This is a genomic window from Micromonospora sp. CA-248089 (assembly GCF_050948515.1).
Classification (GTDB): domain Bacteria; phylum Actinomycetota; class Actinomycetes; order Mycobacteriales; family Micromonosporaceae; genus Micromonospora.
This window is the reverse complement of sequence record NZ_CP192016.1, coordinates 2389984-2447654: the sequence shown is the minus strand read 5'-3', so window position 1 is coordinate 2447654 and position 57671 is coordinate 2389984. Positions and strand designations below refer to the sequence as shown.

Annotated in this window: 51 protein-coding genes and 2 pseudogenes (2 of these 53 only partly in view); 16 read left to right on the top strand and 37 right to left on the bottom strand. The window is 73.0% G+C overall.

Annotated elements, in window-relative coordinates:
* Positions 1 to 350: the beginning of an MBL fold metallo-hydrolase gene (locus tag ACQP26_RS11675; protein ID WP_433495707.1), read on the bottom strand. Its footprint begins 370 nt before the window's first position; the window shows 350 of its 720 coding nt (coding positions 1-350); its start codon is at positions 348 to 350; its stop codon lies beyond the left edge, outside the window.
* 236 nt (positions 351 to 586) lie between these two features.
* On the opposite strand from ACQP26_RS11675, the gene ACQP26_RS11670 reads away from it, so the two are divergent.
* Together ACQP26_RS11670 and ACQP26_RS11665 are read left to right on the top strand one after the other, a co-directional pair.
* A complete protein-coding gene (locus ACQP26_RS11670) occupies positions 587 to 1456 on the top strand; it encodes a peptidylprolyl isomerase (protein ID WP_433495706.1) in 870 nt (289 codons plus the stop codon).
* 91 nt (positions 1457 to 1547) lie between these two features.
* A complete protein-coding gene (locus ACQP26_RS11665) occupies positions 1548 to 2390 on the top strand; it encodes a peptidylprolyl isomerase (RefSeq protein WP_281578328.1) in 843 nt (280 codons plus the stop codon).
* Positions 2391 to 2462: 72 nt separating this feature from the next.
* On the opposite strand, the gene ACQP26_RS11660 is transcribed toward ACQP26_RS11665, so the two are convergent.
* The 10 genes and pseudogenes from ACQP26_RS11660 to ruvC form a co-directional block, all read right to left on the bottom strand.
* Positions 2463 to 4910, bottom strand: a complete 2448-nt coding sequence (locus ACQP26_RS11660; protein ID WP_281580014.1) for a RelA/SpoT family protein — start codon at positions 4908 to 4910, stop codon at positions 2463 to 2465.
* Between the two features lie 252 nt (positions 4911 to 5162).
* A complete protein-coding gene (locus ACQP26_RS11655) occupies positions 5163 to 5729 on the bottom strand; it encodes an adenine phosphoribosyltransferase (RefSeq protein ID WP_120573853.1) in 567 nt (188 codons plus the stop codon).
* 97 nt (positions 5730 to 5826) lie between these two features.
* Positions 5827 to 7014, bottom strand: coding sequence for a protein translocase subunit SecF (secF, locus tag ACQP26_RS11650; RefSeq protein ID WP_281578329.1), 1188 nt, complete (start codon positions 7012 to 7014; stop codon positions 5827 to 5829).
* 1 nt (position 7015) lies between these two features.
* Positions 7016 to 8911, bottom strand: a complete 1896-nt coding sequence (secD, locus tag ACQP26_RS11645; protein WP_269700517.1) for a protein translocase subunit SecD — start codon at positions 8909 to 8911, stop codon at positions 7016 to 7018.
* Positions 8912 to 9134: 223 nt separating this feature from the next.
* Positions 9135 to 9479 (bottom strand): preprotein translocase subunit YajC, encoded by a 345-nt coding sequence (yajC, locus tag ACQP26_RS11640; RefSeq protein ID WP_036345294.1) that lies wholly within the window; start codon positions 9477 to 9479, stop codon positions 9135 to 9137.
* Positions 9480 to 9619: 140 nt separating this feature from the next.
* Entirely contained in the window at positions 9620 to 10624 is a 1005-nt protein-coding gene (gene ruvB / locus ACQP26_RS11635) for a Holliday junction branch migration DNA helicase RuvB (RefSeq protein WP_433496128.1), read from the bottom strand.
* Between the two features lie 99 nt (positions 10625 to 10723).
* Positions 10724 to 11317, bottom strand: a pseudogene (locus ACQP26_RS11630) (LAGLIDADG family homing endonuclease); the annotation flags it as partial.
* Positions 11318 to 11481: 164 nt separating this feature from the next.
* Positions 11482 to 11692: pseudogene (locus ACQP26_RS11625) on the bottom strand (Holliday junction branch migration DNA helicase RuvB); the annotation flags it as partial.
* Positions 11689 to 12291: a Holliday junction branch migration protein RuvA gene (ruvA, locus tag ACQP26_RS11620; RefSeq protein ID WP_269700519.1), complete on the bottom strand. Its 603-nt coding sequence runs from the start codon at positions 12289 to 12291 to the stop codon at positions 11689 to 11691. The pseudogene ACQP26_RS11625 and the gene ruvA, both read right to left, overlap by 4 nt.
* Entirely contained in the window at positions 12288 to 12815 is a 528-nt protein-coding gene (gene ruvC, locus ACQP26_RS11615; RefSeq protein ID WP_281578332.1) for a crossover junction endodeoxyribonuclease RuvC, read from the bottom strand. Before ruvC ends, ruvA begins: the two co-directional genes overlap by 4 nt.
* Positions 12816 to 12999: 184 nt before the next feature.
* Here ruvC and ACQP26_RS11610 point away from each other — a divergent pair, with 184 nt between their 5' ends.
* Together ACQP26_RS11610 and ACQP26_RS11605 are read left to right on the top strand one after the other, a co-directional pair.
* A complete protein-coding gene (locus ACQP26_RS11610) occupies positions 13000 to 13782 on the top strand; it encodes a 3-hydroxybutyrate dehydrogenase (RefSeq protein WP_433495705.1) in 783 nt (260 codons plus the stop codon).
* Between the two features lie 14 nt (positions 13783 to 13796).
* Positions 13797 to 15716 carry a helix-turn-helix domain-containing protein gene (locus tag ACQP26_RS11605; protein ID WP_269706868.1) on the top strand — a complete coding sequence of 640 codons (1920 nt, stop codon included), beginning with the start codon at positions 13797 to 13799 and terminating at the stop codon, positions 15714 to 15716.
* 32 nt (positions 15717 to 15748) lie between these two features.
* Here the strand turns inward: ACQP26_RS11605 and ACQP26_RS11600 are convergent, their stop codons facing one another.
* From ACQP26_RS11600 to ACQP26_RS11590, 3 genes are all read right to left on the bottom strand, one after another.
* On the bottom strand, positions 15749 to 16357 hold the full coding sequence (locus tag ACQP26_RS11600) for a TetR/AcrR family transcriptional regulator (RefSeq protein ID WP_269700522.1): 609 nt from the start codon (positions 16355 to 16357) through the stop codon (positions 15749 to 15751).
* Positions 16358 to 16368: 11 nt separating this feature from the next.
* Complete coding sequence (locus tag ACQP26_RS11595) at positions 16369 to 17934, bottom strand: MFS transporter (protein ID WP_433495704.1); 1566 nt, start codon at positions 17932 to 17934, stop codon at positions 16369 to 16371.
* A 119-nt stretch (positions 17935 to 18053) separates the two neighbouring features.
* The gene (locus tag ACQP26_RS11590) at positions 18054 to 19115 is read right to left on the bottom strand and encodes an FAD-dependent monooxygenase (protein WP_433495703.1); all 1062 of its coding nucleotides are present in this window, start codon (positions 19113 to 19115) and stop codon (positions 18054 to 18056) included.
* 54 nt (positions 19116 to 19169) lie between these two features.
* On the opposite strand from ACQP26_RS11590, the gene ACQP26_RS11585 reads away from it, so the two are divergent.
* Complete coding sequence (locus tag ACQP26_RS11585) at positions 19170 to 19736, top strand: TetR/AcrR family transcriptional regulator (protein ID WP_433495702.1); 567 nt, start codon at positions 19170 to 19172, stop codon at positions 19734 to 19736.
* On the opposite strand, the gene ACQP26_RS11580 is transcribed toward ACQP26_RS11585, so the two are convergent.
* The 5 genes from ACQP26_RS11580 to ACQP26_RS11560 all read right to left on the bottom strand — a co-directional run bounded on the left by ACQP26_RS11580 (position 19737) and on the right by ACQP26_RS11560 (position 25115).
* The gene (locus ACQP26_RS11580; protein ID WP_433495701.1) at positions 19737 to 20372 is read right to left on the bottom strand and encodes a transcriptional regulator; all 636 of its coding nucleotides are present in this window, start codon (positions 20370 to 20372) and stop codon (positions 19737 to 19739) included.
* 122 nt (positions 20373 to 20494) lie between these two features.
* Positions 20495 to 21817, bottom strand: coding sequence for a glycosyltransferase 87 family protein (locus ACQP26_RS11575; RefSeq protein WP_433495700.1), 1323 nt, complete (start codon positions 21815 to 21817; stop codon positions 20495 to 20497).
* 84 nt (positions 21818 to 21901) lie between these two features.
* Positions 21902 to 22978, bottom strand: coding sequence for an alcohol dehydrogenase catalytic domain-containing protein (locus ACQP26_RS11570; protein WP_433495699.1), 1077 nt, complete (start codon positions 22976 to 22978; stop codon positions 21902 to 21904).
* On the bottom strand, positions 22975 to 24417 hold the full coding sequence (locus ACQP26_RS11565) for an aldehyde dehydrogenase family protein (RefSeq protein ID WP_281578336.1): 1443 nt from the start codon (positions 24415 to 24417) through the stop codon (positions 22975 to 22977). Before ACQP26_RS11565 ends, ACQP26_RS11570 begins: the two co-directional genes overlap by 4 nt.
* A 44-nt stretch (positions 24418 to 24461) precedes the next feature.
* Positions 24462 to 25115 (bottom strand): TetR/AcrR family transcriptional regulator, encoded by a 654-nt coding sequence (locus tag ACQP26_RS11560; protein ID WP_281578337.1) that lies wholly within the window; start codon positions 25113 to 25115, stop codon positions 24462 to 24464.
* 87 nt (positions 25116 to 25202) lie between these two features.
* Here ACQP26_RS11560 and ACQP26_RS11555 point away from each other — a divergent pair, with 87 nt between their 5' ends.
* Complete coding sequence (locus ACQP26_RS11555) at positions 25203 to 26375, top strand: acyl-CoA dehydrogenase family protein (protein WP_433495698.1); 1173 nt, start codon at positions 25203 to 25205, stop codon at positions 26373 to 26375.
* Positions 26376 to 26423: 48 nt separating this feature from the next.
* Here the strand turns inward: ACQP26_RS11555 and ACQP26_RS11550 are convergent, their stop codons facing one another.
* Entirely contained in the window at positions 26424 to 27461 is a 1038-nt protein-coding gene (locus tag ACQP26_RS11550; RefSeq protein ID WP_433495697.1) for an aminotransferase class V-fold PLP-dependent enzyme, read from the bottom strand.
* 235 nt (positions 27462 to 27696) lie between these two features.
* On the bottom strand, positions 27697 to 28587 hold the full coding sequence (locus ACQP26_RS11545) for a hypothetical protein (protein ID WP_433495696.1): 891 nt from the start codon (positions 28585 to 28587) through the stop codon (positions 27697 to 27699).
* A gap of 208 nt (positions 28588 to 28795) precedes the next feature.
* Here ACQP26_RS11545 and ACQP26_RS11540 point away from each other — a divergent pair, with 208 nt between their 5' ends.
* Entirely contained in the window at positions 28796 to 30343 is a 1548-nt protein-coding gene (locus ACQP26_RS11540; RefSeq protein ID WP_433495695.1) for an N-acetylmuramoyl-L-alanine amidase, read from the top strand.
* Positions 30344 to 30367: 24 nt separating this feature from the next.
* On the opposite strand, the gene dnaE is transcribed toward ACQP26_RS11540, so the two are convergent.
* Positions 30368 to 33901: a DNA polymerase III subunit alpha gene (dnaE, locus tag ACQP26_RS11535; protein WP_433495694.1), complete on the bottom strand. Its 3534-nt coding sequence runs from the start codon at positions 33899 to 33901 to the stop codon at positions 30368 to 30370.
* Between the two features lie 184 nt (positions 33902 to 34085).
* Between dnaE and ACQP26_RS11530 the strand changes: the two genes are divergently transcribed.
* Both ACQP26_RS11530 and ACQP26_RS11525 read left to right on the top strand, forming a co-directional pair.
* Positions 34086 to 34427 (top strand): PadR family transcriptional regulator, encoded by a 342-nt coding sequence (locus ACQP26_RS11530; protein WP_387376817.1) that lies wholly within the window; start codon positions 34086 to 34088, stop codon positions 34425 to 34427.
* On the top strand, positions 34424 to 35365 hold the full coding sequence (locus tag ACQP26_RS11525; protein ID WP_433495693.1) for a permease prefix domain 1-containing protein: 942 nt from the start codon (positions 34424 to 34426) through the stop codon (positions 35363 to 35365). Before ACQP26_RS11530 ends, ACQP26_RS11525 begins: the two co-directional genes overlap by 4 nt.
* A gap of 61 nt (positions 35366 to 35426) precedes the next feature.
* Here the strand turns inward: ACQP26_RS11525 and ACQP26_RS11520 are convergent, their stop codons facing one another.
* A complete protein-coding gene (locus ACQP26_RS11520; RefSeq protein WP_433495692.1) occupies positions 35427 to 35987 on the bottom strand; it encodes a GNAT family N-acetyltransferase in 561 nt (186 codons plus the stop codon).
* A gap of 87 nt (positions 35988 to 36074) precedes the next feature.
* Between ACQP26_RS11520 and ACQP26_RS11515 the strand changes: the two genes are divergently transcribed.
* From ACQP26_RS11515 to ACQP26_RS11500, 4 genes are all read left to right on the top strand, one after another.
* Complete coding sequence (locus ACQP26_RS11515; protein ID WP_433495691.1) at positions 36075 to 37364, top strand: sensor histidine kinase; 1290 nt, start codon at positions 36075 to 36077, stop codon at positions 37362 to 37364.
* On the top strand, positions 37361 to 38038 hold the full coding sequence (locus ACQP26_RS11510; RefSeq protein ID WP_433495690.1) for a response regulator: 678 nt from the start codon (positions 37361 to 37363) through the stop codon (positions 38036 to 38038). Before ACQP26_RS11515 ends, ACQP26_RS11510 begins: the two co-directional genes overlap by 4 nt.
* 77 nt (positions 38039 to 38115) lie before the next feature.
* Positions 38116 to 39009: an ABC transporter ATP-binding protein gene (locus tag ACQP26_RS11505; protein ID WP_269700543.1), complete on the top strand. Its 894-nt coding sequence runs from the start codon at positions 38116 to 38118 to the stop codon at positions 39007 to 39009.
* The gene (locus ACQP26_RS11500) at positions 39006 to 40067 is read left to right on the top strand and encodes an ABC transporter permease (RefSeq protein WP_269700544.1); all 1062 of its coding nucleotides are present in this window, start codon (positions 39006 to 39008) and stop codon (positions 40065 to 40067) included. The genes ACQP26_RS11505 and ACQP26_RS11500 overlap by 4 nt, the downstream gene beginning before the upstream one ends.
* Before the next feature lie 68 nt (positions 40068 to 40135).
* On the opposite strand, the gene ACQP26_RS11495 is transcribed toward ACQP26_RS11500, so the two are convergent.
* The 7 genes from ACQP26_RS11495 to pgsA all read right to left on the bottom strand — a co-directional run bounded on the left by ACQP26_RS11495 (position 40136) and on the right by pgsA (position 46078).
* On the bottom strand, positions 40136 to 40885 hold the full coding sequence (locus ACQP26_RS11495; protein ID WP_043324998.1) for a YebC/PmpR family DNA-binding transcriptional regulator: 750 nt from the start codon (positions 40883 to 40885) through the stop codon (positions 40136 to 40138).
* Between the two features lie 230 nt (positions 40886 to 41115).
* The gene (gene pdxT, locus ACQP26_RS11490; protein ID WP_433495689.1) at positions 41116 to 41721 is read right to left on the bottom strand and encodes a pyridoxal 5'-phosphate synthase glutaminase subunit PdxT; all 606 of its coding nucleotides are present in this window, start codon (positions 41719 to 41721) and stop codon (positions 41116 to 41118) included.
* 7 nt (positions 41722 to 41728) lie between these two features.
* Positions 41729 to 42577 (bottom strand): pyridoxal 5'-phosphate synthase lyase subunit PdxS, encoded by an 849-nt coding sequence (pdxS, locus tag ACQP26_RS11485; RefSeq protein WP_233586169.1) that lies wholly within the window; start codon positions 42575 to 42577, stop codon positions 41729 to 41731.
* Between the two features lie 191 nt (positions 42578 to 42768).
* Positions 42769 to 43272: a hypothetical protein gene (locus ACQP26_RS11480; protein ID WP_281578343.1), complete on the bottom strand. Its 504-nt coding sequence runs from the start codon at positions 43270 to 43272 to the stop codon at positions 42769 to 42771.
* Between the two features lie 83 nt (positions 43273 to 43355).
* Entirely contained in the window at positions 43356 to 44516 is a 1161-nt protein-coding gene (locus ACQP26_RS11475; protein ID WP_281578344.1) for a glycosyltransferase family 4 protein, read from the bottom strand.
* 12 nt (positions 44517 to 44528) lie between these two features.
* Positions 44529 to 45461 (bottom strand): phosphatidylinositol mannoside acyltransferase, encoded by a 933-nt coding sequence (locus tag ACQP26_RS11470; RefSeq protein WP_269700548.1) that lies wholly within the window; start codon positions 45459 to 45461, stop codon positions 44529 to 44531.
* Entirely contained in the window at positions 45458 to 46078 is a 621-nt protein-coding gene (pgsA, locus tag ACQP26_RS11465) for a phosphatidylinositol phosphate synthase (RefSeq protein ID WP_278090534.1), read from the bottom strand. Before pgsA ends, ACQP26_RS11470 begins: the two co-directional genes overlap by 4 nt.
* Before the next feature lie 252 nt (positions 46079 to 46330).
* Between pgsA and ACQP26_RS11460 the strand changes: the two genes are divergently transcribed.
* Positions 46331 to 48487, top strand: coding sequence for an elongation factor G-like protein EF-G2 (locus ACQP26_RS11460; RefSeq protein WP_433495688.1), 2157 nt, complete (start codon positions 46331 to 46333; stop codon positions 48485 to 48487).
* 218 nt (positions 48488 to 48705) lie between these two features.
* Here ACQP26_RS11460 and ACQP26_RS11455 read toward each other — a convergent pair whose 3' ends face one another.
* From ACQP26_RS11455 to thrS, 6 genes are all read right to left on the bottom strand, one after another.
* Positions 48706 to 49113 carry an integrase core domain-containing protein gene (locus ACQP26_RS11455; RefSeq protein ID WP_433495687.1) on the bottom strand — a complete coding sequence of 136 codons (408 nt, stop codon included), beginning with the start codon at positions 49111 to 49113 and terminating at the stop codon, positions 48706 to 48708.
* Complete coding sequence (locus ACQP26_RS11450; protein ID WP_433495686.1) at positions 49107 to 49889, bottom strand: DDE-type integrase/transposase/recombinase; 783 nt, start codon at positions 49887 to 49889, stop codon at positions 49107 to 49109. Before ACQP26_RS11450 ends, ACQP26_RS11455 begins: the two co-directional genes overlap by 7 nt.
* Positions 49890 to 50224: 335 nt before the next feature.
* Complete coding sequence (locus tag ACQP26_RS11445; protein ID WP_433495685.1) at positions 50225 to 51283, bottom strand: aldo/keto reductase; 1059 nt, start codon at positions 51281 to 51283, stop codon at positions 50225 to 50227.
* A gap of 206 nt (positions 51284 to 51489) precedes the next feature.
* Positions 51490 to 52113, bottom strand: coding sequence for a CG0192-related protein (locus ACQP26_RS11440; protein ID WP_433495684.1), 624 nt, complete (start codon positions 52111 to 52113; stop codon positions 51490 to 51492).
* A 32-nt stretch (positions 52114 to 52145) separates the two neighbouring features.
* Positions 52146 to 52706 (bottom strand): HIT family protein, encoded by a 561-nt coding sequence (locus ACQP26_RS11435; protein WP_433495683.1) that lies wholly within the window; start codon positions 52704 to 52706, stop codon positions 52146 to 52148.
* Positions 52707 to 52716: 10 nt separating this feature from the next.
* Positions 52717 to 54738, bottom strand: a complete 2022-nt coding sequence (gene thrS, locus ACQP26_RS11430) for a threonine--tRNA ligase (protein WP_433495682.1) — start codon at positions 54736 to 54738, stop codon at positions 52717 to 52719.
* Between the two features lie 204 nt (positions 54739 to 54942).
* On the opposite strand from thrS, the gene ACQP26_RS11425 reads away from it, so the two are divergent.
* Positions 54943 to 55917 (top strand): DUF1775 domain-containing protein, encoded by a 975-nt coding sequence (locus ACQP26_RS11425; protein ID WP_433495681.1) that lies wholly within the window; start codon positions 54943 to 54945, stop codon positions 55915 to 55917.
* A gap of 165 nt (positions 55918 to 56082) precedes the next feature.
* Here ACQP26_RS11425 and ACQP26_RS11420 read toward each other — a convergent pair whose 3' ends face one another.
* A complete protein-coding gene (locus ACQP26_RS11420) occupies positions 56083 to 57012 on the bottom strand; it encodes an ADP-ribosylglycohydrolase family protein (protein ID WP_269700555.1) in 930 nt (309 codons plus the stop codon).
* A 73-nt stretch (positions 57013 to 57085) separates the two neighbouring features.
* On the opposite strand from ACQP26_RS11420, the gene ACQP26_RS11415 reads away from it, so the two are divergent.
* Positions 57086 to 57671, top strand: partial view of a response regulator transcription factor gene (locus ACQP26_RS11415; RefSeq protein WP_013285422.1) — the 5' portion only. Its footprint extends 104 nt past the window's final position; only the first 586 of its 690 coding nucleotides appear in the window; its start codon is at positions 57086 to 57088; its stop codon lies beyond the right edge, outside the window.

Sequence of the window (57671 nt, the reverse complement as noted above, 5' to 3'; positions counted from 1 at the left end):
AGCTCGGCCACGTCGTCCGGCTCGGTGTACGGCAGCCGCCCGCCGAACAGCTGGGTCAGGTCCATCGAGAGCGCCTTGCTCGGGTCGGCCAGCAGCTCCCGGTCGTCCGGGTGGACGTAGGCGGGGATGCCGCGCGCGCCGCAGACCGGGGCGACGGAGAACGTGTGGTCGAGGTGGCCGTGGGTGAGCAGCACGGCGGCCGGGTGCAGGCGGTGCTCGGCGAGCACGGCGTCGAGCCGGTCGAGCACCCCGATGCCGGGGTCGACCACCACGCACTGCTCCCCCGGCCCGGTCGCCACCACGTAGCAGTTGGTGCCGAAGGCGTCCGCGGGAAAGCCGGCCACGAGCACGTCGCTCCCCTTTCCGTCCGGTCGTCGTCTGCCTGCAGCCTAGTCGTAGCGGCCAGCGAGTTCCGTCCGCCACCGCCCTCGTCCGCACCGGCCGGGCTGAGACGGCGGGACCTCGTACACCACATTCCCAGTCGCTACCCGTACACTCTGGCGGGCGTGTGGCGTGGCGCACCCCGATCGGAACGGCGGACGGCGCCCGACGCCGGCGGCGATCAGGCAGAGGAAGGGGAGCGCACGTGGCTTCCAGCAGGGACCGGCAGCGCAAACTGGCGCGCGCCAAGCTCGACCGGCAGCTCGCCCGGCGGGCGGCGGCCGCGAAGCGCCGCCGCCAGATCCGGGCCGGTGTGGGCGCCGCGGTGGTGCTCGTGCTGATCGTGGCCGGCTCCGCCTGGGCGCTCGGCGCGTTCGACTCCGAGCCGGAGAAGAAGGCCGCCGAGGACGTCTGCCTCTGGACCGCGGAGGACGGCGCCGTCAACACCAACCTCAAGGACGTCGGCGAGCCGCCCACCACGGGCCTACCCACCTCGGGCACCCGTCCGATGACGATCACCACCAACCAGGGTGGGCCGATCACCGTGGAGCTGGACCAGACCGACGCGCCCTGCGGCGCGGCGAGCCTGAGCTACCTGGCCGGCCGGTCGTTCTTCGACAACACCACGTGCCACGAGATCACCACCGAGGGCGCGCTGCGCTGCGGCGATCCGACCGGCACCGGGCTCGGCGGCCCGACCTACTCGTTCTACGAGGAGAACGTCCCGGCCGCGCCGGAGCCCAGCCCGTCGGCCTCGCCGGCGCCCGGGCAGCCGGCGACGTACCCGAAGGGCACGGTCGCCATGATCGGCAACCCGCCCGGCAGCAACAGCAGCCAGTTCCTGATCTTCTTCAAGGACGCCAGCCCGGCCAAGCCGGCCTACTCGGTGGTCGGCAAGGTCACCGGTGGGCTCGACGTGGTGGAGAAGATCGGTGCCCTGCCGACGGTGGACAATGGCAACGGCGCCAAGGTCAAGCCGAAGACGCAGGTGCTGGTTCAGAGCGTGACCGTCGGCGAGCCCGGCGCGGCGCCGGCCGGCAGTCCCGCGCCCTCGCCGAGCGCCAGCGCGGGCTGAGCACACACGCCACCGGTGGCGTGCCGCCGGTGCGATCCAGACGTGACCCGGCGCGCGCGCCGACCCCATACGCAGCAGGTGAGGAGTGACCGTGACGTCCACCAGAGACCGCCAGCGCGCGGCGGCGCGAGCCAAGCTCGAGCGGGAGATGGCGGAACGGGCCGGTCGGGCCCGCAAGCGCCGGCAAACCCAGGCGATCGTCGGGGCCGCGGCGGTGCTGGTGCTCGTCGTGGCCGGCACGGTGTGGCTCGTCGCCGCGCTCGGCGACGACGACGAGAAGCAGGGCGGCACCGCCGCCGGGGCCGACGCTGTGCAGTGCGCGTACACGGAGGTGCCCAAGGAGGGCCGTCCGGCGCAGATCAAGGACGTCGGCCTCCCGCCGGCCCAGCAGTCGGGCAAGGGCACCCAGACGATGACCATCGACACCAACCTGGGCCCGATCACCGCCAAGATCGACCGCACCAAGGTGCCGTGCACCGCCGGCAGCTTCACGCACCTTGCGAGCAAGGGCTTCTTCGACAACACCAAGTGCCACCGGCTGGTCACCGAGGGCATCAAGGTGCTCCAGTGCGGCGACCCGAGCGCCACCGGCAAGGGCTGGCGGGACACCGACGGCACCGGCGGTCCGTCGTACAACCTGGCCGAGGAGAACCTGCCCACCGACAAGCGCCCGCCGTACCCGGAGGGTGTCATCGCGATGGCCAACTCCGGCCAGCCGGGCAGCACCGGCAGCCAGTTCTTCATCGTGTACGGCGACTCGCCGCTCGACCCGAACTACACCGTGCTGGGCACCATCACCGGTGGCATGGACGTGGTGAAGCAGGTCGCCGCGGCCGGTGACGACGGCGCGTTCGCCAAGCAGGCCGGCGGTGGTCACCCGAAGAAGGAGATCACCATGACCAAGGTGACGATGAGCCCGGTCGAGGGCGGCTGACCGCACCCGCACGACGACGAAGCGCCCGCCGGCTGATCGCAGCCGGCGGGCGCTTTCGCGTGCGTGGGCGGCTCAGGCGCCCGAGGTGACCCGGTACGCGTCGAACACGCCGTCGACCTTGCGGACGGCGGCCAGCAGGTGCCCGAGGTGCTTCGGGTCGGCCATCTCGAAGCTGAACCGGCTGACCGCCACCCGGTCGCGGGTGGTGGTCACCGTCGCGGAGAGGATGTTCACCCGCTCCTCGGACAGCACCCTTGTCACGTCGGCGAGCAGCTTGTGCCGGTCCAGCGCCTCGACCTGGATGGCGACCAGGAACGTGGAGGCGGACGTGAGCTTCCAGCTCACCTCGACCACCCGCTCGGGCTGGGCGCGCAGGTCCTCGGCGTTGGCGCAGTCGTCGCGGTGCACGCTGACCCCGCCGGAGCGGGTGACGAACCCGAACACCGAGTCCGGCGGTACGGGCGTGCAGCAGCGGGCCAGTTTGATCCAGACGTCGCTGACGCCGCGGACCACGACGCCCGGGTCGGCGCTGCTCTGCCGGCTGCGCGGCGGCCGGGTGGCGACGGCGGTCTCGGCGATGTCCTCCGCCGCGCCCTCCTCGCCACCGTAGGACGCCATCAGCTTCTGCACCACCGACTGCGCGGAGACCTGGCTGTCGCCGACCGCCGCGTAGAGCGAGGCCACGTCGGCCAGGTGCAGGTCCCGGGCGATCGCCATCAGCGCGTCCGAGGTGAGCATCCGCTGCAACGGCATGCCCTGCTTGCGCATCGCCTTGACGATCGCATCCTTGCCGGCCTCGATCGCCTCCTCGCGCCGCTCCTTGTTGAAGTACTGGCGGATCTTGGTGCGGGCGCGCGGGCTCTTGACGAAGCCCAGCCAGTCCTGCGTGGGGCCGGCCGTGTCGGACTTCGACGTGAAGATCTCGATCACGTCGCCGTTTGAGAGCGTCGACTCGAGGGGCACCAGCTTGCCGTTGACCCGCGCGCCGATGCACTTGTGCCCGACCTCGGTGTGCACCGCGTACGCGAAGTCGACAGGCGTCGACCCGGTCGGCAGCGGGATGACGTCGCCCTTGGGGGTGAAGACGTACACCTCCTGGCTGGACAGGTCGAACCGCAGCGCGTCCAGGAACTCGCTCGGGTCCGCCGCCTCCCGCTGCCAGTCCAGCAGCTGCCGCAGCCAGGTCATCTCGTCGATGTGCGCCGGCGGGCCCACCACCGGGGTGCCCTTGTGCTCCTTGTACTTCCAGTGCGCGGCGATGCCGAACTCGGCGGTGCGGTGCATCGCGTACGTGCGGATCTGCATCTCCACCGGCTTGCCGGTGGGCCCGATGACAGTCGTGTGCAACGACTGGTACATGTTGAACTTGGGCATCGCGATGTAGTCCTTGAACCGGCCCGGCACCGGCTGCCAGTTGGCGTGGATGACCCCCAGCGCCGCGTAGCAGTCACGAACCGTGTCGACCAGGATCCGCACACCCACCAGGTCGTAGATGTCGTTGAAGTCGCGCCCCCGCACGATCATCTTCTGGTAGATCGAGTAGAGGTGCTTCGGCCGCCCGGTCGTCTCCGCCTTGATCTTGGCGGCCTTCAGGTCGGTGGACACCTTCTGGGTCACCTGGCGCAGCAGCGCCTCGCGCTGCGGCTGGTGCTCCCCGATCAGCCGGTTGATCTCCTCGAACCGCTTGGGGAACAGCGTGCCGAAGGCCAGATCCTCCAGCTCCCACTTGATCGTGTTCATACCGAGGCGGTGTGCCAGCGGCGCCAGGATCTCCAGCGTCTCCTTGGCCTTCTGCTCCTGCTTCGGACGCGGCAGGAAGGTCAGGGTCCGCATGTTGTGCAGCCGGTCGGCCAGCTTGATCACCAGGACCCGGGGGTCCTTCGCCATCGCCACGACCATCTTGCGGATGGTCTCGGCCTTGGCCGCGTCGCCGAGCTTGACCTTGTCGAGCTTGGTGACGCCGTCGACGAGCAGCGCGACCTCACCGCCGAAGTCGGCGCGCATCGCATCGAGCGTGTATTCGGTGTCCTCGATGGTGTCGTGCAGCAGCGCCGCGACCAGCGTGGTGGTGTCCATGCCCAGGTTCGCCAGGATGGTCGCCACCGCGAGGGGGTGCGTGATGTAGGGGTCGCCGGACTTGCGGTACTGCCCCGAGTGCCACCGCGCCGCAGTGTCGAAGGCGCGCTGCAGCAGCCGCGCGTCGGCCTTGGGGTGGTTCTCCCGGTGGGTCGCGATCAGCGGCTCCAGCACCTCGCTGACCTGCGAGGTCTGCCAGGGCGCGTTGAACCGGGCCAGCCGGGCGCGGACCCGCCGGCCGGTGGGCGCGTTGGACAGGGCGAAACCGCTGCCGGTCGTGGACTCGGTGGAACCCTCGGTCGGGAACGGCACCACGACCGCCCCGCCGTCGGCCGTCGCGTCGGGCGCGCCGCCGGTGGCGCCGGTCGCCCGGGCCGGCGGGTTGCCGCTGCGCTCGGTCACCGAGCCGTCCGCGTCGCCTGTCGGGTGCACCGTGCCCTCCACCGGAGGGACGACATCGTGGGACACCGGCCTCCTCACCGCTCGCCGGGATGCGCCGGCCGTCCGGCCGACGTCTGGTTCAACCGGCCCGGGGGCCGGTCTTGTTCCACGCGGTCGCCGGGGCCGGGCCCCGGCGCCTTCGCCGCCCCGGACACACCTCGGCCGGGTCGGGCAAAGGGCAATGCTACCCGTACGCAGGGTACGCCACCGCTCCCCCGGACGGTCGGCGCCGACCGGCCCGACGGGCCGGCCCGGTCAAACGGTCAACAGGGCATGGACCGGTCGCTGGGCCAGCCGCTTACGGCCCTCGAGGAAGCCCAGCTCCAGCAGCACGGTGAACCCGGCCACCGTCCCACCGGCGCGTTCCACCAGGTCGAGCGTGGCCTCGGCGGTGCCGCCGGTGGCGAGCACGTCGTCGAGCACCAGCACCCGGTGGCCGGCGGTGAAGGCGTCCTGGTGCACCTCCAGCGTCGCCTCGCCGTACTCCAGCGCGTAGGACGCCGAGTGCGTGGCCCGGGGCAGCTTGCCGGCCTTGCGCACCGGCACCACGCCGACGCCGGTGGCGTACGCGACCGCCGCCGCCAGCACGAACCCGCGCGCCTCGATGCCGGCGACGGTGTCGAACGAGTCCCGCCCGTGGTACGCGATGATGCCGTCGATCACCGCCCGGAACGCCTCACCGTCGGCGAACAGGGGCATCAGGTCCTTGAACACGACGCCCGGCTTGGGGAAGTCCGGCACGTCCAGCAGCCGGCTGGCGACGAGCTGGGCGACCTCCGGGCCGCTGTCTCCGCGTACCCCTGCGGTGTGGGTCTCCGTCACGGTGCGTCCCATGTCCTCTCGAAACGACGACGGCGTCCGTCATGCCGTGAGTCCAGCATGACGGACGCCGTCGGACCGATTCCGTCCGGCCCTACGGTCAGCGGCGCTTGCCGCCGGGCCGGTTGCCGCCGCCCCCCGCGGGACGCCCGCCGCGGGCGCCGCTGGGACGCTTGCCGGCCGGCCGGGCGCCCACCTTGGGTGCGGCGCCGGCCAGCGCGGCCGCCTCCGGGTCGATCGGCGCGTCGGCGGCCGGTGCGGCGGTACGCGGGCCCTTCGGCGTGATCTCGCCCTTGGCGATCGCGGCCCGGCGGGCGGCGACCCGCTTGTTGTGCGCGCTGATCCGCGGGTCCATGTTCTTCAGCAGCACCAGCAGCGGCGTGGCCAGCAGGATCGAGGTCAGGAACGCCACCGCCATACCGACGAACAGCACCAGGCCGAGGTCCTTCAGCGTGCCCGCCCCGAGCAGGCCGGCGCCGATGAAGAGCAGGCCGCCGACCGGCAGCAGCGCCACGACCGAGGTGTTCAGCGACCGCATGAGGCTCTGGTTGAGCGCCAGGTTGGACGCCTCGCCGTAGGTGACGTTGTTGTTCGCGGTGATGCCGCGTGTGTTCTCCTGCACCTTGTCGAAGACCACCACCACGTCGTAGAGCGCGAAGCCCAGGATCGTGAGGAAGCCGATGATCGTCGACGGGGTGACCTCGAAACCGACGAGCGAGTAGATGCCGGCGGTGAGGATCAGGTTGGTCAGCAGCGAGATGATGGCGGCGACCGCCATTCGCCACTCGAAGCGCAGCACCAGGTAGATCGACACCACCGCGATGAAGATCACCAGACCGAGGAAGGCGCGCGAGGTGACCTGGCTGCCCCACGCCTCGGAGACCTGGCTGCCGCTGATCTGGTCGGCCTGGATGCCGAACTCCTGCGCCATCGCGGCCTTGGCCGCGTTGGCCTGCTCGGCGCTGAGCTGCCCGGTGCGCATCTCGTAGAACTCGCCGCTGGTGCTGCCGACCTTCTGCGCGCTGACCACCTCGACGCCGGGCGCCTCGTCGGCCAGCACCTCGTCGACGGTCTGCTCGGCCCGGTCCAGCGTGCCGACGCTGGCCGGCACCTGGAACGTGTTGCCGCCGGCGAACTCGATGCCGAGCTTGAAGCCGCTGATCGCGAAGCTGAGCACCGCGATCAGGACCAGGACACCCGCCACACCGAACCACAGGTTCCGGCGGCCGACGATGTTGAGATCCGCCTCGCCCCGGTAGAGCCGCGCGGCCAGACCGTTCTTAGCCATCTCAGGCCTCCTTGACACGCGGGTTGCGGGCGGTGCCCGGCTCGGTCGACCGGGCCGGCAGCGCCCGGCCCAGACCGCTGACCCGCGGCGACAGGAACGCCCGGGTACGGGCGAACATCGTCATGATCGGGTGGCGGAAGAGGAAAACGACGACCAGGTCGAGCACTGTGGCCAGGCCGAGCGCGAAGGCGAAGCCCTTCACCGCGCCGACCGACACGATGTAGAGCACCACCGCCGACATCAGCGTGATCGCGTTCGCCGAGATGATCGTCCGGCGAGCCCGGATCCAGGCGCGCGGCACCGCGCTCCGTGGACTCCGGCCCTCCCGGATCTCGTCCTTCAATCGTTCGAAGTAGATGACGAACGAGTCCGCCGCGACGCCCAGCGAGACGATCATGCCGGCGATGCCGGCGAGCGTGAGCGTGAAGCCGATCGACCGGCCGAGCACCACCAGCGCGCCGAACACCAGCAGCGCGGAGAGCACCAGGCTCAGGAAGATGACCGAGCCGAGCAGACGGTAGTAGAAGAACGAGTAGATGATGACCAGCAGCATGCCGATGCCGGCCGCCAGCAGACCCGCCTTGAGGTGGCTGTCGCCGAGCGTCGCGGTGACGTTCTGCTGCTCCTGCGGCTCGAAGGTCACCGGCAGCGCGCCGTAGCGCAGCTGGCTGGCGAGCGCGTTCGCGGCCTTGTTGTCGAAGCTGCCGGTGATCTGCGAGTCACCGGTCAGCACGCCCTGGATCTCCGGGGACGAGACGATCTCGTTGTCCAGCACCACGGCGACCCGGCACTTGCCGTCCTGGCCGAGCGCGGTCTGGTCGCAGGCCTGGCCCTCGTTGTTGAACGCCTCGCGGGTCAGCGCGGTCCACTTCTCCTGGCCCTTGCCGGTGAAGTTCAGGCTGACCACCCAGGAGCTGGTCTGGTCGAGCTGGGCGGAGGCGTTCTTGACGTCGGTGCCGAGCACCTTCGCGACGTCGAGCAGGTACTTCGCGCCGGACTCGCAGGCGACCGCCTTCTGCTTCTCGTCCTTGATCGAGGCGGCGGGCCGCGTGTCGAGCTGGGTGCAGGTGATGGTCGGGACGTTGAACTGCATCTCGACCGGCAGGACGGCGACCTCCTGCGGGGTGAGCGTCCCGAACGGCTTGAGCTTGTCGGCCAGCGACGGGTCGGTGGTCAGGTCCGCCGGGGCCTGGAGACCGGAGGCGGCGGCCCAGGCGGCCGCGCCGACCTTCTGCTCGACGGCCTTGCGCTGCTGCTCGATGCTCTGCGGCACCGGCTCGGCGCTGGCGCTCGGGCTCGGCGCGGCGGCGCTCGGCGAGGCCGAGGCGCTGGCGCTCGGCGTCGGGGCCATGCCGCCCTGCCCGCCGGCGCTCGGCGAGCCGCTCACCTTGGGGCTCGTGGTCGCCTGCGGCGACGCGCTGCCCGACGGGGTCGGGGTGGCGGCGCCGGACGGCGAGGCGCTCGGGGTCGGCGCGGGCGCGGCCGCGGCACCACTGCCGTCGGTGGCCTTGAGCACCTTGCGGAAGCGCAGCTCGGCGGCCTCACCGACGTCGGTGAGGTCGCGGTTCTGGCCGGGCAGGGAGATGACGATGTTGCGGTTGCCCTCGGTGACCACCTCGGCCTCGGCCACGCCGTAGGCGTTGACCCGGCTCTCGATGATCTGGCGGGCCTCCTCGAGGTTGTCGGCGGTCGGGGGCTTGCCGTCCACCGTGTTGGTGGCCTCGAGCGTCAGCCGGGTGCCGCCGACGAGGTCCAGGCCGAGCCGCGGCTCCAACCGGTCCTTCCAGCCACCGCTGGCGCCGCCCGAGAAGAACACCAAAAGATAGAGGACGACGAAGATGAGCCCGAGCACGGCGAGCTGCCGTCCGGGCCGCATCTGTCCCTGAGGTGGTGCCACGGCTGTCCTGTCTCCCTGTACGGTCGCGCCGCTTCCGCGGCGGCGACAACTGTCGGGCCGGGGGTGTCCGCCCGACTGCTCCGGCGGGTCGGCACCGGAGGACGGCACGCCGGCTGGTGCGCGGCGCGGGGGCGCCGCACGGCCCGGCCGGGTGCCGGCGCCGGGCGCCGACCCCAACTATCCACTTGTACCGATGATTCCGCTGCCCCGTCCGGGGCGGCAGTCACTCCTTGACCGGCTCGGCTTCCTCGGTGATCGTCTCGGCCGCCGGCGCCTCGGCGCGCTTGATCACGCGGGCCACGGCGGGGCGGGCGTACCGGGTCTGCACGCCCGGCGCGACCTCGAGCAGGACCGTCTCGTCCTCGACCGCGGTGACCGTGCCGTGCAGGCCGCCGATGGTGACCACCTCGTCGCCGGGGGCGAGGGCGGACTGCATCTGCTCGGCCTCGCGGCGGCGCTTCTGCTGCGGACGGATCATCATGAAGTACATGACGACGAAGAGCAGAGCGATCATGAGGATCGGCGTCAGACTGCCGGCTCCCCCGCCACTCGCTGCTGCGTAAAGCACGGTGTAGACCTTCCGGTTGGCCTCCGTCCCGGCGCCGGAGGGCGCCGCAGCGGAAGCGGATTCTCACGTCCTGTACAAACCGCGGCGAAGTCTAGTCCCTGCTCCTGAGAAGACCGAATGCGGCACAGATCACGAACGGATCACGGCTGGTCGGTCTGCACCGAGAACAGATCGGGCCCCGGAGGGGCATCCATCCCAAATGTACCATTCGGGGGCGTACGCCCCAGATGGCGCCAAGCGGCCTCGGTCGCCACCCGCCCGCGCGGCGTACGGGCCAGCAGCCCGGCCCGGACCAGGAACGGCTCGCAGACCTCCTCGACCGTGTCCGGCTGCTCCCCCACCGCCACGGCGAGGGTGGACAGGCCCACCGGACCGCCCCGGAACGAGTCGACCAGCGCGGTCAGCACCGCCCGGTCGAGCCGGTCCAGACCCAGCGCGTCCACGTCGTAGACGGTCAGCGCCGCCCGTGCGGTCTCCAGCGTGACCACGCCCTCGGCGCGCACCTCGGCGTAGTCGCGCACCCGGCGCAGCAGCCGGTTGGCGATGCGCGGGGTGCCCCGGGACCGGCCGGCGATCTCCGCCGCCCCCTCGGGGGTGATCGGCACGCCGAGGATCCGGGCCGACCGGTGCAGCAGCACCTCCAGGTCGGCCGGGGCGTAGAAGTCGAGGTGCGCGACGAAGCCGAACCGGTCGCGCATCGGGCCGGTCAGCAGGCCGGACCGGGTGGTCGCGCCGACGAGCGTGAACGGCTCCACGTCGAGCGGGATGGCCGTGGCGCCCGGCCCCTTGCCCACCACCACGTCGACGCGGAAGTCCTCCATGGCGCTGTAGAGCAGTTCCTCGGCCGGCTTGGCGATCCGGTGGATCTCGTCGATGAACAGCACGTCGCCCTCGGCGAGGCTGGTCAGGATCGCGGCCAGGTCGCCGGAGCGCTCGATGGCCGGGCCGCTGGTCACCCGGATCCCGGTGCCCAGCTCGGCGGCGACGATGTTGGCCAGGGTCGTGTTGTGCACCACGAAGTCGTTCACTGTGAAGGTGTGGTCGCCGTCGACGGTCAGGCACCGGCACTCCTGCAGGCCCACCGCCTCGACGGAGGCCACCCGGTCGGCGGCGAGCCGTTCGTCGAATCGATCTCGGCGCGGCATCCACTCGGCGAGCCGCCGACCTCGCTCACCGATCACCGTCACACGCTGCGCGAACCGCGCCACATCGTCCTGGCTGGTGACGCTCAACCGCCAGGACTCGTGCGGCCGACCCTGGTAACGGCCGCGCTTGAGCTTGAGCCGTGACTGAACACCGAGCCGCAACAGCAGGTGTTGTACGTCCTCCAGCAGCCCCCGTGAAACGCTGTAGAACTCGACGACCACGTCGTACCGATCACGTCCCCGGCGGCTCACCGTGCCGTCGCAGGCGAAGTAGGCGCCGAGAAACGCCGACACCTGCCAGGCGTCACCCTCGAAGACGAAGTCGGGCACTCGCTTCTGCCACGCGTTCTTTCCGAGCAGGCCATGTTCGGCCAGCCAGGGCTGAAGACCCGAGATGCGGATCAGCGAACTACGGGCACTGTTGGGCCTGGTCACGTGGCTGTGCCCGATCCGGTCACAAACAGACCGGAAGTCGGCCAGCACGTCCTCGTCACCCCCCGTGAAGGTGACCTGATTCGTCGTGCATCCGTCGCCGACGAGATAGCCGGCGAGCTTGTACTCGGCGACGTCCTGAACGGCGTCCGCGACCAGTTCCGGGCACAGGACGTTGGCGACGAAGTCGCGGTCGGTGAGATCTCCCGCCTTCGTCCAGCCCTCGGTGGTCCAGAAGGGGTGGTCGGGTGCCGCGACCACTTCCCGTCCGCTCGTGGTCCGGATCCGGACCGACTCCAGTTCACCCTGCTCGTGCACCGCCAGCACAGTGGCGCCCGCCCCGGTTCGGGTGATGACCCGGTCACCTACCTCGATGTCACCGAGCCGACGCCGTGATCCGTTCTCCAACAGGACCAGAGCCTCCACGGACACCGGCTTCCCGAGACCCGGCGGGCCCGACAGGAGGATGTGGTCGGGCGGGGAGCCGCGCCGCATCGCGCCCTGCAACAGCAGGTCGAGTTGGTCCCGGACGCGGTGCTGGGCGATGAACTCGTCGAGCCGCTTAGGGCGGACGCTCGCCTCGGCGTCCCGCTCGGCGTCGTCGACGTACGCCGAAACCAGGTTCTCCCCGCTCATCGGGTCCGGCCCAGGAGGCGGATCGCCTGCTTGAGCAGGACCGGCACCGGCGGCGTCTCGCCGTCCACGGTCTCCGCGACCGCGGCCACCGCCTGCTCGGCCTGGGCGGCCGTCCAGCCCAGCCCGACGAGGGCCTGGCGGACCTGCTCCGGCCAGGCGCCGGCGGTCACCCCGGCCGCGCCGTCGGCGCCCACCGGCACCGGGCCGATCCGGTCGCGCAGCTCCAGCACCAGCCGCTCGGCACCCTTCTTGCCGATGCCCGGCACCCGGGTCAGCGCCGCGGTGTCTGCGTTGGCGATGGCCTTGCGGACCGCGTCCGGCGTGTGCACGGCGAGCACCGCCTGGGCCAGCCGGGGACCCACCCCGCTGGCGGTCTGGAGCAGCTCGAACAGCTGCTTGGCGTCGTCGTCGGCGAAGCCGTAGAGGGTGAGCGAGTCCTCCCGGACCACCAGGCTGGTGGCCAGCCGGGCCGGCTGGCCCACGCGCAGCTCGGCGAGCGTGCCGGGGGCGCACTGCACGGCCAGGCCGATGCCGCCCACCTCCACCACCGCGTGATCCGGGCCGGTGGCGGTCACCGTGCCGCGTACGCTCGCGATCATCGCGTCCCTCCTCGTCGGGCCCGTTGCGCGGCCGCGGCCAGCTTGGACCGGGTGCCGCCGCGCCACACGTGACAGATGGCCAGCGCCAGGGCGTCGGCGGCGTCGGCCGGCTTCGGCGGCTCGGGCAGCCGCAGCAGCCGGGTGACCATCGCTGTCATCTGCGCCTTGTCGGCCTGGCCGGAGCCGGTCACCGCCGCCTTCACCTCGCTCGGCGTGTACGTCGTCACCGGCAGCCCGGCCCGGGCCCCGGCGAGCACCGCGACGCCGCTGGCCTGCGCGGTGCCCATCACGGTGCGGACGTTGTGCTGGCTGAACACCCGCTCCACCGCGACCGCGTCCGGCCGGTGCTCGACGACCAGGTCGGTGAGCGAGCGGTCCAGGTGCAGCAGGCGCAGCGCGAGGTCGTCGGCCGGGTCGGTGTAGACCACGTAGTAGGCCACGAGCGTGCAGGGACGGCCCGGCACGCCCTCGACCACGCCGACCCCGCACCGGGTCAGCCCCGGGTCGACGCCCAGCACGCGCACGCCGCCTCCTCCCCGAGCCGCCAGCAGTACGTGTGTTCGACACACCCTACTGGTGCCCGCCGACGCCGGGGCGGCCGGACACGCCGGGCCCCGGCGGTGACGCGGCGCACCACACAGGCGGGCGGTGGAGTATGTGTCGCCACCCCATGTGCCAGGGGGCACCCGGCTCGTACGTTCATGCGCCATGACGGCAGAACCCGTGGCGGTCCCCCACGTCGTACACGTCGACCTGACCGGTCGCACCGCGCTGGTGACAGGTGGTGGCGGCGGCATCGGACGGGCCTGCGCGCTGCGCCTGGCGGCGGCCGGCGCGACGGTGGTGGTGCTGGACCGCGACGTGGCGGCGGCCGAGGCGGTGGCCGGCGAGGTCGGCGGCCGGGCGGTGGGGATCGACCTGGCCGACCCGGCGGCGGTGGACCGGCTCGACGTCGACGCCGACATCGTGGTCAACAACGCCGGGCTGCAACACGTCGCGCCGGTGCAGGACTTCCCGGTCGAGCGCTTCGAGTACATCCAGCGGGTGATGGTGGAGGCGCCGTTCCTGCTGATCCGCCGGGCGCTGCCCCGGATGTACGCGTCCGGCTGGGGCCGGATCGTGAACATCTCCTCGGTGCACGGGCTGCGCGCCTCGCCGTTCAAGTCGGCGTACGTCTCGGCGAAGCACGCGCTGGAGGGCCTGTCCAAGGTGGTCGCGCTGGAGGGCGCCGCGCACGGCGTCACCGCCAACTGCATCAACCCGGCGTACGTGCGCACCGCGCTGGTGGAGAGCCAGATCGCCGACCAGGCGGCCACCCACGGCATCGGCGAGGACGAGGTGGTCGAGAAGATCATGCTGGCCCGGGCGGCGATCAAGCGGCTGATCGAGCCGGAGGAGGTGGCCGAACTGGTGGCGTACCTGTGCTCCCCGCCGGCCGCGTTCCTCACCGGCACCTCGATCGCCCTCGACGGGGGCTGGACGGCGAACTAGTGGCCCCGCGCACAATGTCGGTCATGTCGTCGCCGGTCGAGTTCCTGGAGCTGCTGGCGCGCGAGGCCGCCGCGGTCGAGTTCGAGGGCCCGCTGGTCGCCGCGCGCGCCGCCGGCCTGCCCGCCGAACGGCTCGCCGAGCTGGAACAGGCCAAGGTGGTGGCGCTGCGGGTCCGGGCGCTGCTGGCGCGGCGGCGTCGCCGGGAGACCGAGCTGTCCGGCCTGTACGACACCGCGAGCGACCTGGCCGGGCTGCGCGACCTGGACGACGTGCTGCGCGCGATCGTGCACCGGGCGCGGATCCTGCTCGGCACCGACGTGGCGTACATGACGCTCAACGACGACGAGCGCGGCGACACGTACATGCGGGTCACCGACGGCTCGATCTCGGCCCGGTTCCAGCGGCTGCGGCTGGAACTGGGCGACGGCCTGGGCGGCCTGGTGGCGCAGACCGGCACCCCGTACGTCACCTCGAACTACCAGGAGGACGAGCGGTTCCGGCACACCGGGGAGATCGACGGCGGGGTGGGCGAGGAGGGCCTGGTGGCCATCCTCGGCGTGCCGCTGCGGCTCGGCTCCAGCGTGATCGGCGTGCTGTACGCGGCGAACCGCTCGGCCCGGCCGTTCGCCCGCGAGGAGGTGTCGCTGCTGGTGTCCCTGGCGGCGCACGCGGCGGTGGCGATCGACACCGCGCGGCTGCTCGCCGAGACCCGGGCGGCGCTGGCGGAGCTGTCGGCGGCGAACAGCACCATCCGGGCGCACAGCAGTTCGGTGGAGCGCGCCGCCGCCGCGCACGACCGGATGACCGCGCTGGTGGTGCGCGGCGGCGGGATGGAGGACGTGGCGGCGGCGGTCACCGAGGTGCTCGGCGGGGCGCTGCTGGCGCTGGACGCCGAGGGCCGGCGGCTGGCCCGGGTCGGCGAGATCGAGGAGCCGGACCGGGCCGACATCGTGGAGGCGGTGGCCGCCTCCCGTACCGAGGGGCGCAGCGTGCGCCGGGGCCCGCTCTGGTACGCCGCGGTGGTGGCCGGCGCGGAGAACCTGGGCGCGCTGGTGCTGCGCCCGGACGACGAGCTGGTCGACGCCGACCAGCGCATCCTGGAGCGCGCCGCGCTGGTGACCGCGTTGCTGCTGCTGTTCCGCCGGACCGTGGCCGAGGCGGAGGGGCGGGTCCGCGGCGAGCTGCTGGACGACCTGATCGCCCGGCCGCTGCGCGACGCCGACGCGCTGCGCGCGCGGGCCCGCCGGATCGCTGTGGACCTGGACGCCCCGCACGTGCTGGTGGCGGTCGGCGACGACGCGTTCGCCGAGACCGGCTCGGCCCGGCAGCGGGTGCTGTCCTGGGCCACCACGTACGCCTCGACACGGGGTGGCCTGGCCGCGGCGCGCGACGGGCGGGTGGTGCTGATGCTGCCCGGCCGGGACGCGGGCGGCGCGGCCCGCTCGGTGGCCCGGGACCTGTCCCGGCTGACCGGCCGCCCGGTGACCGCCGGGGCGAGCGGGCCGTCGACCGGGCCGGCGTCGCTGGCCGTCACGTTCGCCGAGGCGGAGCGCTGCCTGTCCGCGCTGGGTGCGCTGGGCCGGGCCGGGCAGGGGGCGAGCACCGCCGAGCTGGGTTTCGTCGGGCTGCTGCTGGGCGCTGTCGGCGACGCCGGGGACCGGGACGTGGCCCGGTTCCTCGCCACCACTGTGGGGCCGGTGCTGGACTACGACGCCCGGCGGGGCACCGCGCTGGTGAAGACGCTGGAGGCGTACTTCGGGGTGGGCGGCAGCCTGGCCCGGGCCGCCGAGCAGCTGCACGTGCACGTCAACACGGTCACGCAGCGGCTGGAGCGGGTCGGTCACCTGCTGGGCGCGGACTGGCAGCGGCCGGAGCGGGCGCTGGAGGTGCAGCTCGCGCTGCGTCTGCACCGGCTGCGCACGCCCGCCCGCTGAGCGGCCGGACCGCGCCGGGCGGTCCGGCGCGGTCAGCGCACGCGCAGGCCGTCCAGGACCGTGTCCACGATCCGCTCGGGCAGCATCCGCTCGTCGCGCTCGGGGTGCCAGCGCAGCATCCGCTGGGTGAGCATCGGCGCGGTGAGCAGCGACATGGTCACCTCGACGTCGAGGTCGGCGCGCAGCTCGCCCCGGTCGATCCCGCGGTGCAGCACCTCGCGCATCGCCGCGCGCCGGGGCTCGATGATCGCCTCGTACGCCTGCCGGTGGGACGAGCTGCGGTTCACCTCGGGCACCAGGCAGGGCATGATCTTGCGGACCCGGGGGTCGGCGTGCTGGCCCACGGCGCCGACCAGCAGCACCAGGTCGTCGCGGACAGAGCGACCGGCGGTGCGGGGCGCGGGGCCCTTGAGCGTGCGCAACGCGTCCAGCAGCAGCGCGTCCTTGCCCGGCCAGCGGCGGTAGATGGTGGCCTTGCCGACGCCTGCGCGGTTGGCGATCGCCTCGATGGACAGCGACTCGACGGTGCTGCCCTCGGCCAGCAGGTCGAGGGTGGCGTCGATGATCGCCTCGTCCGCGCGGGTGCTCCGCGGTCGCCCGGGCGACCGCGGAGCATCCGCCGTGGAAGTCATGTCAGACATTGTCCACGAACCTACGCGGTACCGGCCAGCTCCCGGTCGGTGACCGGCGCCGCGTCGGGGGCGACGACCGGCCGCCCCGGCATCCAGCGCAGCACGATCACGATGCCGAGCGCGGCCACCACCGCGGAGGCGCCCGCCGCCCAGTGCATGGCCGAGACGAACGAGTCGTTCGCCGCGTCGATCAGTCGCGGCGCGTCGGGGCCGAGCCGGCCGGCGACCGCGTACGCCCCGGAGATCGACTCCCGGGCCGCGTCGCGTACCGGGGCGGGCAGGGCAGCCACCGCCGGGCCGACCTGGTCGCGGTAGACGCCGGAGAGCACCGAGCCGAGCACCGCCACGCCGAGCGCGCCGGCCACCTGCCGCACGGTGTTGCTCACCGCGGAACCGACACCGGCCTTCTCCCGGGGCAGCGACGACATGATCGACTCGGTGGCCGAGGGCATGATGTTCGCCATTCCGGCGCCCTGGAGGAAGCCCAGCGCCGAGAAGATCCAGATCGGGGTGTCCGCGTCGATGAAGACGAACGCGGCGAGCGCCACGGTGGTGAGCAGCAGCCCGGCGGCGGCGACCGCCCGGCCGCCGTAGCGGCGGACCATCGCGGCGCTGCGCGGCGCGAAGATGAGCTGGGCGGCGGCGAACGGCAGGAACAGCAGGCCGCTCTCCAGCGGGCTGTAGCCGCGGACGAGTTGGAGGTAGAACGCGCCGAAGAACATCACGCCCATGGCGGCGAAGAAGACCAGCCCGACCAGGGCCACCGGGGCGGCGAACCGGGGCACCCGGAACAGCCGTACGTCCAGCGACGGGTGGTCGCTGCGCAGCTCGTGGGCGACGAACCAGCCGAGCACCGCGAGGCCGCCGAGCACCGCGATCCACACCTGCGGGCGGTCGAAGCCGTGCTCGCCGCCGTCGATGATGCCGTAGGTGAGCGCGACCAGGCCGACCACCGACAGCAGCACGCCGAGCAGGTCGACCCGGCCGGGCTTCGGGTCGCGGGACTCGGGGACCAGGGCCGCGACCAGCACCACGCCGAGCACCACCACCGGCACGTTGATCAGGAAGACCGAGCCCCACCAGAAGTGCTCCAGCAGCGCGCCGCCGAGCACCGGGCCGATCGCCACCGCGAGGCCGACCGCGCCGGCCCAGACGCCGATCGCCTTGGCGCGCTCGCGCGGGTCGAAGACGTTGGAGATGATCGAGAGCGTCACCGGCATGATGGCCGCGCCGCCGACGCCCATCAGCGCGCGGGCCGCGATGAGCTGGCCCGGGTCCTGCGCGTACGCGGACAGCAGCGAGGACAGGCCGAACAGCGCCAGCCCGAGGATCAGGAAGCGGCGGCGGCCGAGCCGGTCACCGAGCACGCCGAAGGTGAACAGCAGCCCGGCGAAGACGAGCGTGTAGGAGTTGATCGCCCATTCCAGCTCGCCCTGGGTGGCGCCGAGGCCGTGCACCGGGTCGGCCAGGGTGCGCAGGGCGACGTTGAGGATGGTGTTGTCGAGGACGACCACGAGGAGGCTGATCACCAGCACCCCGAGGATCGCCCACCTCCTCGGGTGTCCGGTGTTCTCGTGTGGTTCCACGTCCGTGCTCCCCCCGGTTTCCCCGCGTCGGAATACGATACGGGTCAGACTCGTAACGGAGCCGAGCGTAGGTGAGCGGGTTTCGATACGGAACTGGTTCGTATCGAATGTGTCTCAGGTCACGCGGGCGGCCCGGCCGCCAGCGCCAGCCGCAGCACCGCGTCCCGCACCGGCAGCAGCCGCCGCGCGCCGGACAACCGCCCCGCCCACCGCGCGCCCACCGCGATCCGCTGCGTGGGCCGCCGGCGGCGCCTGTCGTACGCCCGCAGCCCGGCGGGCAGGTCGCCGGCGTCGCGGACGCAGCCGGCGAGCGCGACCGCGTCGATGAGCGCCTGGCAGGCGCCCTGCCCGAGATCCGGGGTCATCGCGTGCGCGGCGTCGCCGAGCAGCACCGTCCGGCCGGACACGTACGACGGCAGCGGCGTCAGGTCGTGGATCTCGTGCCGCAGGATCCCCTCCGGGGTGAGCGCGTCGAGCACCCGCGGCACCGGCTGATGCCAGTCGCCGAAGAGACGGCGCAGCTCGGCAGCGTCGTCGGGCGGCGCCGGGTGCCCCTCGGGCAGCCGCACCGCGGCGTACCAGTTGGTGCGGCCCGGCCCGGCCGGGGTCAGCCCGAACTTGCGCCCCCGACCCCAGGTCTCGCCACCCTCGGCCAGGTCCAGGTCGACCACACCGCGCCAGGCCACCGCGCCCGCGTAGCGCAGCGGATACCGCCGGCCGTACATCGCCTCGCGCACCACGCTGTTGATCCCGTCCGCGCCCACCACCAGGTCGTACGCCTCGCGCAGCGGCCCCGGGTCGGCCACCGGGGCGTCCAGGCGCAGCACCGGTCCGGGCAGCGCGCCGGCCAGGACGGCGAGCAGCACCGGCCGGGTGACCAGGTACACCGGCTCGCCGTGGCGGCGCTCCAGCCGGTCGACGTCGATGCCGGCGATCCGGCTGCCGTCCGGGCGCCGGATCGACCCGCCGCCCTGGCGGCTGCCCCGGCGGCGCACCTCGGCGCCGACGCCGAGCGCGTCCAGGGCGCGCATCGCGGCGGGCCAGATGCCGAGCCCGGTGCCGCTGTCCGGCAACGCGGCGGACCGCTCCAGGACCGTCACCTCCCAGCCCGCCGCCCGCAGGCCGATGCCCGCCGCGAGCCCGCCGATCCCGCCCCCGACCACGACCGCGCGTCCGCCCATGGCGTCACCGTACTACAGGTGTAGTCATCCGCACTACGGCTGTAGTCTGCCCGGGTGACCGATCGCCGCACGCTCCTGCTCGACGCCGCCATCCGGGTGCTCGGCACCGGCGGGCCGCGACAGCTCACCCACCGGGCCGTGGACGCCGAGGCGGGCCTGCCCGAGGGTTCCGCCTCGAACCGGTTCCGCACCCGGGAGGCACTGGTCACCGGCGTCTTCGACCGGCTCGTCGAGGTGGAGACGGCGGCCTGGCAACGGCTCGCCGCGGACCTGCCGGCGGGCGACGTCGCCGCGTTCGCCGCCGTCGTCGGCCGGCTGATCCGGGAGTTCACCGACCAGCAACGGGGGGTCACGCTGGCCCGGTACGCGCTGTTCGTCGAGGCCGCCGTGCGACCCGACCTGCGCCCGGCGATCGAGGCCGCCCGGGCACGGCTGGCCGGCTGGGGGGAGCCGCTGCTCGCCACGCTCGGCTCGACCGACCCGCCGGCCCACTTCCGGATGCTCCTGGCACTCGTCGACGGGCTGCTGAGCAACCAGCTCGCCGCCCCGGACGACGACGTCGACCCGGAGGCCGCCGTCGCCACGCTGCTGCGCGGCCTCCGCGCCGGCCCGTCCGCCTAGCTAGCTCCGGGCGGCGCGGCGCCCGGCCGCAGCGCGGCAGGTGCGCAGCGCGTCGGACAGGGTCGTCAGGTGCCCGGCCGGTGGCATGATCCAGCCCGGCCCGGCACTGAGCACCCCCACCGACGGGAACTCCCGCGCGAACCGGGCCATCCGGTACGCCCGGCCGGTCACCGGGGTCTGCGACCACACCACCACCGTGTGCGGCCGGCTGCGGCGCACGGCGCTGGCCAGCGCGGGCCAGGGCAGGGCGGCGCCCAGCAGCACGCTGCCCAGGTTCGCCTCCCGCAGCGCGGCGGCGAGCGCGTGCAGGCCGAGACAGTGCAGTTCCTGTTCCGCCGCGGCGAGCAGGATGCCGCCGCCCGGCGACATCCGTCCCGGCTCCCGCAGCAGGGCGTCCAGGCCGGACCGGATCCCCTCGGCGAAGGCGTGCTCCACCGCCACCTCGACGGCGCTGTGCCCGGGCAGCGCGGCCAGCATCGGCGCGCAGACCCGCTCCCACACCGCCGTCACGCCCCACCGGCCGGCGGCCTCGACGACAAGTGCGGCGACCCGGTTGCCGTCCAGGTCCTCCGCGGCGAGCGTGAGGTGCTTGCGGACGTCCTCGACGGCGTCGCCCGGCATCGCCTCGGTCACCACCAGAAGCACCTCCCGGGTAGACGGTCACTACCCGGGGTTCGGCCCGACGGCACGGTTTGGATGCGCTCGGGCCGGACCGGTCCGGCCCGGGTGCGATCCCGGCACCGGGCCGGTGGGCCGGATCACACCGGCTCGCGCTCCACCGGGACGGGCTCCGCCGCGGCCACGGGGCGGCGACGACGGCGCAGCGACAGCCACACCGCAGCGATCAGGCCCAGGGCGAGCACCGTCAGCAGGTACGCGTCGACCGCCGGCGTCTTCGCCGTCCCCTCCATGTGGGCTGCCTTCCAGATCAGCCCGCGCGGGACCGTCGCGCCGGTGCGGTCCCGGCCGGGCCACAGCAGGAACGGCAGCACGGCGGCCACCGCGAGGACGGCTGCGGGCACCCGGGCCGGGCCGCGGGCACGCCGCGCCAGATCGATCAGGACCAGCGCCGCCGGGCCGATCCAGAGCCAGTAGTGCGACCAGCTCACCGGGGAGACGGCGAGCGTGGTGAACCCGACCACCACGATGGCGGCCGCCTCCTCGCCCTGCCGGTGCAGCGCGACGGCGAGCGCCAGGCCGGCCATCCCGGCGAGAACCGCGGCCAGCATCCACGGCCGGCTGTTCAGTTCGTCGCTGCCGAGCAGGCGCGCCACGAGACCCTGGAGGGACTGGTTGGCGGCGTACCGGGGGCCGGAGGTCGCGAGCGGCCGGGACGAGTCGAACGCGCGACCGGCGATCCAGTAGTCGTACGAGCCGCCCGGCTGGATGATCGCGCCCAGCACGGTGAGCCCGGCGAACGTCGCCCCGGCCACCAGGGCGGCCCGGATCCGGCGGGTCAGCAGCAGGTAGACCACGAACAGGCCGGGAAGCAGCTTGACCGAGGTGGCGACGCCGATGCCGACACCCTTGAGCCGGCTCCGGTCCGGCCGCGCCAGGTCCGCCACCACCAGCAGAAGGACGAAGACGTTGATCTGGCCGAGGTAGAAGGTGCGGTGCAGCGGCTCGGTCCACACGAGCACGGCGAGTACCGCCGCGGCGAGGCCGAGCCGGCCCGGCGCGCCCCGGTATCCGAGCATCCGAGTGGTGAACCACAGCGTCGCGAGCATCGCCAGCAGGCCCGCCACGGTCCACACGTACAGGGCGGCCCGGTCGTCGAGCAGCGTCAGCGGCGTCAGGAACGGCAGCGTGATCGGCGGATAGGTGTAGGGCAGGTTCAGCGTGGTGTAGCCGAGCCGGTAGACCGGCTCGCCGTGCAGGAAGGACCGCGCACCACCGATGTACATCGACAGGTCGGTGCCGCGCAGCGGGTCGTGGTCCAGGAAGACGGCGTACGCGGCGAGGGACCCGGCCAACGCCAACAGACCGGGCAGGAGCAACCAGGACGGCAGGGTGACCGGCGGTGGCGCCGGCCGGTCGGCGGGGACCATGGTGGCGAGCGCACGCAGACGCGAGACGGCCATGAATCGGGGAGCGTAGCGTCGCTCCGCGTCACGTGGGGGGCGCTGCCGCCCGCCCGCACCACGGCCACCGCCGTGCCGGAGGGGTCACTCGGGGAACGTGACCACCCAGCGCGCGCCCTCGCCGCGAGCCAGCCGCTCCAGCGCCGCGGGCGCCTCGGTCAGCGGCACCGTGCCACTCACCAGCGGCGCCAGGTCCAGATCACCGGCGGCGAGCGCGGCGGCCAGCTCCGGCACCTCCCGGTCCGGGTCGGTCGAGCCGTACACCGAGGAGCGCAGCGTGCGCGCGGAGTGGAAGATGTCCAGCGCGGAGAGGCTGAGCATGTCGTCGCGGGCGCCCATGCCGACCACGGTGACCGCTCCCCCGCGCCGCGTCGCCCGCCAGGCGGCGCGGATGGTGGCGGACCGGCCGACGCACTCGAACGCGTGGTCCACACCGCGTCCCTCGGTGCGAACCCGGATCTCCTTGCCGAGCCGGTCGTCGGAACGGAGGAAGTCGGTGGCCCCGGCGGCGAGTGCCAGGTCCCGCTTGGCCTCCACCACGTCCACGGCGAGGATCGGCGACGCCCCCGCCCGCCGGGCGGCGGTCAGCACGGCCAGGCCCACCCCGCCGAGCCCGATCACCGCGACCGACTCACCGGCCGCGACCCGTGCGGTGTTGCGGACCGCGCCGACGCCGGTGAGCACCGCGCAGCCCAGCACCGCGGCCTGCTCCGGCGGCAGTCCGGCCGGCACCGGTACGGCGGCGTGCTGCGGCACCACCACCTCCTCGGCGAGCGCGCCGAGCCCGAGCGTGACCTGAAGGGGCTCACCGGCGGCCGTCTGGCCCCGGAGTGTGGACGGGTTGGGGTTGGCGGCGCAGAGCCACGGTTCGCCGTGCCGGCAGTGCCAGCAGTCCCGGCAGGCCGGGGCCCAGTTGAGCACCACGGGTGTGCCGACCGCGAGCGTCGTGCCGGGCCCGGCCTCGGCCACCACGCCGGTCGCCTCGTGCCCCAGCACCAGCGGGTACGCGGGCGCCAGCGTGCCGTCCACCATGGCCAGGTCGGAGTGGCAGATGCCGGCGGCGCGGATGCGTACCCGCAGCTCACCCGGGCCGGGCGCGGGCAGGCGTACGTCCTCGACCGCCGGTGTCTCGCCCCGGCCGCGCACCACGAGCGCCCTCATCGCTGGATCGCCTTCACCTCGGTGAACTCCTCCACGCCGTACGCGCCGAGTTCCCGGCCGAGGCCGGACTGCTTGTAGCCGCCGAACGGGGCGAGCGGGTTGAACGCGCCGCCGTTGACGTCCACCTGGCCGGTACGCATCCGCCGGGCCACCGCCAGCGCCGCGTCGGAGTCGGCGGACCAGACCGCGCCGGCCAGCCCGTACCGGGAGTTGTTGGCGATGGCGACCGCCTCGTCGGTGTCGGCGAACGGGATCACCGCGAGCACCGGCCCGAACACCTCCTCCTGCGCGAGGGCGCTGTCCGGGTGGACGTCGGCGAAGACGGTGGGCGCCACGAAGTGGCCCCGCGGCGGCAGTGGCGTGTCCGGGCCACCGGCGACGAGCCGGGCGCCGTCGGCGAGCGCGCGGTCCACGTGGTCGCGTACCCGCTGGGCCTGCGCGGCGGAGGCCAGCGGGCCGAGCCGGGTGGCCGGGTCGAAGGGGTCGCCGAGCCGGTAGCCGGCCACCGCCGCCGCGACCAGGTCCAGCGCCTCGGCGTAGCGGTCGCGGTGCACGAGCATCCGGGTCCAGGCGGTGCAGGTCTGCCCGGAGTTGAGCAGCGCGTTGCCGACGCCGACCTTGACCGCGGTGGGCAGGTCGGCGTCGGCCAGGACGACGTTCGCCGACTTGCCGCCGAGTTCCAGCGACACCCGGGCGATCCGCTCGGCGGCCAGGTGCGCGATGCGCCGGCCGGTGGCGGTGGAGCCGGTGAACGAGACCAGGTCGACGTCGGGGTGGGCGGCGAGGGCCTCGCCGACCACCGGGCCGGTGCCGGGCACGAGGTTCACCACGCCGGGCGGCAGGCCGGCGTCGGTGATCGCGTCGAACAGCAGGTACGCGGTGAGCGGGGTCAGCTCGCTGGGCTTGAGCACCACGGTGCACCCGGCGGCGAGCGCGGGCGCGACCTTGGCGACCACCTGGTGCAGCGGGTAGTTCCACGGGGTGATCGCGCCGACCACGCCGACCGGCTCGCGGACGACGAGGGAGTTGCCCACCGTCTGCTCGGCGGCCGGCCGGGCGGCCAGGTCGACCATGCTCCGCAGCACGGTGAGCGGCAGGCCGGTCTGGACGCGGGTGGCGAGCTTGAGCGGGGTGCCCAGTTCGGTCGCCACGGTGCGGGCGATCTCGTCGGCGCGGGCGGCGAGCGCGGTGTGCAGCCGGTCCAGGTGCGCGGCGCGCTCGGCGGGTGCGGTGTCGGCCCAGCCGGGGAACGCGGCGCGGGCGGCGGCGACCGCGCGGTCCACGTCGGCCGGTGTGCCGGCGGGCACCTCGCCGACGATGCCGCCGGTGGCCGGGTTCTCCACCGGGACGGTGTCGCCCGAGGAGGGGTCGACCCAGTCACCGGCGATGTGCAGGTGGCGGCGCGTCAGCAGGGCGGGAGGGGCGTCGGCGAGATCCATGGCGTCCTTCGGGGGTGTGGAAACTAGCGGTGGGAGTTTCGACGCTACTCCGGACCGCCGACCCGTTCCAGCGGGGCGACGGTGGCGGCGTACTCGGCGGCGAGTCCGTGCAGCAGCGCGTCCAGGCCGAGCGCGAACGCGCCCTCGTCCACGCTGCGCTGGTGGCCGGCGAGCCGGTGCGCCTGGTTGAGGTGCGGGTGCGCGGCGTACAGCGAGGGGTCCTCGACGAAGCCGCGGGCGAACGAGCCGAGCGCGGAACCGGCCACGAAGTAGCGCATCGCGGCGCCGATGTGGGTGGCGCGCGCGGGCGGCCAGCCGGCCCGGACCAGCGCGCCGTAGACCGCGTCGGCCATGGCGAGCGCGGCCGGACGGCGGCCCGGCCCCTGCGCCAGGTACGGCACGATGTTCGGGTGCGCGGCCAGCGCGGCCCGGTACGAACGCGCCCAGCGGCCGAGCGCGTCGAGCCACTCGTACTCGTCGAAGACGCTGATGTCGACCGTTGCCGCGACGCCGTCGGCCACCGCGTCGAGGATCTCCTCCTTGGTGGCGAAGTGGTTGTAGAGCGAGGGGCCGCGGACGCCGAGCGCGGCGGCGAGCCGCCGGGTCGAGAGCGCGTCCAGCCCGTCGGCGTCGATCAGCGCCAGCGCGGTCTCGACGATCCGGTCGCGGGTGAGCAGGGTCTGTCGGGGTCGGGGCACCTGGTCATCATCCTCCTTCCGGCCCGGGGTCTGGACGCGGGAAAACTTCCAGCGCTAGTTTAGAGCCAGTCGACCTGAGGGGGCACCGTGGACTTCGCACTGTCCGACGAGGAACGCGCGATCCGGGACACCGTTCGCACGTTCGTCACCCGCGAGGTGATGCCGCTGGAGGCGGAGGTGCTGCGCCGCGAGCGCGCCCACCAGCCCGGCCTGGACCGCTCCGAGCTGCGCGAACTCCAGCTCAAGGCGAAGAAGTTCGGCTTCTGGGGGCTGGCCACGCCGGAGGAGTACGGCGGCATGGCCCTGCCGGCGGTCATGCAGTCGCTGATCTGGACCGAACTGGGCCGCACCTTCGTGCCGTTCCGCTTCGGCGGCGAGGCCGACAACATCCTGTTCCACGCCACCGAGGAGCAGAAGCGCGAGTTCCTGATCCCCACCATCGAGGGGGAACGGATCTCCTGCTTCGCCATCACCGAGCCCGGCGCGGGCTCCGACGCGGCGAACATCAAGCTGCGCGCCCGCCGCGACGGCGACGACTGGGTCCTCGACGGCGAGAAGACGTTCATCACCAACGGCAACGACGCCGACTTCGCCATCGTGGTCGCGGTGACCGACCCGGAGAAGGGCGCCCGCCGTGGCGGCGCGACCGCCTTCCTGGTGGACCGCGCGATGGGCTGGCGGTCGGAGTTCATCCAGACCATGGGCGAGGGCGGCCCGGCCTCCCTGATCTTCGACGGCGTACGGGTGCCGCACCGCAACATCCTCGGCGAGATCGGGCAGGGCTTCACGCTCGGCATGGAGTGGATCGGCAAGGGCCGCTACACCATCCCCTCGCACGCCATCGGCATCGCCGAACGCGCCCTCCAGATGGCGATCGACCACGCCAACACGCGCGAGACGTTCGGCGCGCCGATCGCCACCAACCAGGCCATCCAGTGGATGATCGCCGACTCGGAGACCGAGCTGGAGGCGGCCCGCTGGCTGATCCTGCGCTCGGCGTGGACGGTCGACCAGGGCCTTGACCCCCGCCACGCCTCCTCGATGGGCAAGCTCTACGGCGCCGGCATGGTCAACCGGGTGGTGGACCGGGTGCTCCAGATCCACGGCGGCATGGGCTACACCCGGGAGCTGCCGATCGAACGCTGGTACCGGCAGGTCCGGCTCTACCGGATCTTCGAGGGCACCGACGAGATGCAGCGGCTGATCATCTCCCGGGACCTGCTGCGCGGCTACACGAAGATCGGCGGCCACCTGGCCTGATCGGCCCGGGCGGCCTGAGCGGCCCGGGCGGTCGCCGGGGCTGAACCGTCACCCGGTCAGCGTCTCGATCGCCCGGTCCACGTCCTCCTCGGTCGTGTACAGGTGGAACGAGGCGCGGACCCGGCCGGCCCGGACCGCGGCGCGCACCCCGGCACGGGCCAGCCGCTCGTGCGCGTCCGGCACGTCGACGGAGACGATCGCGCTGTCGCCCGGCGGGCGGCCCAGCCCGGCCAGGAACCGGTTGGCCAGCCCCACGTCGTACGCGCGCACCGCCTCCGGATCGAGGTCGGCGAGCAGCTCCAGCGCCGGGGCGGCCCCGACGTAGCACAGCCAGGACGGGGAGATGTCGAACCGCCGGGCGTCGTCGGCCAGGCGCAGCGGCATGCCGTAGTAGGAGGCGTGCGGGTCCTGGCCGGCGTACCACCCGGCCGCGTCCGGGCGCATCCGCTCGCGCAGTTCCGGCGCCAGGTAGGCGAAGGCCGCGCCGCGCGGCGCCATCAGCCACTTGTACGCCCCCACCACCACCGCGTCCGCCCGGTCCGCGGCGAACGGCAGCCACCCGCACGCCTGCGTGGCGTCGACCACCACGAACGCGCCGTGCGCGCGGGCCGCCGCGACGATCTCGTCGTACGCGGTGACGGTGCCGTCGGCGGACTGCACCACGCTGAACGCCACCAGGTCGGTGTCGGCGTCGATCGCGTCGACCAGCCCGGCCAGCGGGACGGTGCGGACCCGCACCCCACGCTCCCGCTGGACCAGCCACGGAAACAGGTTCGAGGTGAACTCGACCTCGGGCACCACCACGGTGGCCCCCGCCGGCAGACCGGCCGCGATCGGCGCGACGAGCTGCGACACGGCGGAGCCGATGCTCACGTCGGCGACGTCCACACCGGCCAGCCGGGCGAACGCGGCCCGGGACCGTCCGACCGACTCGTCCCACACCTCGAACGACACCCGCCCGGTCCGCCAGTCGGCGAGCACCCGCTGCACGGCGTCCCACACCGGCTCGGGCGGCAGCCCGTAGGTGGCGGTGTTCAACCAGCCCGGTTCCGGCTGCCACAACTTCCGCGCCTGCTCAAGCTCCATGCTCCCGACGCTAACCACCCCCACCCCAACCCCAACACCGCCAATCCCACCCCCGTGGCCCCCCACCCCCACCCACGCCCCCACCCCCACCCCCGCCGATCTTGCACTTTCAGCCCCGGCAAAAGGTGCAAACCCACCAACCGCAGGGCCGAAACTGCAAGATCGCGCGACGGGGCACTCGCCCTGTCGATCATGAAGTTGGCGGCGTCGGTGGTCCGATTTGTCGCCGCCAAGTTCATGATCGTCGCGCTGAGGGTGGGGGGAGGTAGGGCAGGGTGGCGGCGATCTCTGCGCGGATCCGGGGCAGGGGCCAGGTGGTCAGCTCCTGGAGGGAGTGGTGGCGGCGCAGGTGCCGGACCGCGGACAGGCCGACCAGATAGCCGCAACGCTTGGGCAGGCCGCCGGCCAGCGGCGAGTCCCGCATCAGGAAGTACGGGGCGTGGTGGTCGACGTCGGTGGCGTCGAGGTCGGCGCGTACCCGGCGCAGGATCTCCGGCCAGCGGCGGCAACACTCGTCGAGCCACTCCCGGTGCCCCGGGCGGCCGAACCAGAGGTACTCCTCGTCCGGCCGGCCGGGGTCCAGTTCCGCCGTGACCTGGGTGGCGAGCCCTTCGGTGAACAGGGCGTTCGCCACCCCGTACTCGGGCCAGTCCCGGATCGCGGCGCCGCGGTCGTGCACCACGTGCGCGGCCTCGTGCCGCACCAGCAGGTCGACGTCCTCCGGTGCCCCGAGTTGTTCCACGGCGAGGAAGAGCGCGTACCTGCCGTCCAGTTCGCCGGCCCAGCCGTTGGCCTGGTTCAGCCCGACCAGCACCACGCACTCGACCGGCCCGCCGTCGCCGGACCAGCCCAGCGCGTCCGCCACCGCCGCGACGCCGTCCGGCAGGAGCGCGCGTACCGTCTCGGCTCGTGCCGCCAGGTCGGCGGCCCGGTCGCGGAGCCCGTCCAGGGCGGCGGCCACGCCCGCGGCGTCGGACCAGTCGCCGTCGCGGCGCAGCGCCCGGACCACGTCCGGGTGGCCGGCCAGGTAGCGAGAGGTCCACGGCTCCGGCGGGCCGGACCGCTCGGCGCAGGCCAGGAAGTCGGGCACCAGGTCACGGACGCGCAGCAGGTCGGTGGGCGGCATCCGCACGATGCTGCCCGGCCGTGGCGCGCCGGGCAACACCACGACGGTACGGGGACAGTGCGCCCCGGTCGTCCCGCAGTCGTGAAGGAAGTCTTCAGCAAAGACCCATGTCGATGCAAGGTATCGACATAGATGAACGTCACGCTATAGGGTGCGGCGAACCGGCGACGTGAGCCCAGTCGCCCCCTGCAGTGGACGAGGAGTGCCTGTGACGATTCGGAGACCGTCGCGTCGGGTGAGCCTGCTCGGCGGCGCCATGATCCTCATGCTCGGTTTGACCGGCCAGCCGGCCCAGGCCGCGCCGGAGCACCGCGCGCAGCCTCTCGCCGCCGCCTTCGCGCAGGCCGCAGCCGATTCCGACGTGCCGCGCGACCTGCTCGCCGCACTCGGGTACGCCGAGACCCGCCTGGACGGCCACGGCGGCGCGCCCAGCGCCTCCGGCGGATACGGCGTGATGCACCTGACCAGCAACCCGAAGGTGCGCACCCTCGACGAGGCCGCGCGCCGGACCCGGCTGGACCGCGCCGACCTGCGTACCCGGGACGCGGCGAACGTGGCCGGCGCGGCGGCGGTGCTGCGTTCCTACGCCGACGAGGCCGGGCTCAGCGCGGCGCAGCGCGACGACGTCAACCAGTGGTACGGCCCGATCGCCCGCTACGGCGGCGCGACGGACGCCGCCACCGCCCGGCTGTACGCGGACTCCGTGTACGACCTGCTCGCGCGGGGCTTCATCGCGACCACGGCCGGCGGCGAGGTCGGCGTGGACGGCCGTCCGGTCGCACCGCAGCGGGGCCGGTACGCCGACGTGGCACCGCTGGGCACCGGCGACTTCGGCACCCTGAGCACCGACTACGGCCCGGCGGCCTGGGTGCCGGCCAACTCGTCCAACTACACGGTCTCCAGCCGCGAGTCGGCGTACCCGATCAACTACATCGTCATCCACACCATGCAGGGCAGCTACGCCGGCTCGATCAGCTGGTTCCAGAACGCCGCCGCCGGCACCAGCGCGCACTACCTGCTCCGCTCCTCCGACGGCGCGGTCACCCAGATGGTGCGGGACAAGGACATCGCCTGGCACGCCGGCAACTGGACCTACAACACCCAGTCGATCGGCATCGAGCACGAGGGGTACGTCGACAACGCCTCCTGGTACACCGACGCGATGTACCGGTCGTCGGCGGCGCTGACCCGGTACCTGTGCGACAAGTACGGCATCCCGAAGACCCGCACCAACATCATCGGGCACAACCAGGTGCCGGGCGCCACGCACACCGACCCGGGTTCGAACTGGAACTGGACCTACTACATGCAGCTCGTCACCGGCGGCACCACGCCCCCACCGAACGCCTGGTCGACGATCGTGGACAACACCACCGCCGGCCGGTTCACCGCGAGCGCCAACTGGGGCACCTCGACGTACTCGGCGCAGCGCTACGGCGCCGACTACCGGTACGCCAACCCGGTCGCGGCCAGCGACACCGCCTGGTACAAGGTGAACATCCCGGCGACCGCCACCTACCGGGTGGAGGTCTGGTATCCAGCAGTGGCCGGCTACAACACCTCCACGCCGTACATCGTGGCGACGACCAGCGGCAACCAGACGGTCTCGGTGAACCAGAGCGCCAACGGCGGTGCGTGGCGGTCGCTGGGCACCTTCACCCTGGCCGCCGGGGACGCCAACAAGGTCGGTGTCAGCAGGTGGTCCGGCAGCACCGGGTACGTGATCGCCGACGCCATCCGCGTCACCCGCGTCTGAGCGGCACGTCCCCGCTCGGCCCGGTCAGCTCACGTTGGCCGGGCCGAGCACGCTCTTGAGATCACCCATCAGCGCGGTGGTGGGCGCGACCCGGAACGGGCCGAGGCGCAGCGTGGTGACCTTGCCGCCGTTGAGCAGCTTTACGTGCACCTCGGTGTCGCCGGGGTGCAGCACGAGCGTCTCCTTGAGCCGTTCCACCAGGGGCGGCGTGCAGCGGTGCACCGGGATGGTCAGCGTGACCGGCTTGTTGGCCGGGTTGCTGGTGACGTCCGGCATGGACATGTCCATCGCCATGATGCGCGGGGTGTCGTCGCGCCGGTCGACCCGGCCCTTGACCACCACGATGGCGTCCTCGGCGATGTACTGCCCGATCACCTCGTACGTGTTCGGGAAGAACAGCGTCTCCACGCCACCGGCGAGGTCCTCCAGGGTGGCCGACGCCCAGGCCCGGCCCTGCTTGGTGACCCGGCGCTGTACACCGGAGAGGATGCCGGCCAGGGTGACCACCGCGCCGTCGGGCACGGTGCCCTCCTCGGACAGCGCGGCGATGGTGGTGTCGGCGGCCGCCCCGAGCACGTGTTCCAGGCCGAACAGCGGGTGGTCGGAGACGTACAGGCCGAGCATTTCGCGCTCGAACGCGAGCTTGTCGCGCTTGTCCCACTCCCCCTCGCCGATGACCGGCATGACGGTGGTGGTGCCGCCGGTCTCCGCCTCGCCGAAGCCGGCGCCGAACAGGTCGTACTGGCCGACCGCCTCCTTGCGCTTGACGTCGGCGTACGCGTCGATGGCGTCGGCGTGCACGGCGAGCAGGCCCTTGCGCGGGTGCTTGAGCGAGTCGAACGCCCCGGCCTTGATCAGCGATTCGATGGTCTTCTTGTTGCAGACCACGGCGTCGACCTTGGACAGGAAGTCGTAGAAGTCGGCGTAGTCGCCCTTCTCCTCGCGGCACCGCATGATCGAGGCGACCACGTTCGCGCCGACGTTGCGCACGGCGCCGAGACCGAAGCGGATCTCCTTGCCGACCGGGGTGAACGGCCCGGCCGAGGTGTTCACGTCCGGCGGGAGCACCTGGATGCGCATGCGGCGGCACTCGGACAGGTACATGGCCATCTTGTCCTTGTCGTCACCGACGGAGGTGAGCAAGGCGGCCATGTACTCGGCCGGGTAGTGCGCCTTCAGGTACGCGGTCCAGTAGGAGACCAGACCGTACGCGGCGGAGTGGGCCTTGTTGAACGCGTAGCCGGCGAACGGGACCAGCACGTCCCACACGGCCTGGATGGCCTCGTCGGAGTAGCCGCGCTCGCGGCAGCCGTCCCGGAACGGGATGAACTCCTTGTCGAGGATCTCCTTCTTCTTCTTGCCCATCGCCCGGCGCAGCAGGTCGGCCTGGCCGAGCGTGTAGCCGGCGAGGATCTGGGCGGCGCGCTGCACCTGCTCCTGGTAGACGATCAGGCCGTACGTGGGCGCGAGGATCTCGCGCAGCGGCTCCTCCAGCTCCGGGTGGATCGGGGTGATCTCCTGGAGGCCGTTCTTGCGCAGCGCGTAGTTGGTGTGCGAGTCCACGCCCATCGGGCCGGGCCGGTAGAGCGCCAGGACGGCGGAGATATCCTCGAAGTTGTCCGGCTTCATCAGCCGCAGCAGCGAGCGCATCGGCCCGCCGTCGAGCTGGAACACGCCGAGCGTGTCACCGCGGGCCAGCAGCTCGTACGCTGCCTTGTCGTCGAGCGGCAGGCCGAGCAGGTCCAGCTCCCGGCCGTGGTTGAGCTGGATGTTCTTCACCGCGTCGTCGATGATCGTCAGGTTGCGCAGGCCGAGGAAGTCCATCTTCAGCAGCCCGAGCGACTCGCAGGTCGGGTAGTCGAACTGCGTGATGATGACGCCGTCGGAGTCGCGCCGCATGAGCGGGATGTGCTCGATGATCGGCTCGGCGGACATGATGACGCCGGCGGCGTGCACACCGGTCTGCCGGATCAGACCCTCGATGCCCTTGGCGGTCTCGATGACCTTCTTGACGTCCGGGTCGGACTCGTAGAGGCCGCGGATCTCGCCCGCCTCGGCGTAGCGGGGGTGCTTCGGGTCGAAGATGCCGGACAGCGGAATGTCCTTGCCCATCACCGCCGGGGGCATGGCCTTGGTGATCCGGTCGCCGACCGCGTACGGGTAGCCGAGCACCCGGGCCGAGTCCTTGATCGCGGCCTTCGCCTTGATCGTGCCGAACGTGGCGATCTGCGCGACCTTGTCCTCGCCCCACTTGTCGGTCACGTACTTGATGACCTCACCGCGCCGGCGCTCGTCGAAGTCGATGTCGACATCGGGCATGGAGACGCGCTCGGGGTTGAGGAACCGCTCGAAGATCAGGCCGTGCGGGATCGGGTCGAGGTCGGTGATGCCCAGCGCGTACGCCACCAGCGAGCCGGCCGCCGAGCCACGCCCCGGGCCGACCGCGATGCCCTGGCTCTTGGCCCACTGGATGAAGTCGGCGACCACGAGGAAGTACGACGGGAAGCCCATCTGGATGATGACGCCCAGCTCGTACTCGGCCTGGACGACGTGGCCCTCGGGGATGCCGTTGGGGAAGCGGCGCTTGAGCCCCGCGAACGTCTCCTTGCGGAACCAGGACTCCTCGGTCTCGCCCTCGGGGATCGGGAAGCGCGGCATCAGGTTGTGGAACGTGAACATGCCGGCCGGGTCGACCTTCTCGGCCACCAGCAGCGTGTTGCGGCAGCCCTGCTGCCACAGCTCGGAGGAGTCGACGGCGCGCATCTGGTCGGCGGACTTGACGAAGTAGCCGCCGCCCTCGAAGCGGAACCGGTTCGGGTCGGCCACGTTGCTGCCGGTCTGGACGCAGAGCAGCACGTCGTGCGCCTCGGCCTGCGCCTCGTGGGTGTAGTGCGAGTCGTTCGTGACCACCGGCGGGATGTCGAGCTTGCGGGCGATCTCGGTGAGTCCGTCCCGGACCCGGCGCTCGATGTCGAGGCCGTGATCCATGATCTCCAGGAAGTAGTTGTCCTTGCCGAAGATGTCCTGGTACGCGGCGGCGACCTTGAGCGCCTCGTCGAACTGGCCCAGCCGCAGCCGGGTCTGCACCGCGCCGGACGGGCAGCCGGTGGTGGCCATGATGCCCTCGGCGTGCTCGGCGATCAGCTCCATGTCCATCCGGGGCCACTTGACGTAGTGGCCCTCCATGGAGGCGCGGGAGTTGAGCTTGAACAGGTTGTGCAGGCCGTCGCGGTTCTTCGCCCACATGGTCATGTGGGTGATCGCGCCGTTGCCGGAGACGTCGTCGCTCTTCTGCTCGGGGCGGCCCCACTTGACCCGGGCCTTGTGGAAGCGCGACTCCGGCGCGACGTACGCCTCGACGCCGAGGATGGGCTTGACCCCGGCGTCCATGGCCTGCTTGTAGAAGTCGTTCGCGCCGTGCATGTTGCCGTGGTCGGTGATCGCCACCGCCGGCATGCCGAGCCGCGCCGCCTCGGCGAAGAGGTCCTTGAGCCGGGCCGCCCCGTCGAGCATCGAGTACTCGGTGTGTACGTGCAGATGCGCGAACGAATCGCCCATGCGTGGCGCCCCCCGGGTTGTGGATCAAGCTGCGTCGGAGTCGACCGACCCACCCTACCGAGGTGATCGTGCGGGCTCCACCGTCCGCGCCGAGGGTGGCCCGGGTCTCTCCGACCGGCCGGTGTGCGGCACGCGATGTTCTTCCCCGTTGCAATGATGTGTGGCACACAGTATCGTGGTGGACATGGTCAGCGAAGAGGTCCTCCGGACCCACCTCCAGGAGCTACGACGCGGCACTGTCGTGGTGGCCAGCCTGGTCGCCCTGCGCCGCCCCGACTACGGATACGCCCTGCTGCAACGGCTGGCCGCGCACGGCTTCGCGGTCGACGCCAACACGCTCTACCCGCTGCTGCGCCGCCTGGAGGACCAGGGCCTGCTGACCAGCGAGTGGAACACCGAGGAGAGCCGGCCGCGCAAGTTCTACCGGACCAGCGACGACGGCGAAGCCGTCCTGAACCGCCTGCTCGACGACATGACCGCGGTGCGGACGTCCGTCACCGAACTGATCGAAGGAGCGGAACGATGAGTTCCCTGACCGACCGTTACGTCGCCGCCACCATGCGGGCCGTGCCCGCGCAGCGCCGCCTGGAACTCGCCGAGGAACTGCGCGGCTCCATCGCCGACATGATCGACGACCGGACCTCGGGCGGGCAGGACCACGCCTCCGCCGAACGCGAGGTGCTCACCGAGCTGGGCCACCCGGAGAAGCTCGCGGCCCGCTACAGCGACCGCACCCTGCAACTCATCGGCCCGCGCTACTACCTGACCTGGTGGCGGCTGCTGCGGCTGCTGCTCACCTGGATCCCGGCGATCGTCGGCGTGCTTTCCGGCGTCACGAAGGCGCTCGTCGACGGCGAGCCGGGCGCGGCGATCGGCGCGGCGATCGTGGCCGCGATGCAGACCGCGGTGCAGATCGCGTTCTGGGTGACGCTGGTGTTCGCCGTGCTGGAACGCACCCGCACGCCGCTCGGCCTGCCCGAGTGGACCGTCGACCAGCTCCCCGAGGAGGCGCGGGAACGGCAGATCAGCCACTCCGACAGCATCGCCTCCGTGGTGTTCCTGCTCGCCACCATCGGTCTCCTGGTCGGCCAGCACTTCCAGCGCTGGACCACCGACGACGGCACCCGGCTGCCGGCGCTGGACCCGGCGCTCTGGAGCTTCTGGCTGCCGGCCCTGATCGTGGTGCTGCTGGCCACCGTCGGCCTGGAGATCGCCAAGTTCCGCTCGGGCCGCTGGACCTGGCCGCTGGTGGCGGTCAACGCGGTGCTCAACGTGGCGTTCGCCGCCCCGGTGCTCTGGCTGCTCGCCACCGACCGGCTACTCAACCCGGAGCTGGTCGAGCGGTTCGCCTGGCTGCGCGACGGCGGGACCGTCGAGTTCGCCCGGGTGGCGGGCGCGGTGGTCGTGCTGGTCGCGATCTGGGACGTGATCGACAGCGCGATCAAGGCACGCCGCGCCGCCTGAGCCCCGCCCGGCCCGGCACGCCCGTCGAGGGCGTGCCGGGCCCTTTCGGGTACGCGGACAGTCAGGCCGCCGACCGCCACTCCCGGGCCAGCAGCGCGTAGACCACCTCGTCGGTCCACTCCCCCTTGACGAACTCGTTCTCCCGCAGGTGCGCCTCCCGGCGCATGCCCAGCCGCTCCAGCACCCGGGCCGACACGGTGTTGCGCGCGTCCAGCCGCCCGACGATCCGGTGCAGGCCCAGCCCCTCGAAGCCGGCCCGCAGCAGTTCCCGGGCCGCCTCGGTGACGTACCCCCGGCCGGTGTGGTCCGGGTGCGCCACGTACCCGATCTCGCCCTGCCGGTGTTCCCCGCTGGTCCAGCTCAGCAGCACGTCCCCGAGGAACTCGCCGGTGTCCGCCGACGTCACGGCGAGGTTGAGCACGTCGCCGGGGGCACGCAGCGCGGTCCGCCGGACCAGCCGCTCGATCGCCGCCCGGGCGGCCGCGTCGTCGTACGGCTCGTGGTAGAGGTAACGGGTCACCTCCGGGCGGCCCCGGTAGTCCCGGACCACGGCGAGGTCGTCGGCGGTGAAGGCGCGCAGCAGCAGGCGCTCGGTACGTAACGGCAGATCGGGCACGAACACCCCGGCAGGCTACGTCCCGGCTGTCGTCCGGCCCACCCGTTTACGCCCCGGGCACCGCACCGGCGGCAGCGGTGGCATGGTCGTACGGTGAGCACCGCAACCACCACCGCCTGGCGCCGGCCGGCTCCCACAGCCGCCCAGTTGCGTGCCGACCTCTGGATCGGGCTCGCGGTCACCGTGCTGGCCCTGTTCGAGCTGACCCTGGCGTACAGCACCGGGGCCTTCCTGCTCGGACCACCGCCGAGCGTCGCCGAGCAGATCTGGTGGACCGTCGCGGTGACCGCCCCGCTGGCGGTACGGCGGCGCTGGCCCGCCACCGTCGCGGTGATCGTGGCCGTCGCCTTCGTCGCCGGGCAGGCCCGGGCGGTCCCGCTGGCGCAGCTCCCGTCGGGCGCGCTGTTCGCCGCCCTGTTCACGCTCGGCGCGTGGGGCGCCGACCGGCGGCTGGCCGGGCGGCTGCGGGCCGGCATCATCGTGGCGATGTTCGCCTGGCTCTGGCTGTCCCTCGCGTTGCGGGCCGACCAGATCTCCGCGGCCTCCTTCGCCGACGCCGCCGGCCCGGTGCCGCCGGTGCTCGCCGCGGTGGTGAACGGCGTGCTCTACAACGTGCTCTTCTTCGGGTTCGCCTACTACGCCGGGCAGACCGCCTGGGTGGCCGCGCGCCGCCGGCACGAGCTACGCGAACAGGCCGAGCAGCTGCGCCGCTCCCAGGCGGAGGCGCGCGAACGCGCGGTGATGGGCGAGCGGGTCCGCATCGCCCGCGAACTGCACGACGTGGTGGCCCACCACGTGTCGGTGATGGGCGTGCAGGCCGCCGCGTGCCGGCGCGTGTTCGACCGCGACCGGGACAAGGCGCGGACCGCCCTGGCCGCGATCGAGGAGACGGCGCGTACCTCGGTCGACGAGCTGCGCCGGATGCTCGGCGTGCTGCGCGACCCGGACGCCGCGTCCGGCGTGGCCGCGGCCCCCGAGGACATCGCCGGCATCGACCGGGTCGCCGCGCTCGTCGACCGGGCCCGGGAGACCGGGCTGCGGGCCGACCTCGGGGTGTACGGGGAACCGGTACCGTTGCCGCGCTCGGTGTCGCAGGCGGCGTACCGGATCGTGCAGGAGGCGGTGACGAACGTGGTCAAGCACGCCCACGCCACGACGCTGGACGTGCGGATCCGCTACCTGGCCCGGGACCTGGAGATCGACGTGAGCGACGACGGACAGGGCGGCGTGCCGGCCGCCGGGGCCGGGCTCGGCCTGGTCGGCATGCGGGAGCGGGTCGCCGCCCACGGCGGTGAGGTGGAGGCCGGGCCGCGTCCGGGCGGCGGCTTCCGGGTCCGGGCCCGCATGCCGCTGCCGGTCGAGGCCGCCGGGCGGGCGGCGTGAACGCGCCGGTACGGGTGCTGCTCGTCGACGACCAGCACCTGGTCCGGACCGGTTTCCGGGTGATCCTGGAGGTCGAGGACGACATCGAGGTGGTCGGCGAGGCCGCCGACGGGCAGCGCGCCGTGTCGATGGCGTCCGCGCTGCGGCCGGACGTGGTGCTGATGGACGTGGAGATGCCGGTGCTCGACGGGCTGGAGGCCACCCGCCGGATCACCGTCGACGCGACGCCGGGCGGCCCGGCCGTGCTGATCCTCACCACGTTCGACCGGGACGACTACCTGTTCGCCGCGTTGCGTGCCGGGGCGAGCGGTTTCCTGCTCAAGAACGGCACCCCGGAGGACCTGGTCGAGGCGGTCCGGGTGGTGGCCCGCGGTGAGGGGCTGATCGCGCCGGCGCTCACCCGGCGGGTGATCTCCACCTTCGCCCGGCCCGGCGCGGTGCCGCCGGACCCCCGGCACGACGCCGCGACGGCGGACCTGACCCCGCGCGAGCGGGAGGTGCTGGAGCTGGTCGCGCGCGGGGCCAGCAACGCCGAGATCGCGGACGTCCTGCGCGTCGGCGAGGCCACCGTGAAGACCCACGTCAGCCGCGTGCTGGCCAAGCTCGGGCTGCGCGACCGGGTGCAGGCGGTGGTGTTCGCGTACGAGCACGGGGTGGTCCGGCCCGGCGGCTGAGGTCCGTCGCGCGACGGACCTCATGATCGCTCCGTGGTGGGACGACGGGAGCGGGGACCGGCCGTAGCGTCGGGGTCATGACCAGCGTGCTCCGCCTCGACGGCGTCGACCGCAGCTTCGGCGGCCGTCAAGTGCTCAAAGACGTCTCCTTCGACGTGACCGCCGGGCGCATGACCGGATTCGTCGGTGGCAACGGCGCCGGCAAGACCACCACCATGCGGATCATCCTCGGCGTGCTCGCCCCGGACGCCGGGCAGGTGACGTGGCGCGGGCAGCCGCTCGGCCGCGAGGCCCGGGCCCGGTTCGGCTACATGCCCGAGGAGCGCGGCCTCTACCCGAAGATGACCCCCCGCGAGCAGGTGGTCCACCTCGGCCGCCTGTACGGGCTGGACGCTGCCGGGGCGCGGCGGCGCACCGACGCGCTGCTGGAGCGGGTCGGTCTCGGCGAGCGGGCCGACGACCTGCTGGAGACGCTGTCGCTGGGCAACCAGCAGCGCGCGCAGATCGCCGCGGCGCTGGTGCACGACCCGGAGGTGCTGATCCTGGACGAGCCGTTCTCCGGGCTCGACCCGCTCGCCGTCGACATGGTGGTGACTGTGCTGCGGGAACGGGCCGCCGCCGGAGCGCCGGTGCTGTTCTCCAGCCATCAGCTCGACGTGGTGGAGCGGCTCTGCGACGACCTGGTGCTCATCGCGGACGGCAGCATCCGGGCCGCGGGCCCGCGCGAGGAGCTGCGCGCCGCGTACACCCTGCCCCGGTTCTCGCTCGTGGTCGACGGCGACGCCGGCTGGCTGCGGGACCAGCCCGGCGTGCGGCTGGTCGACCTCGACGGCGCCCGCGCCGTGTTCGAGGTGGACCCGCCCACCGACGACCAGGCGGTGCTGCGCGCGGCGCTGGAGCGCGGCCCGGTGCGCGCGTTCGGCCCGGTCACCCCGTCCCTCGCCGAGATCTTCCGAGAGGTCAACCAGTGAACACGATCCAGGCCACCCGGCTGGTCGCGGCCCGCGAGATCAAGGTCAAGGTCCGCGACAAGACGTTCCTCTACAGCACGTTGATCTTCCTGCTGCTCGCCGTCGTCGCCACGGTGGTGCCGGCGATGCTGAGCAGCGGTCCGTCCACCGTGGCGGTGACCGCCGCCGGTGCCGAACCGCTGCGCGCGGCCGGGCTGGACGTCCTGGTGGTCGCCGACGACGGCGCCGCCGAGCAGGCGGTACGCGACGGCGACGCGGACGCCGCGGTGGTCGCCGGTCCGGTCGTGGTCGCCGACGAGCGGGCCCCGGACGACGTGGTCTCCGCGCTCAGCGCGGCCCCGCAGGTGAAGCTGCTGGACCCGGACGCGGTGGATCCGCTCGTCGCGTACCTGGTGCCGTTCGCCTTCGCGTTCGTCTTCTTCTTCCTGTCCCAGACGTTCGGGATGCAGATCGCGCAGAGCGTCACCGAGGAGAAGCAGACCCGGATCGTGGAGATCCTGGTCGCCGCCGTGCCGGCCCGGGCGCTGCTGGCCGGCAAGATCCTCGCCGCGGGCGCGCTGGCGCTCGGACAGATCACCCTGATCGCGGCCGCCACGCTGATCGGCATGCGCCTGACCGGCGGAGGTGACCTGCTGGGCCTGATCGCGCCGGCGATCGGCTGGTTCGTGCCGTACTTCCTGTGCGGCTTCCTGCTGCTGGCGGCGATGTGGGCGGCCGCGGGTGCGCTGGTGAACCGGCAGGAGGACATCGCCGGGGCGTCCACCCCGGTGCAACTCGCGGTGATGGCGCCGTTCTTCGCGGTGGTGTTCCTCAACGACAACGCCACCGCGATGCGGATCCTGTCGTACGTGCCGTTCTCGTCGCCCACAGCGATGCCGGTCCGGCTGTTCACCGGCGACGCGGCGCCGTGGGAGCCGTTCGTGTCGCTGGCGCTGCTGCTGCTCGCGGCGGCCGGGTTCCTGCTCGCCGGGGCGCGGATCTACGAGGGTTCGCTGCTGCGCACCAACGGCCGGACCTCGATGCGGGCGGCGTGGCGGCAGCGCGAGCCGATCGGCTGACCGCGATACGCCGAGCGCCGGCCACCCCGGGAGCGGGGGGGGCCGGCGCTCGGCGTATCGGACCGGGGTCAGCCGACCGCGGCCATCACCTCGTCGGAGACGTCGAAGTTGGCGTAGACGTTCTGCACGTCGTCGCAGTCCTCCAGCACGTCGATCAGCTTGAAGATCTTGCGCGCGCCCTCCTCGTCCAGCGGCACGTTCACGCTGGGGATGAGGGAGGACTCGGCCGACTCGTACTCGATGCCGGCGTCCTGCAGGGCGGTGCGGACCGCGATCAGGTCACCCGGCTCGGACACCACCTCGTACGCCTCACCGAGGTCGTTGACCTCCTCGGCGCCCGCGTCGAGGACGGCCATCATCACGTCGTCCTCGGTGGTGCCGCCCTTGGGGACGATCACCACGCCCTTGCGGGAGAACATGTACGACACCGAGCCCGCGTCGGCCAGCGAGCCGCCGTTGCGGGTCAGCGCGGTACGCACCTCGGTGGCGGCACGGTTGCGGTTGTCGGTGAGGCACTCGATCAGCATCGCCACGCCGTTCGGGCCGTAACCCTCGTACATGATCGTCTGCCAGTCGGCGCCGCCGGCCTCCAGGCCGGAGCCGCGCTTGACCGCGCGGTCGATGTTGTCGTTCGGGACCGAGTTCTTCTTCGCCTTCTGGATGGCGTCGTAGAGAGTCGGGTTGCCGGCCGGGTCGCCGCCGCCGGTACGGGCCGCCACCTCGACGTTCTTGATCAGCTTGGCGAACATCTTGCCGCGCTTGGCGTCGATGACCGCCTTCTTGTGCTTGGTCGTCGCCCACTTTGAGTGGCCGGACATCTGTTACCTCCGTTGCTACCCGCCGTCTGCATCGACCGCACCGCACACGCCCCGCTCCCCCACCGGCGCACGTCGAGGTGCTGTGATCTTCGCTGGGAGCCGCGGCTGGCTGATGGCCCTGCCGAATCTCGGCAATCCTACCGGCGGCGGGCGGGTCACTGTCACGCGCCGCTCGGCAGCAGTCCGTCCCGGGTTGGGCGAACCGGCACAACCAGGGACGGACCGGATGCTCAGGAAGCGGCCCGGACCAGCTCCACGAAGTGGCGGTGCAGCCGCAGGTCGCCGGTCAGCTCCGGGTGGAACGAGGTGGCCAGCAGGTTGCCCTGCCGCACCGCGACGATCCGGTCCGCGGCCGGGCCCTCGGTCACCCGGCCGAGCACCTCGACGTCCGGGCCGACGCGCTCGACCCAGGGCGCGCGGATGAACACGGCGTGGAACGGGCCGCCGTGGACGCCGGTGAGCGCCACCGGCGCCTCGAACGAGTCGACCTGACGGCCGAACGCGTTGCGCCGCACCGTCATGTCGACGCCGGCGAAGCCGCGCTGGTCGGGGCGGCCGTCCAGCACCTCAGTGGCGAGCATGATCAGGCCGGCGCAGGAGCCGTAGACCGGCATGCCGGCGGCGATTCGCTTGTCGATCGGCTCGCGCATCTCGAAGATGTCCACCAGCTTGCTGATCGTGGTCGACTCGCCGCCGGGGACCACCAAGCCGTCGACCGCATCCAGCTCGCCGGGGCGCCGCACCGGCCGGGCGTCGGCGCCCACGCCGGTCAACGCCGCGACATGCTCGCGTACGTCGCCCTGAAGCGCGAGCACGCCGATCACGGGTACGGTCACGCCCCACTCACCAGCCGCGCTCGGCCAGGCGGTGCGGCTGGGGGATCTCGTCGACGTTGATGCCGACCATCGCCTCGCCCAGGCCACGGGACACCTTCGCGAGCACGTCCGGGTCGTCGTGGAACGTGGTGGCCTTGACGATGGCGGCGGCCCGCTGCGCCGGGTTGCCGGACTTGAAGATGCCCGAGCCGACGAAGACGCCCTCGGCGCCGAGCTGCATCATCATGGCCGCGTCCGCCGGGGTCGCGATGCCGCCCGCGGTGAACAGCACGACCGGCAGCTTGCCCTGCTCGGCGACCTCCTTGACCAGCTCGTACGGGGCCTGCAGTTCCTTGGCCGCGACGTACAGCTCGTCGTCGGGCAGCGACTGGAGCCGGCGGATCTCCTGCCGGATCTTGCGCATGTGCGTGGTGGCGTTGGAGACGTCCCCGGTGCCCGCCTCGCCCTTCGAGCGGATCATCGCGGCGCCCTCGGTGATCCGGCGCAGCGCCTCGCCCAGATTCGTCGCCCCGCACACGAACGGAACGGTGAACGCCCACTTGTCGATGTGGTTGGCGTAGTCGGCCGGGGTCAGCACCTCGGACTCGTCGACGTAGTCGACGCCGAGCGCCTGGAGGATCTGCGCCTCGACGAAGTGGCCGATGCGGGCCTTGGCCATCACCGGGATCGAGACGGCCGCGATGATGCCGTCGATCATGTCCGGGTCGCTCATCCGGGACACGCCGCCCTGCGCGCGGATGTCGGCCGGTACGCGCTCCAGGGCCATCACGGCGACAGCGCCGGCATCCTCGGCGATCTTCGCCTGCTCGGGGGTGACCACGTCCATGATCACACCGCCCTTGAGCATCTCGGCCATGCCGCGCTTGACGCGGGCGGTGCCGACGGCGGTGGCGGGGGTCGGGGCTGCGGATTCAGACACGGGACATCGCTCCTCGGCGTGCTGGGGAGGTGACTGCGCAGGAATGCTATGACCGGCGCGACGCCGTGCCGAGCGCCAATCGAACCCCCGGTGGCCTGCCGTGTGGCCCCCGTCACGACCGGTGGCGATCAGCCGGTGGTCACGTCCGCGTGCGAGGCCAGCGTGGGGTCGTCGATGTCGAAGTAGCGGGGCCACTCCCGCCCGCGTCCCATCCGGAACAGCCGCACCACCGGACGCCCCCGCGCCGAGCGGGCGTCCCGGACCAGGTCGGTGTGGACCTGCCGGGCCAGCGCCAGCCGCCGGCTGGCCGCGATCACCGCCGCGCACGCCGGGTCGTCCGGGTCCAGCCGTACCGCGCGCAACTGCCGGGTCAGGTCGTTCTCGGCCGCCTCGCGCTCCTCCGGAGCGGCGTCCAGCGCGATCCGGGCGGCGGCGTACAGCTCCACGCCGTACCGCTGCTCGGCCAGGACCGCGGCGGCGGCCGCACGGCGCAGCAGGTGCGCGTCCAGCGCGCGGGCCGCCGAGTCCGCGCGGACCTGCAGCCGCTGCACCCGGCCGGAGGTCCAGATCAGGTACGCCGAGAGCAGCCCGAGCACCGCGACCGCGCCCACCACCCACCACATGCCCGGCATCGTAGTGCTGCTCCTCATCCCGGCCGGCCGGCGCGGTGCACCGGTCGACGCGCTCGTCACAGCGGCCGCAGCGGCCACAGCGGTCAGCCCAGACCCGCCCACTCCTGGTCCATGACCCGGCCGTCGGTGGCCTCGATCGCGGCTGCGTATACCTCCAGAACGCGGCGGGCAACCACGGGCCAGTCGAAATTCGCCACCACCTGGTCGCCGCAGGCGGTCAGCCCGGCGCGGCGCCCGTCGTCGTCGAGCAGCCCGGACAGCGCGCCGGCCAGCGCCGCCGCGTCGCCGGTCGGGAACAGCAGGCCGGCCCGTCCGCCGTCGAGCACCCGGCGGAACGCGTCCAGGTCGCTGGCGACCACTGTCGTGCCTGCGGCCAGCGCCTCGGTGAGGATCATCCCGAAGGACTCCCCTCCGGTGTTCGGTGCGACGTAGAGGTGCACGCTGCGCAGCATGCGTGCCTTGTCCGCCTCGGAGACCAGGCCGAGGAACGTGACCCGGTCGCGCAGACCGGCCGGGAACCGCCCGTACAGCTCGTCGGCGTCACCCGGCCCGGCGACCAGAAGCCGCAGTCCCGGGCGGTGCGGCGCGAGCGCGACGAACGCGTCCCGCAGGATCGGGAAGCCCTTGCGCGGCTCGGTGAACCGGCCCAGGAACCCCAGCGTGCCGCCGGTGCCCGGGGCGCACTCCCCCGGCCAGCCCGGCAGCGGCGGCACCCCGGCGAACTTCGCCACCGCCACCCCGTTGGGGATCTCCACCGCGCCGCCGTCCATGTGCTCGACCTGCACCTTGCGGGCCAGCGCGCTGACCGCGATCCGGGCGGTGATCCGTTCCAGCACGATCTGCAGCGCGCCCTGCGCGGCCGACAGCACCCGGGAGCGGGTCATCGCGGTGTGGAACGTCGCCACCACCGGGCCGCGGGCGCAGAGCACCGCCAGCATCGACAGGCTCGGCGTGAGCGGCTCGTGCACGTGCAGCACGTCGAAGTCGCCCCGGGTGATCCAGCGCCGCACCCGGGCCGTGGAGACCGGGCCGAACGCGATCCGGGCCACCGACCCGTTGTACGGCAGCGGCACCGCCCGGCCGGCCGACACCACGTACGGCGGCAGCGCCGAGTCCTCGTCGGCGGGCGCCAGGACGCTCACCTCGTGGCCGAGCCCGAGCAGCGCCTCGGCCAGGTCCATGACGTGGTTCTGCACGCCGCCCGGCACGTCGAACGAGTACGGGCACACGATGCCGATACGCACTGCGCCCTCCCCCTAGACCGTCCCGGTGGTGGCCGGCGGCGCCGCCGACGTGGGCGTACCGTCCCGGCTCTGGTCCAGCCACATCCGCTGCAACATGTGCCAGTCTTGCGGATGCCGGGCGATGCCCGCCGCCAGACCGTCGGCAATCCGCTGCGTCACCGCGCGGACGCGGGCGTCCAGCGGGGCGCTGTCCGGATCCGGCAGCGGCAGCGGGCCCTCGATCGAGGCGCAGGCCGCGTCCGGCTCGTACCACATCGAGGCCACGTAGAGCGGGGCTCCGGTGCGGATGGCCAGCATCGCCGGCCCGGCCGGCATCCGGGTCCGCCCGCCGAAGAAGTCGACCTCCACGCCCCGGGCGGACAGGTCCCGGTCGGCGAGCAGGGGCACCACGTAACCGGCGCGCAGCCGGTCCACCAGCACGTCGAAGGCGGGCCGCGGGCCGCCGGTGTTGGGCAGGATCTCCATCCCCAGCCCTTCCCGGAACCCGACGAACCGCTCGTACACGCCGTCCGGGAGCCGCTCGGCCACCGTGGTCATCGGCCAGCCGGTGGCAGCCACCCAGGCGCCCGCCGCGTCCCAGTTCCCGGCGTGCGGCAGCGCCACCACGGCACCGCGCCCGGCCGCCACGTCGGCCGCGAGCAGTTCCTGCCCGTCTAGGCGGAACCCGGCGAGGATCTCGGCGCGGCTCAGGCCCGGCAGCCGGAACGCCTCCATCCAGTACCGGGCGTACGAGCGCAGGCCCTCGCGCACCAGCGCGTCCAGATCCGCGTCGGGCAGTTCCGGGCCGACCACCCGGCGCAGGTTGGCGCGCAGTCGACGCGTACCCCCGCCGTCCTTGCGGTGGGCGCGGTCGGCGCCCGCCCGGAAGGCCGCGACCGCGACGGGCCGGGGCAGCGCCCGGACCAGGCGCCAGCCCGCGACGAAGCCCGCCTCGGTGAGGTTCACTCGGCGCCGACCCGCTGGGCCTGGCGGTACACGTGGGCCATCCGCTGGCCCACCGTGAAGATCGAGACGGCGGCGAGCAGCCAGAGCGCGATCTCCAGCGCGTGACGGACGCCGACGCCGGTGAGCAGGCCGCCGACACCCACGATGAGCAGCCGCTCGGTGCGCTCGGCGATGCCCACGTTGCAGGTCATCCCCAGCCCTTCGGCGCGGGCCTTGACGTAGGAGACCAGGCCGCCCGCGGCCAGGCAGATCAGCGCCGCCGCCACGCCCGAGTAGTCGTGTTCGGTGGCCAGCCAGTACGCGACCGCGCCGAACACCGCGCTGTCGGCGACCCGGTCCATGCTCGAGTCGAGGAACGCCCCGAACCGGGTGGACCCGCCGCTCATCCGCGCCATCGTGCCGTCGAGCAGGTCGGTGAGAGCGAAGACCGTGACGATCAGCGCACCGGCGACCAGGTGGCCGCGCGCGCCGAAGCCGAGCGCGCCGACGAGCACGCCGACGGTGCCGGTCACGGTGACCGCGTTGGGGGACACGCCGGCACGCAGCAGCGCGCGGGCGATCGGCTCCACGACGCGGGTCATGCCCGCGCGGGCCGTCACTTGGAAGATCTTCGCCATGGCGGTCCCACGATAACGGCCCGCAACCGCCGGGGACACAGCCGGGCGTACGACCCGCCCGACGGCCCTTGTGCGGGCACCCGCGCGGGTGTGAGATCGAGCCAGGAGGTGAGCCAGTTCACCGGATCACCGGTCCGCGTTCCCGTCCAGCAGGAAGTCACCGGAAGATATCGCCGCGGCGCCCGTCCCGGGTCCGCTCCCCCGTCGCCCGCGGCGGTCGCCACCACCACCGGTTGAGGGAGGTGCGCCGCGATGGCGCAGAAGAACGAGAAGGGTGTCACCGGCGGTGCGCCGGTGGTGACCGAGCCCGGCAGGGTCCGCAACGTGGTGCTCGTCGGGCACTCCGGCGCCGGCAAGACGACACTCGTCGAGGCGCTGCTGGCCGCCAGCGGCACGATCGGCCGGGCCGGCACCGTCACCGACGGGACCACCGTCTGCGACCACGACCCCGCCGCCGTACGCCAGCAGCGCTCGGTGAGCCTGGCCTGCGCTCCGCTGACGCACCGCGACGTCAAGGTCAACCTGCTGGACACCCCGGGGTACGGCGACTTCGTCGGCGAGCTGCGCGCCGGTCTGCGCGCCGCCGACGCGGCACTGTTCGTGGTCTCCGCCGTCGACGGCATGGACGCCGCCACCGCCGCCCTCTGGGAGGAGTGCGCCGCCGTCGACATGCCCCGGGCGGTGGCGGTCTCCCGGCTGGACCACCCGCGCGCCGACTTCGACGAGGCGGTGGCGCTGTGCCAGCGCGTCTTCGGCGACAACGTGCTCCCGCTCTACCTGCCCATGCTCGGCGACGACGGCGAGTCGGTGGCCGGCCTGATGGGCCTGATCACCCGCCGGGTGTACGACTACTCCGCCGGGCTGCCGGCCGAGGTACGCGAACCGGACCCGGAGCACCTGCCCGCCATCCAGGAGTCCCGCAACGAGCTGATCGAGGGGATCATCGCGGAGAGCGAGGACGAGACCCTGATGGACCGCTACCTCGGCGGCGAGGAGATCGACCCCGAGGTGCTCATCACCGACCTGGAGACGGCCGTCGCCCGCGGTCACTTCTACCCCGTGGTGCCCGTGTGCGCGGAAACCGGTGTCGGCCTGGACGCGCTGCTCGACGGCCTGGTCGCGGCGTTCCCGTCGCCGCTGGAGCACGACCTGCCCGCGGTGACCGGCGTGGACGGCTCGCCCCGCCCGCCGCTGACCTGCGACCCGGACGGCCCGCTCGTCGCCGAGGTGGTCAAGACGACAGTCGACCGCCACGTCGGGCGGGTCTCGCTGGTGCGGGTCTTCTCCGGCACGCTCCGCCCCGACCAGGTGATCCACGTGTCAGGTCACGGCATGGCCGAGCGTGGCCACCCGGACCACGACGCCGACGAGCGGGTCGGCCACGTCTACACCCCGCTGGGCGCGACGCTGCGCGAGGTGGCCGCCTGCGTCGCGGGCGACCTGTGCGCGATCACCAAGTCGGGCAGCGCGGAGACCGGCGACACCATCTCGGCCAAGGACGACCCGCTGCTGATCGCGCCCTGGGAGATGCCGGAGCCACTGCTGCCGGTGGCGATCGTGGCGCGCAGCCGGGCCGACGAGGACGCGCTCGCGCGCAACCTGTCCCGGCTCGTCGCCGGTGACCCCACCCTGCGGCTCGAACGCAACGCGGAGACCCACCAGCTGGTGCTCTGGTGCATGGGCGAGGCGCACGCCGACGTGGTGCTCGACCGGCTGCGCGGCGGCGGCGTCGAGCTGGACACCGAGCCGGTCCGGGTGCCGCTGCGCGAGACGTTCGGCGCCGCCGCGCGCGGGCACGGCCGGCACGTCAAGCAGTCCGGCGGCCACGGCCAGTACGCGGTCTGCGACATCGAGGTCGAGCCGCTGCCCCGGGGCGCCGGCTTCGAGTTCGTCGACCGGGTGGTCGGCGGCGCGGTCCCGCACAACTACATCCCGTCGGTGGAGAAGGGCGTCCGGGCGCAGATGGAACGCGGCCTGGTCGCCGGATACCCGGTGGTGGACCTGCGGGTCACGCTCGTCGATGGGAAGGCGCACAGCGTCGACTCCTCCGACGCGGCGTTCCAGACCGCCGGCGCGCTCGCGCTGCGTGACGCCGCCGAGAAGGGCCAGCCGACGCTGCTGGAGCCGGTCGACGAGATCACCGTCCGGGTGCCCGACTCGTCGGTCGGCGCGGTGATGGGCGACCTGTCCGGGCGGCGCGGCCGGGTGCTCGGCACCGAACCGGACCCGGATGCCGAGGGGCGCACGCTGGTCCGCGCCGAGGTGCCCGCGACCGAGTTGCTGCGGTACGCCGTCGAGCTGCGCTCGATGACGGCCGGCACCGGCACGTTCCGGCGCGAGTTCGCCCGCCACGAGCCCATGCCGGCCCACCTGGCCGATCAGGCCCGCAAGGAGTCCACCACCCGCTGACCCCCACCCTCCCCGCGCCGTCCCGCTTCGGTCCCGCGATCTTGCACTTGCGGCCCCCGCAAAGGAGACATTCACGGCACCGGAAGGGCCACGACTGCAAGATCGGCGCCAACGGGGGGCGGGGTTGGGTCGGGAACTGCAGATCTTGGTAGGAAGTGGCCCCTATGGGGGCTGTCATGTCCCGGGACATGTGTCAATGGGAAGTCCCGATAGATGTGTCATGGGTTGTGGATCGTGGGGGTGGGGGTGAGGGGGATGTAGTTCTTGTCGGGGTCGAGGTGGAGATGGCCGATGGGTTGGCCGTCGGGGTGGTAGATGGTGACGTGGTTGTTGTCGCGGATGGCGGTGACGGTGGTGCCGGCGTGGGTGGCGCCGACGCTGGTGCGGTGTCCGGCGATGGCGATGGCGCCGTTGCTGGCCACGGGGCAGTGGTGCAGGGTGGCGTCGGTTTGCAGGGGTGTGCTGGTGGGTCCGCCGAGGGTGGGTGCGTGGGTCCAGGCGTGGGCGGGTGTGGTGCGGCGGGGTAGGGCGCTGTGGCGGCGTTGGGTGTTGTAGTAGCGGCGGTAGGTGTCCAGGAGTGTTTGCAGGGCGGTGAGGGTCTGTGGTGGGGGTTGGGTGCTCACCATTTTTTGAGGGTTTGGTGGTGGCGTTCGACCTTGCCGCAGGTTTGTGGGTGGTAGGGGCTGGAGTTGATCGGGCGGGCGCCGTGGTCGATCAGGGTTTGCACGAAGGTGGAGATTGATCCGGGTCGGGTCCGGCGGCTGGTGAACGCGATGCCGTTGTCGCTGAGCACGATGGCTGGCACGCCGTAGGCGGTGAACGCCTGTCTGATCGCGGTGATCGCGGCTCGGGCGGTCTCCGCGGCGGCGGCGTGGCAGGCGACCAGGGTGCGGGTGCAGTCGTCCAGGACGTCGAAGACGACAACCGTGCGGCCGTCGGCGAGTTTCACTTCGGTGGCGTCGATCTGATAGCAGTCGCGGGGCCGGGCATAGCTGAAACGCCGCCACGAACTACGCGGTCGTTTAGCCGGAGTAGCCACGAGCAGGTCATGTCGGGCCAGCACCCGGTTGACCGTCGAGCGTGACGGCACCGACCAGGACGCGCCGATGCGCCGGCGCACCTCGCCCAACGCGTCTCGGATGAAGTCCGCCCCGTTGTCCGGGCCCAGTTCAACACGCAGTTTGCAGATCCACGCGTCCACCTCCGGCGGCGTGACCCGCGGACTACTACGCGGACGCCGGGATCGTTCCTGCCACTGACCCTCGGCCCGGATACGTGCGCGGTGCCGGTACACCGTGCGCACCGACACCCCGTGCTCACGCGCGAACTCGGCCGCGTTCACCCGAACCCCCGCCGCCAGCAGCGCGTCCAGCAGGTTCATCACATGCCGCCGAGAAGCCATGCCCGGCAGCACATACCACCCGACCCAAGATCCCTACCACCTGACACATGTATCGGGACTTCAACGCTGACAGATGTCATGGGACTGAACAGCCCCTATGGGGGCGCTTTCGTACCAAGATCTGCAGCCGTCTCGGGATATGGGAAGCGGATCTCGTTCAGCGGGAGCGGTCAGCGGGGAGCGAGTCCGGCGAGAGTAATCGGCGGGCGGGCGGCTCGGCGAACGCGACGGGCCCGGCGAGCGTGATCGGGTCGGCGAGCTTGATCGGGTCGGCGAGCGGGCGGGCGAGCGGCCGGCTGGCGGCGTGACCGGGAGCGGGTGGCCGGGAAGCGCGGTCAGGGGCGGACGGCGGGGACCGGGGGCATCGGCCAGTGAGGGCGGTCGGCGTCCCGGAGGGCGGCCGAACGTACCGCCGCCAGCTGCCGCTCCACCTCGGCGAAGTGGTCCGGCGCCAGCGGGCCCCAAGCCAGCGCGGCAGCGTTCTCCTCGACCTGCGCGACGGTACGGGCGCCGGGAATCGGCACGGCCCGGCCGCTGCGCGCCCAGATCCACCCGATCGCCCCCTGCGCGAGGGTACGACCGTCGGCGGTCAGCGCGTCGCGGACGGCGGCTACCCGGCGCAGCCATTCCGGGGCGGGCCGGCCGCTGCGGAACCACTCCAGCCAGGTCGGCCCGAGTCCGCGTACGTCGTCGCGGGGCAGCGTCGACTCCGGCGTGTACTTGCCGGTGAGCAGACCCATCCCGAGCGGTCCCCGGGCCAGGCTGGCCAGGTCGTGCTTGTCGCAGGCGTCGAGCATGGCCGGGGCGTCCCGGAGCACCGACAGCGCGTGCTGCACGGCGGCGGCACCGCGGGCGACCTGGGCGAACGCGCCGGCCCGGTCGGCCCGGTCGGTGCTCCAGCCGTACGCCCGGATCACGCCTGCGTCGACCAGCTCGTCGAGCGTGCCGACGAGCGCCTCGGCCCGGGGCAGCGGCAGGTCGCCGAGGTGCAGCTGGTAGAGGTCGATGTGGTCGGTGCCCAGCCGGCGCAGCGAGTCGACAACGGCCCGGCGCAGGTGGTGCGGCGAGGCGTTCTCCCCGGTGGCCTGGCGGGTGTGCTCGTCGAACGTGTAGCCGAACTTCGTGGCGATGACCGCCTCGTCGCGCCGGCCGGCGAGCGCCCGCCCGAGCACCCGCTCGCCGTGTCCGGCGCCGTACGTGTCGGCGGTGTCGAACAGGGTGACGCCGAGGTCGAGCGCGCGGCGGATGGCCCGTACCGACTCGTCGTCGTCGACCCGGCCCCAGCCCAGCGGGCGTGCGCCCTCGGCCCACGGGCCGCCGATCGCCCAGCACCCCATCCCGAGGGCGCTCACCTCGATGCCGCTGCGCCCCAACTGTCGTGTGTCGACTGCCACCGCCGCATCCTGTCACCTTCCCCGCGCCCGCGGGCCGGTTCGTGGCCGACGAGTCCGTACGCGATCACGCCGCGTGACGCCCGGCGGCGAACAGTCGCGGTGAACGCGATATGCCTGAGAGTCATGAATATGCCTCTGAGGTATATCGGTACGAGGTCGTCCCTCCCGATCCGGCGCCGAGGAGGACGCCACTGTCCGGCAGGCCGTCAGCGTGCGTAGGCCAGCAGCACCGGCTCGTCCTGGCCGGGCCAGGTGCCGGTGAGCCCGCCCGCCGGCGGAACGTCGGCCGGGACCGGCTGCCGGACCACCGCCAGCTCGACCTCCCCCACCCGGACCACCGTCCCGCCGCTGTCAACCGGACCAGCCGAAACCGGACCGGTCGGCACCGGTCGGCCGGTCCGGCTGCCGGTCAGCGTCATGCTGGCCGGGCGCATCTCGCGCTTCCCGTCGACCTCGAAGTACTCCTCGGCCTGACCGGCGTCGGCGAGCACGGCGGCGGCCAGCAGCGGCGGGTACACCGGATCGCCGCAGGCGTCGTAGGCCCAGCGGCGGCCGAGCACCGAGTGCTCGATGACGCCCACGAGGTGCTCGTCCGCCCCGGCCAGCGGCGCGCCCCGGTAGGTCAGCGGCACCTGGAGCACCGGCCCGTCACCGGCGCGCACCAGCAGCGTCTCCACGCCGACCTCACCGGCCGGGTCGTCGAACCGGTACGCCGCGACGCGGGTGACCTCCGCGCCCGCCTCCCCGGCGAACCAGGGCCGGCCGGGCAGCCAGGGTACGAGCAGCTCCAGTTTCGAGGGGCGCAGTTCCGCGCGGTGCAGGAGAGCCATGCGCGAGATCGTACTGTCGGAACGGACCGCCGTCAGGCCGCCGCCCACGCCTTGGCGAGCAGCTCCCGGGTGTCGGCGAGCAGCTGCGGCAGCACCTTCGTCCGGCCGATCACCGGCATGAAGTTGGCGTCGCCGCCCCAGCGCGGCACCACGTGCTGGTGCAGGTGCGCGGCGATGCCCGCGCCCGCCACGCCGCCCTGGTTCATGCCCAGGTTGAAGCCGTGCGCGCTGGAGACGTGCCGGACCGCCCGCATGGCGGCCTTGGTGAACGCGGCCAGCTCGACCGTCTCCGGCTCGTCCAGCTCGGTGTAGTCGGCCACGTGCCGGTAGGGGCAGACCAGCAGGTGGCCGGGGTTGTACGGGTAGAGGTTGAGCACCGCGAAGACGTGCTCGCCCCGGGCCACCACCAGGCTCTCCTCGGCCGGCAGACCGGGGGCGCGGCAGAACGGGCAGCCGGCCGGCTTCTCGTAGCCGCCCTCGGGCCGGTCCTCGCCGGAGATGTAGGTCATCCGGTGCGGCGTCCAGAGCCGGTCCAGCCCGTCCGCCAGACCGTTGTCGCCGCCGTACCCGGTGTCCCGCTCCGCCCCTGTCACACCGGCGATCCTACGATCCGGCCCGCTCGGCGGCAGGACCGGCGTTGGTACGCGACTCCACCACCTCGCGGACGTGCGCCACCGCCTCGTCGATCGGTACGCCGTTGCGCTGCGAGCCGTCCCGGTAGCGGAACGAGACGGTGCCGGCGGCCACGTCGTCGTCGCCGGCGATCACCATGAACGGGATCTTCTGCTGCTGCGCGTTGCGGATCTTCTTCTGCATCCGGTCGTCGCCCAGGTCCACCTCGGCCCGGACACCGTGCCGGCGCAGCGTCGCGGCGAAGTCGACCAGGTAGTCGCCGTGCTCCTCGCGGATCGGGATGCCGACCACCTGCACCGGCGCCAGCCAGGCCGGGAACGCGCCCGCGTAGTGCTCGGTGAGCACGCCGATGAACCGCTCGATCGACCCGAACTTGGCGCAGTGGATCATCACCGGCTGTTGCCGGGTACCGTCGGCCGCCTGGTACTCCAGCCCGAAGCCCTTCGGCTGGTTGAAGTCGTACTGGATGGTCGACATCTGCCACGTGCGGCCGATCGCGTCCTTGGCCTGCACGGAGATCTTCGGGCCGTAGAACGCCGCGCCGCCCGGGTCCGGCACCAGTTCCAGCCCGGTCTCCAGCGCGCACTGCTCCAGCACGGCGGTGGCGGTCGCCCAGTCGGAGTCGGACCCGACGAACTTGTCCGGCCGGGAGTCGTCGCGGGTCGACAGCTCCAGGTAGAAGTCGTCGATGCCGAAGTCGCGCAGCAGGCTCAGCACGAAGCCGAGCAGGTGCTTGATCTCGGCCGGCGCCTGCTCCTTGGTGCAGTAGGAGTGCGAGTCGTCCTGGGTGAAGCCACGCACCCGGGTCAGGCCGTGGATCACGCCGGACTTCTCGTACCGGTAGACCGACCCGAACTCGAACAGCCGCAGCGGCAGCTGCCGGTAGGACCGCCCGCGCGACCGGTAGATCAGGTTGTGCATCGGGCAGTTCATGGCCTTGAGGTAGTAGTCGCTGCCCTCCATCTCCATCGGCGGGAACATCGTGTCCTTGTAGTAGGGCAGGTGTCCCGAGGTGTGGAAGAGACCTTCCTTGGAGATGTGCGGCGTGCCGACGTAGTCGAAGCCCTCCTCGATGTGGCGCGCCCGGACGTAGTCCTCCATCACCCGCTTGAGCACGCCGCCCTTGGGGTGGAAGACCGGCAGGCCGGAGCCGATCTCGTCGGGGAAGCTGAACAGGTCGAGGTCCGCGCCGAGCTTGCGGTGGTCGCGGCGGGCGGCCTCCTCCAGGAGCTTCAGGTACGCCTTGAGCTCGTCGCGGGTCGGCCACGCGGTGCCGTACACGCGCTGCAGCTGCGGGTTCTTCTCCGACCCGCGCCAGTACGCGGCGGCCGAGCGCATCAGCTTGAACGCGCCGATCAGCCGGGTGTTCGGCAGGTGCGGGCCGCGGCACAGGTCCGACCAGCAGACCTTGTCCTCGTTCGCGGCGAGGTTGTCGTAGATGGTCAGCTCGCCGCCGCCCACCTCCATCACCTCGGAGGAGTCCAGCCCCTCCCCCTTGACCTCGATCAGCTCCAGCTTGAACGGCTCCGCGGCCAGCTCGGCGCGGGCCTCGTCCAGGTCGGCGAACCGGCGGCGGCGGAACCGCTGGCCGGACTTGACGATCTCCTGCATGCGCTTCTCGAGCTTGGCGAGGTCGTCCGGCTGGAACGGCTTGTCGACACCGAAGTCGTAGTAGAAGCCGTTGTCGATCGGCGGGCCGATGCCGAGCTTCGCCTCCGGGAAGACGTCCTGCACCGCCTGGGCCAGCACGTGGGCGGTGGAGTGGCGCAGCACGTTCAGCCCGTCCGGGCTGTCCAGGGCGACCGGCTCGACGGCGACGTCCTCGGCCGGGCGCCAGTCCAGGTCGCGCAGCTGGCCCTGCGGGTCGCGGACCACCACGATCGCCTTCGGCCCGGTCATCGGCAGGCCGGCCGCGGCCACCGCGTCGGCCGCCGTGGTCCCGGCGGCGACGACGACGGGGTCGGCCACGACGGGGGTACGGGGTGCGGACACGGTGACTCCTAGTCGTCGACGGTACGGAAGGGCCGCTGAACGGCCCCTGCGATGCTATCGGTCGCCCGGACCCGGACCGCCGCCGACGCCACCGCCCGTCCCCGGAGAGTTCCGTGCCGGGTTGAACCTTTTCGCCCCGCCGCCCGAACTACCAGGTGGGGCCGGAGCCGGAACCGGCCCCAGTCGAGAAGGATGGGGACGATCATGAGGATGACCCGTCAGGGCCGGTGGGCGGCAGCGCTGCTTGCGGCCGTACTCGCCGGGGCGGTGGGCTGGCCGGGCGCGGCGAACGCGGCCGGGGTGACGGTCACGACCTCGCCCGCACAGGTCCGCCAGGGCGACGCGATCGAACTCTCCGTGCTGGTGCCGGCCGACAAGCCCGGCACCCGGACGACCCGGATCGAGCTGACCATGCCCGCGGACGCCCCGATCGGCGAGGTGTACCCGCTGTCGGTGCCGGACTGGGCGCCCACCATCACCACCCGCACGCTCGACCAGCCGGTCCCCGGCATGCACGCGGCCGAACTGAACCAGGTGACCCACGCGGTGAGCTGGCTGCGGATGCCCGGCACCGGAACCGGGCCGGCCCGGCTGCCGCTGGGCATGGGACCGATGCCCGCCACCGACCGGCTCACGTTCACCGTGACGCAGACGTACGACGACGGCACCGTGGTCCGGTGGGCGGACCCGGCGGGTGGCGCGCACCCCGCGCCGACGCTCGCCCTGCTGCCGCCGCTGCCGGGCACCGTGACGCACGACGGCGCCCCCGGAGCGGGCGGCGCCGGGCACGGCGGTCACGGCGCGCCGGGCGCCCTCGGCGGGGTGCAGGGTGGCGCGCAGGGCGGCACGGCACCGGCGGCCGGGGCTGCGGACGACGGGCCGAGCGCCGACCTGCTGCTCGGCGGCGGCCTGCTCGCCGGGCTGGCCGGTGGCGCGGCGATCGGCTGGCTGCTCAGTCGCCGCCGCCGCGACACCATGACCCTCCCGGAAGACAGCAACGGCCCTTCCGACGCCACCGAGACCCCCGACGGCGCGACCCCCGAAACCACCGCGACCGGCAGCGCGACGCCCGAGACTGCGCCCCTCGCCGGCGCGGCCTCCGGCAGCGCGACCCCCGACAGCGCGACCCCCGAAGCAGGCGAGCCCGTCACCGCCGGCACCGCCCCCACGCGCCCCTGACCGCCACCCGCCCCGCCCCGCCCAACAAGCGGGAGCACCATCCACAATGCGAGACCGGAGTAGATCTTGGTACGAAACGGCCCCCAGGAGGGCGTTTCGTACCAAGATCTCGGACTGCTGCGGCGGCGGAACGCGGGCAGGGGCACGGGTGGGGTGGGGGGTGGGTCAGGCGGTGGCGGTCAGCCAGCCGGGGAGCGGCTCGCGGGCGGCCAGCCAGCCCTCCGGCACCCCGCCCGGCGCGCCGACCCCGGTGTACGCGGCCACGATCCCGCCCACGATGGCGGCGGTGGTGTCCACGTCGCCGCCCGCCTCCACGCAGGCCCGGATCGCGGCGGGGTAGTCGTGCAGCAGCGTGGCGGCGACCCAGAGCGTGAACGGCACGGTGTCCTGCGCGGTGACCCGGGAGCCGTTGCCGAGCGCGTCGGCCACCTCCGCGGCGCTACGGCCGAGCAGCGCGGCGGCCCGGCGTACCCCTCGGTGCACCTCACCGGCCGGGTCGAGCGCCCCGGCGACGGCGGTGAGCAGCCGGGCCGGGTCGGGCCGGTCGCCGTCGAGGCGGGCGCGGGCGGCGAGCGAGGCGGCCACCGCGACCGCCACCGCCCCGGCGACCCCTTCCGGGTGCGCGTGTGTCACCTCGGCCGAGGCGCGGGCCTGCGCGGCGGCACGGCGGGTGGAGTCGGCGTGCCAGGCGCCGAGCGGCGCGACCCGCATCGCGGCGCCGTTGCCGCAGGAGCCCTGCCCGTCGAACGCGGACGCGGCGGCCACCGGCCACGGCGTGCCGGTGCGGATCAGCCGCAGGACCGTCACCGCGCCCGGCCCGTACCCCCGGTAGGGCTCGCAGCGCTGCGCGAACGCCAACGCCAGCCGGTCGGAGTCGATCCGCCCGGCGGCGGCCAGCTCGGCCACGACGGAGCAGGCCATCTCGGTGTCGTCGGTCCACTCCCACGGCGGCGCGGGCAGCCGACCGGCGGCGAGGTCGTCCGGGCGCCGGCCGGGGACGAAGAACTGGGAGCCGAGGGCGTCGCCCACCGACAGGCCGGCCAGCGCGTCGCGGGCGAGCGCGAGGCGGGTGTCGGGGAAGAGCGTGAACGTCATCGCCGTCCCAGCTTGCCCGCTTCGCCGGACCGCCGCAACGCGTCCGGCTTGCCACGCCGAGTACGGTGCTGACGTGGCAACCGTCCTGCTGGTCGAAGACGACCACGTCGTACGCGGCGCCATGCTGCGGTCGCTCACCGACCGGGGGCACGCGGTGCACGCCGTCGGCACCGCGCTCGACGCGCTGCGGCGGGTCGCCGCGGAGACACCGGATCTGGTGGTGCTCGATCTCGGCCTGCCCGACCTGGACGGCTCGGACGCGCTGCGCATGCTGCGCGGCATCACCGACGTGCCGATCATCATCGCCACCGCCCGCGACGACGAGCAGTCGGTGGTACGGCTGCTGCGCGCCGGTGCCGACGACTACATGGTCAAGCCGTTCACCGGAGCGCACCTGGACGCCCGGATCACCACGGTGCTGCGCCGGGCCGGCCGGGCCAGCCGTACCGTCGCGCCGGCCGTGCACACGGTCGGCGGCCTGCGGGTCGACGTGGGCGAGCGCAGCGCGGTGCTGGACGGGGAGGCACTGGCCCTGACCCGCAAGGAATTCGACCTGCTGGCGTATCTCGCCGCGCGTCCCGGCCGGGTAGTGTCCCGGCGGGAACTCTTGGAGGAGGTATGGCGGCAGCCATCGGTCGGCGAGGACCAGACCATCGACG

Bases quoted from the DNA above. Each gene is read 5' to 3' on its own strand.
- ACQP26_RS11600 (WP_269700522.1), bottom strand. From the start codon at position 16,357: ATGTCTGACATGACTTCCACGGCGGATGCTCCGCGGTCGCCCGGGCGA.
- ACQP26_RS11480 (WP_281578343.1), bottom strand. From the start codon at position 43,272: ATGCCGGGCATGTGGTGGGTGGTGGGCGCGGTCGCGGTGCTCGGGCTG.
- ACQP26_RS11420 (WP_269700555.1), bottom strand. From the start codon at position 57,012: ATGACGTTCACGCTCTTCCCCGACACCCGCCTCGCGCTCGCCCGCGAC.
- ACQP26_RS11575 (WP_433495700.1), bottom strand. From the start codon at position 21,817: ATGGCCGTCTCGCGTCTGCGTGCGCTCGCCACCATGGTCCCCGCCGAC.
- ACQP26_RS11450 (WP_433495686.1), bottom strand. From the start codon at position 49,889: ATGGCTTCTCGGCGGCATGTGATGAACCTGCTGGACGCGCTGCTGGCG.
- ACQP26_RS11525 (WP_433495693.1), top strand. From the start codon at position 34,424: ATGAGTTCCCTGACCGACCGTTACGTCGCCGCCACCATGCGGGCCGTG.
- ACQP26_RS11425 (WP_433495681.1), top strand. From the start codon at position 54,943: ATGAGGATGACCCGTCAGGGCCGGTGGGCGGCAGCGCTGCTTGCGGCC.
- ACQP26_RS11505 (WP_269700543.1), top strand. From the start codon at position 38,116: ATGACCAGCGTGCTCCGCCTCGACGGCGTCGACCGCAGCTTCGGCGGC.
- ACQP26_RS11605 (WP_269706868.1), top strand. From the start codon at position 13,797: ATGTCGGTCATGTCGTCGCCGGTCGAGTTCCTGGAGCTGCTGGCGCGC.
- ACQP26_RS11545 (WP_433495696.1), bottom strand. From the start codon at position 28,587: ATGCCGCCCACCGACCTGCTGCGCGTCCGTGACCTGGTGCCCGACTTC.
- ACQP26_RS11460 (WP_433495688.1), top strand. From the start codon at position 46,331: ATGGCGCAGAAGAACGAGAAGGGTGTCACCGGCGGTGCGCCGGTGGTG.
- pgsA (WP_278090534.1), bottom strand. From the start codon at position 46,078: ATGGCGAAGATCTTCCAAGTGACGGCCCGCGCGGGCATGACCCGCGTC.
- ACQP26_RS11550 (WP_433495697.1), bottom strand. From the start codon at position 27,461: ATGGAGCTTGAGCAGGCGCGGAAGTTGTGGCAGCCGGAACCGGGCTGG.
- ruvA (WP_269700519.1), bottom strand. From the start codon at position 12,291: ATGATCGCGAGCGTACGCGGCACGGTGACCGCCACCGGCCCGGATCAC.
- ACQP26_RS11495 (WP_043324998.1), bottom strand. From the start codon at position 40,885: ATGTCCGGCCACTCAAAGTGGGCGACGACCAAGCACAAGAAGGCGGTC.
- ACQP26_RS11530 (WP_387376817.1), top strand. From the start codon at position 34,086: ATGGTCAGCGAAGAGGTCCTCCGGACCCACCTCCAGGAGCTACGACGC.
- secF (WP_281578329.1), bottom strand. From the start codon at position 7,014: ATGGCTAAGAACGGTCTGGCCGCGCGGCTCTACCGGGGCGAGGCGGAT.
- ACQP26_RS11570 (WP_433495699.1), bottom strand. From the start codon at position 22,978: ATGAGGGCGCTCGTGGTGCGCGGCCGGGGCGAGACACCGGCGGTCGAG.
- ACQP26_RS11590 (WP_433495703.1), bottom strand. From the start codon at position 19,115: ATGGGCGGACGCGCGGTCGTGGTCGGGGGCGGGATCGGCGGGCTCGCG.
- ACQP26_RS11565 (WP_281578336.1), bottom strand. From the start codon at position 24,417: ATGGATCTCGCCGACGCCCCTCCCGCCCTGCTGACGCGCCGCCACCTG.
- ACQP26_RS11610 (WP_433495705.1), top strand. From the start codon at position 13,000: ATGACGGCAGAACCCGTGGCGGTCCCCCACGTCGTACACGTCGACCTG.
- dnaE (WP_433495694.1), bottom strand. From the start codon at position 33,901: ATGGGCGATTCGTTCGCGCATCTGCACGTACACACCGAGTACTCGATG.
- ruvB (WP_433496128.1), bottom strand. From the start codon at position 10,624: ATGCCGCGCCGAGATCGATTCGACGAACGGCTCGCCGCCGACCGGGTG.
- pdxS (WP_233586169.1), bottom strand. From the start codon at position 42,577: ATGGCCGAGATGCTCAAGGGCGGTGTGATCATGGACGTGGTCACCCCC.
- ACQP26_RS11440 (WP_433495684.1), bottom strand. From the start codon at position 52,113: ATGGCTCTCCTGCACCGCGCGGAACTGCGCCCCTCGAAACTGGAGCTG.
- ACQP26_RS11455 (WP_433495687.1), bottom strand. From the start codon at position 49,113: ATGGTGAGCACCCAACCCCCACCACAGACCCTCACCGCCCTGCAAACA.